This window comes from Streptomyces sp. NPDC057900 (assembly GCF_042887885.1).
Taxonomy (GTDB): Bacteria; Actinomycetota; Actinomycetes; order Streptomycetales; family Streptomycetaceae; genus Streptomyces.
Window position 1 is genome coordinate 1 of record NZ_JBHVOI010000003.1, and the last position, 53017, is coordinate 53017.

The 53017-nt window shown below is 70.2% G+C and carries 40 protein-coding genes, 1 tRNA gene and 1 pseudogene; 13 read left to right on the top strand and 29 right to left on the bottom strand.

Features of this window, described 5'->3' with window-relative positions; genetic code table 11:
- Positions 1-53: 53 nt before the first annotated feature.
- The 11 genes from ACFVQ0_RS14305 to ACFVQ0_RS14355 form a co-directional block, all read right to left on the bottom strand.
- Positions 54-127, bottom strand: a tRNA-Thr gene (locus ACFVQ0_RS14305).
- Positions 128-246: 119 nt separating this feature from the next.
- Entirely contained in the window at positions 247-1791 is a 1545-nt protein-coding gene (locus ACFVQ0_RS14310; protein WP_390087842.1) for an alpha/beta hydrolase, read from the bottom strand.
- A 100-nt stretch (positions 1792-1891) separates the two neighbouring features.
- Complete coding sequence (locus ACFVQ0_RS14315; protein ID WP_390087844.1) at positions 1892-3097, bottom strand: DNA polymerase III subunit delta'; 1206 nt, start codon at positions 3095-3097, stop codon at positions 1892-1894.
- 230 nt (positions 3098-3327) lie between these two features.
- Positions 3328-6639: a dTMP kinase gene (gene tmk, locus ACFVQ0_RS14320; RefSeq protein ID WP_390087846.1), complete on the bottom strand. Its 3312-nt coding sequence runs from the start codon at positions 6637-6639 to the stop codon at positions 3328-3330.
- Between the two features lie 289 nt (positions 6640-6928).
- Positions 6929-9811: a type I DNA topoisomerase gene (gene topA, locus ACFVQ0_RS14325; RefSeq protein WP_390087848.1), complete on the bottom strand. Its 2883-nt coding sequence runs from the start codon at positions 9809-9811 to the stop codon at positions 6929-6931.
- 374 nt (positions 9812-10185) lie between these two features.
- A complete protein-coding gene (locus ACFVQ0_RS14330; RefSeq protein ID WP_311304792.1) occupies positions 10186-10383 on the bottom strand; it encodes a hypothetical protein in 198 nt (65 codons plus the stop codon).
- A 664-nt stretch (positions 10384-11047) separates the two neighbouring features.
- On the bottom strand, positions 11048-12583 hold the full coding sequence (locus ACFVQ0_RS14335; RefSeq protein WP_390087850.1) for a methyltransferase: 1536 nt from the start codon (positions 12581-12583) through the stop codon (positions 11048-11050).
- Positions 12584-12718: 135 nt separating this feature from the next.
- The gene (locus ACFVQ0_RS14340; RefSeq protein ID WP_390087852.1) at positions 12719-13405 is read right to left on the bottom strand and encodes a small secreted protein; all 687 of its coding nucleotides are present in this window, start codon (positions 13403-13405) and stop codon (positions 12719-12721) included.
- A 298-nt stretch (positions 13406-13703) separates the two neighbouring features.
- Positions 13704-16139, bottom strand: coding sequence for a sodium-translocating pyrophosphatase (locus ACFVQ0_RS14345; protein ID WP_390087854.1), 2436 nt, complete (start codon positions 16137-16139; stop codon positions 13704-13706).
- 297 nt (positions 16140-16436) lie between these two features.
- Positions 16437-16910, bottom strand: a complete 474-nt coding sequence (locus ACFVQ0_RS14350) for an ATP-binding protein (protein ID WP_390087856.1) — start codon at positions 16908-16910, stop codon at positions 16437-16439.
- A gap of 563 nt (positions 16911-17473) precedes the next feature.
- Positions 17474-17827 (bottom strand): STAS domain-containing protein, encoded by a 354-nt coding sequence (locus ACFVQ0_RS14355; RefSeq protein WP_024493792.1) that lies wholly within the window; start codon positions 17825-17827, stop codon positions 17474-17476.
- Positions 17828-17905: 78 nt separating this feature from the next.
- Between ACFVQ0_RS14355 and ACFVQ0_RS14360 the strand changes: the two genes are divergently transcribed.
- Positions 17906-20512 (top strand): DEAD/DEAH box helicase, encoded by a 2607-nt coding sequence (locus tag ACFVQ0_RS14360; protein ID WP_390087859.1) that lies wholly within the window; start codon positions 17906-17908, stop codon positions 20510-20512.
- A 31-nt stretch (positions 20513-20543) separates the two neighbouring features.
- Here ACFVQ0_RS14360 and ACFVQ0_RS14365 read toward each other — a convergent pair.
- From ACFVQ0_RS14365 to ssd, 7 genes and pseudogenes are all read right to left on the bottom strand, one after another.
- Positions 20544-20921 (bottom strand): annotated as a pseudogene (locus tag ACFVQ0_RS14365) (Rv3654c family TadE-like protein); the annotation flags it as partial.
- Entirely contained in the window at positions 20921-21250 is a 330-nt protein-coding gene (locus ACFVQ0_RS14370; RefSeq protein ID WP_390087861.1) for a TadE family type IV pilus minor pilin, read from the bottom strand. The pseudogene ACFVQ0_RS14365 and the gene ACFVQ0_RS14370, both read right to left, overlap by 1 nt.
- Before the next feature lie 85 nt (positions 21251-21335).
- Positions 21336-21536, bottom strand: a complete 201-nt coding sequence (locus ACFVQ0_RS14375) for a DUF4244 domain-containing protein (RefSeq protein WP_390087863.1) — start codon at positions 21534-21536, stop codon at positions 21336-21338.
- Between the two features lie 67 nt (positions 21537-21603).
- Positions 21604-22455 (bottom strand): type II secretion system F family protein, encoded by an 852-nt coding sequence (locus ACFVQ0_RS14380; protein ID WP_390087865.1) that lies wholly within the window; start codon positions 22453-22455, stop codon positions 21604-21606.
- The gene (locus ACFVQ0_RS14385) at positions 22452-23309 is read right to left on the bottom strand and encodes a type II secretion system F family protein (RefSeq protein WP_390088828.1); all 858 of its coding nucleotides are present in this window, start codon (positions 23307-23309) and stop codon (positions 22452-22454) included. The genes ACFVQ0_RS14380 and ACFVQ0_RS14385 overlap by 4 nt, the downstream gene beginning before the upstream one ends.
- A gap of 35 nt (positions 23310-23344) precedes the next feature.
- Positions 23345-24493, bottom strand: coding sequence for a TadA family conjugal transfer-associated ATPase (locus ACFVQ0_RS14390; protein ID WP_390087867.1), 1149 nt, complete (start codon positions 24491-24493; stop codon positions 23345-23347).
- Entirely contained in the window at positions 24490-25551 is a 1062-nt protein-coding gene (ssd, locus tag ACFVQ0_RS14395; protein ID WP_390087869.1) for a septum site-determining protein Ssd, read from the bottom strand. The genes ACFVQ0_RS14390 and ssd overlap by 4 nt, the downstream gene beginning before the upstream one ends.
- A 565-nt stretch (positions 25552-26116) precedes the next feature.
- Here ssd and ACFVQ0_RS14400 point away from each other — a divergent pair.
- Positions 26117-26956: an HAD family hydrolase gene (locus ACFVQ0_RS14400; RefSeq protein ID WP_390087870.1), complete on the top strand. Its 840-nt coding sequence runs from the start codon at positions 26117-26119 to the stop codon at positions 26954-26956.
- Between the two features lie 477 nt (positions 26957-27433).
- On the opposite strand, the gene ACFVQ0_RS14405 is transcribed toward ACFVQ0_RS14400, so the two are convergent.
- Entirely contained in the window at positions 27434-28258 is an 825-nt protein-coding gene (locus tag ACFVQ0_RS14405; RefSeq protein ID WP_390087871.1) for an oxidoreductase, read from the bottom strand.
- Between the two features lie 102 nt (positions 28259-28360).
- Between ACFVQ0_RS14405 and ACFVQ0_RS14410 the strand changes: the two genes are divergently transcribed.
- The gene (locus ACFVQ0_RS14410; RefSeq protein ID WP_390087873.1) at positions 28361-29356 is read left to right on the top strand and encodes an ATP-binding protein; all 996 of its coding nucleotides are present in this window, start codon (positions 28361-28363) and stop codon (positions 29354-29356) included.
- A 107-nt stretch (positions 29357-29463) separates the two neighbouring features.
- Here ACFVQ0_RS14410 and ACFVQ0_RS14415 read toward each other — a convergent pair whose 3' ends face one another.
- On the bottom strand, positions 29464-30834 hold the full coding sequence (locus ACFVQ0_RS14415; protein WP_390087874.1) for a hypothetical protein: 1371 nt from the start codon (positions 30832-30834) through the stop codon (positions 29464-29466).
- A 294-nt stretch (positions 30835-31128) separates the two neighbouring features.
- Between ACFVQ0_RS14415 and ACFVQ0_RS14420 the strand changes: the two genes are divergently transcribed.
- From ACFVQ0_RS14420 to ACFVQ0_RS14445, 6 genes are all read left to right on the top strand, one after another.
- On the top strand, positions 31129-33873 hold the full coding sequence (locus ACFVQ0_RS14420) for a SulP family inorganic anion transporter (protein WP_390087876.1): 2745 nt from the start codon (positions 31129-31131) through the stop codon (positions 33871-33873).
- A 194-nt stretch (positions 33874-34067) separates the two neighbouring features.
- Positions 34068-36065: an acetate--CoA ligase gene (gene acs / locus ACFVQ0_RS14425; RefSeq protein ID WP_390087878.1), complete on the top strand. Its 1998-nt coding sequence runs from the start codon at positions 34068-34070 to the stop codon at positions 36063-36065.
- Positions 36066-36301: 236 nt separating this feature from the next.
- A complete protein-coding gene (gene nhaA, locus ACFVQ0_RS14430; RefSeq protein WP_390087880.1) occupies positions 36302-37705 on the top strand; it encodes a Na+/H+ antiporter NhaA in 1404 nt (467 codons plus the stop codon).
- Between the two features lie 39 nt (positions 37706-37744).
- Positions 37745-38275: a phage holin family protein gene (locus ACFVQ0_RS14435; RefSeq protein WP_389219053.1), complete on the top strand. Its 531-nt coding sequence runs from the start codon at positions 37745-37747 to the stop codon at positions 38273-38275.
- Entirely contained in the window at positions 38272-39378 is a 1107-nt protein-coding gene (locus tag ACFVQ0_RS14440) for an alpha/beta fold hydrolase (RefSeq protein WP_390087882.1), read from the top strand. The genes ACFVQ0_RS14435 and ACFVQ0_RS14440 overlap by 4 nt, the downstream gene beginning before the upstream one ends.
- A 105-nt stretch (positions 39379-39483) precedes the next feature.
- Positions 39484-39687, top strand: coding sequence for a hypothetical protein (locus ACFVQ0_RS14445; protein ID WP_073733596.1), 204 nt, complete (start codon positions 39484-39486; stop codon positions 39685-39687).
- Positions 39688-39942: 255 nt separating this feature from the next.
- Here ACFVQ0_RS14445 and ACFVQ0_RS14450 read toward each other — a convergent pair whose 3' ends face one another.
- From ACFVQ0_RS14450 to nth, 4 genes are all read right to left on the bottom strand, one after another.
- Entirely contained in the window at positions 39943-40332 is a 390-nt protein-coding gene (locus ACFVQ0_RS14450; protein ID WP_390087884.1) for a hypothetical protein, read from the bottom strand.
- Positions 40333-40458: 126 nt separating this feature from the next.
- Positions 40459-41664 (bottom strand): MarP family serine protease, encoded by a 1206-nt coding sequence (locus ACFVQ0_RS14455; RefSeq protein WP_390087886.1) that lies wholly within the window; start codon positions 41662-41664, stop codon positions 40459-40461.
- Between the two features lie 93 nt (positions 41665-41757).
- A complete protein-coding gene (locus tag ACFVQ0_RS14460) occupies positions 41758-42528 on the bottom strand; it encodes an NUDIX hydrolase (protein ID WP_390087888.1) in 771 nt (256 codons plus the stop codon).
- A 61-nt stretch (positions 42529-42589) separates the two neighbouring features.
- Positions 42590-43528 (bottom strand): endonuclease III, encoded by a 939-nt coding sequence (nth, locus tag ACFVQ0_RS14465; protein ID WP_390087889.1) that lies wholly within the window; start codon positions 43526-43528, stop codon positions 42590-42592.
- A gap of 355 nt (positions 43529-43883) precedes the next feature.
- On the opposite strand from nth, the gene ACFVQ0_RS14470 reads away from it, so the two are divergent.
- Complete coding sequence (locus ACFVQ0_RS14470) at positions 43884-44558, top strand: Crp/Fnr family transcriptional regulator (RefSeq protein WP_024490688.1); 675 nt, start codon at positions 43884-43886, stop codon at positions 44556-44558.
- A gap of 79 nt (positions 44559-44637) precedes the next feature.
- Here the strand turns inward: ACFVQ0_RS14470 and ACFVQ0_RS14475 are convergent, their stop codons facing one another.
- The 4 genes from ACFVQ0_RS14475 to ACFVQ0_RS14490 form a co-directional block, all read right to left on the bottom strand.
- Positions 44638-45468, bottom strand: coding sequence for an MBL fold metallo-hydrolase (locus ACFVQ0_RS14475; RefSeq protein WP_390087891.1), 831 nt, complete (start codon positions 45466-45468; stop codon positions 44638-44640).
- Positions 45465-46403 (bottom strand): NUDIX hydrolase, encoded by a 939-nt coding sequence (locus ACFVQ0_RS14480; protein ID WP_390087893.1) that lies wholly within the window; start codon positions 46401-46403, stop codon positions 45465-45467. Before ACFVQ0_RS14480 ends, ACFVQ0_RS14475 begins: the two co-directional genes overlap by 4 nt.
- 238 nt (positions 46404-46641) lie before the next feature.
- Entirely contained in the window at positions 46642-47112 is a 471-nt protein-coding gene (locus ACFVQ0_RS14485) for a RidA family protein (RefSeq protein ID WP_390087895.1), read from the bottom strand.
- A complete protein-coding gene (locus tag ACFVQ0_RS14490) occupies positions 47112-47270 on the bottom strand; it encodes a DUF4177 domain-containing protein (RefSeq protein WP_003991873.1) in 159 nt (52 codons plus the stop codon). The genes ACFVQ0_RS14485 and ACFVQ0_RS14490 overlap by 1 nt, the downstream gene beginning before the upstream one ends.
- Positions 47271-47352: 82 nt before the next feature.
- Between ACFVQ0_RS14490 and ACFVQ0_RS14495 the strand changes: the two genes are divergently transcribed.
- Together ACFVQ0_RS14495 and ACFVQ0_RS14500 are read left to right on the top strand one after the other, a co-directional pair.
- Positions 47353-48342: an ArsA family ATPase gene (locus tag ACFVQ0_RS14495; protein WP_390087897.1), complete on the top strand. Its 990-nt coding sequence runs from the start codon at positions 47353-47355 to the stop codon at positions 48340-48342.
- A complete protein-coding gene (locus ACFVQ0_RS14500; protein WP_390087898.1) occupies positions 48339-49850 on the top strand; it encodes an ArsA-related P-loop ATPase in 1512 nt (503 codons plus the stop codon). Before ACFVQ0_RS14495 ends, ACFVQ0_RS14500 begins: the two co-directional genes overlap by 4 nt.
- A 112-nt stretch (positions 49851-49962) precedes the next feature.
- Here the strand turns inward: ACFVQ0_RS14500 and ACFVQ0_RS14505 are convergent, their stop codons facing one another.
- Complete coding sequence (locus ACFVQ0_RS14505) at positions 49963-50313, bottom strand: WhiB family transcriptional regulator (protein ID WP_185092287.1); 351 nt, start codon at positions 50311-50313, stop codon at positions 49963-49965.
- Between the two features lie 397 nt (positions 50314-50710).
- On the opposite strand from ACFVQ0_RS14505, the gene ACFVQ0_RS14510 reads away from it, so the two are divergent.
- Positions 50711-52957 carry a transglycosylase domain-containing protein gene (locus tag ACFVQ0_RS14510; protein ID WP_390087900.1) on the top strand — a complete coding sequence of 749 codons (2247 nt, stop codon included), beginning with the start codon at positions 50711-50713 and terminating at the stop codon, positions 52955-52957.
- The last annotated feature ends 60 nt before the right edge of the window (positions 52958-53017 follow it).

Genomic DNA, 53017 nt, shown 5'->3' on the forward strand with positions numbered 1-53017 from the left:
CCCGGCATAAGAAAAAGCCCAGGTCACGGGCTATGTGACCTGGACTTTCACTGAGCCGCCTTCGGGATTCGAACCCGAGACCTACGCATTACGAGTGCGTTGCTCTGGCCAACTGAGCTAAGGCGGCACGCGCTGCCACACCATGGTGCGATCAGCAGCGGGCCCAAGTCTACACAGTTTCCGAGGGTGCTCCGTACCGCCCTGGTGCCGGGGCGTAGGTGCAGGTCAGCGGTGTGGTGGGTGGGGTCAGGAGCAGGTCTTGCCGTCGCTCGGCGGGGTGCCTTCCAGGAGGTAGGTGTTGATCGCCGTGTCGATGCAGTCGCTGCCGCGGCCGTACGCCGTGTGGCCGTCGCCCTCGTAGGTGAGGAGGGTCCCGGAGCTGAGCTGGCCGGCCAGGGACTTCGCCCACTTGTACGGGGTCGCCGGGTCCCGGGTGGTGCCGACGACCACGATCGGGGCGGCGCCCCCGGCCTTGATGCGGTGCGGGGTGCCGGTGGCGGGGACCGGCCAGTAGGCGCAGTTCAGGGAGGCCCAGGCGAAGCCCTTGCCGAAGACCGGGGAGGCCTTCTCGAAGGCGGGGAGCGACTGGGCGACCGCCTTGGAGCTGGTGAAGGCGGGCGGGAGGTCGACGCAGTTCACGGCCGCGTTGGCGTACATCAGGTTCGCGTACGTGCCGTTGGGCTCGCGCTCGTAGTAGCTGTCCGCCAGCGAGAGCAGGCCGGAGCCGTCGCCCTTCTGGGCAGCCGTGAGCGCGTCACGGAGCTGGGGCCAGGCCGCCTCGTCGTACATGGCGGCGATGACCCCCGTGGTGGCCAGGGACTCCCCGAGCTTGCGGGAGTCACCCGTGGCGATCGGCTTGGCGTCTAGGCGGGCGAACAGCTGCTTCAGCCTGTCCGCGGCGTCGGAGGCGGACGTGGTGCCGAGCGGGCAGCCCGACTTCTTCACGCAGTCACCGGCGAAGGACTGGAACGCCGTCTCGAACCCCGCGGTCTGGTCGCGGTTCATCTCGGCCGAGGGAAGCGACGGGTCCATCGCACCGTCGAGGACGAGCCGGCCCGCCCGCGCCGGGAAGAGTTCGGCGTACGTCGCGCCCAGGAAGGTGCCGTACGAGGCCCCGACGTAGTTCAGCCGGTCGTCGCCGAGCAGCGCCCGCAGGACGTCCATGTCACGCGCCGTCTCCACGGTGGAGACGTGCGGCAGGATCTCCGCCGAGCGCTGCTCGCAGCCCGTGGCGAACTTCTTGAACGCACCGCTCAGCGCGGTGACCTCCCCGGCGTCGTCCGGCGTCTGGTCCACCTGCGTGTAGGCATCCATCTGCGGACCGGTGAGACAGGTGACGGGTTCGCTGCGCGCCACCCCGCGTGGGTCGATGGCCACCATGTCGTACCGGGCCCGCACCTGGGCGGGGTAGCCGACCGCGGCGTAGCCCTGGAGGTACTCGATGGCCGAACCGCCGGGCCCGCCCGGGTTCACCAGCAGTGAGCCGATCCGCTTGCCGGGGCCGGTGGCCTTCTTGCGGGAGACCGCCAGCTTGATCTCACCCGCGTCCGGCTTCGCGTAGTCGAGCGGCGCCTTCATCGTCGTGCACTGGAATCCGGTGACCCCGCAGTCCCGCCAGCTCAGGTGCTGCGCGTAGTACGTCTTCAGCGCCGCCGGGACCGGCGAGGCGGTGGCCGCCGGGCCGGATGACGAGGCACCCGTCGTCGAACTTCCGCTGCTGCAGCCGGAGATGAGGAGGCCGGCAGTGCCGAGCGCGATGGCGAGGGTGCGGAGCGGGCGCCTGGTGTCCATGTCCGGAGCGTAGCCGCCGGGTGACGACTCGCCCGATTCCCGCCTCATACGGGTGATTCGGCGTGACTCGACCGCCCGGTCGGCCGCCGGGCCGCAGTGGTCAGCCCGCCCGCAGCGCCATCGTCATGGCCTCCACCGCGAGCAGCGGCGCCACGTTGCGGTCCAGCGCCCGGCGGCAGGCGGTGACCGCCTCGATCCGGCGCAGGGTCCGCTCGGGCGTGGACGAGCGGACGACACGGTCGAGGGAGTCCTGCGCGTCGGCGTTGGCGATGGCGATCCGCGAGCCCAGCTGGAGGGCGAGCACATCGCGGTAGAAGCCGGTCAGCTCGGTGAGCGCCAGATCGAGGCTGTCCCGCTGCGTACGGGTCCTGCGGCGCTTCTGCTTGTCCTCCAGCTCCTTCATCACCCCGGCGGTGCCGCGCGGCATCCGGCCCCCGGCGGCCGCGCCGAGCGCGGCCTTCATGTCCTCGGTCTCCTTGGCGTCCACGTCCTCCGCGACCTGCTTCGCGTCGTCGGTGGCGGTGTCGATCAGCTCCTGCGCGGCCTTGAGGCAGCCGCCGATGTCCTCGACGCGCAGCGGCAGCTTGAGGACCGCCGCGCGGCGGGACCGCGCCCGCTCGTCAGTGGCGAGGCGCCGGGCCCTGCCGATGTGGCCCTGGGTGGCGCGGGCGGCGGACACGGCCCGTTCCGGGTCGATGCCGTCCCGCCGGATCAGGACATCGGCGACCGCGTCGACCGAAGGGGTGCGCAGCGTGAGGTGGCGGCAGCGGGACCGGATCGTGGGCAGCACGTCTTCGAGCGAGGGCGCGCAGAGCAGCCAGACGGTGCGCGGTGCGGGCTCCTCGATCGCCTTCAGCAGGACGTTGCCCGCGCCTTCGGTGAGGCGGTCGGCGTCCTCCATGACGATGACCTGCCAGCGCCCGACGGCCGGCGAGAGCTGGGCGCGGCGGACCAGCTCACGGGTCTCCTTCACGCCGATGGAGAGCAGGTCGGTGCGGATCACATCGACATCGGCGTGCGTACCGATGAGGCTGGTGTGACAGCCGTCGCAGAAGCCACAGCCCGGCGCCCCGCCCAGCGCGCGGTCCGGGCTGGTGCACTGCAGAGCCGCCGCGAAGGCCCTGGCGGCGGTGGACCGTCCGGAGCCCGGCGGGCCGGTGAACAGCCACGCATGGGTCATCTTCGAGCCGGACGGCACCGGCTCTCCCGCCGAGATGGCGGAGACCAGCACGTCGGCGTCCCGGGCGGCGGCGCCGAGCTGCTCCTGCACCCGGTCCTGGCCGACCAGGTCGTCCCATACGGACATGGGTCACCGCCCTTCCGGTGGTGGTCATGGCTCTCGCTGATCAGCGGCCGGACGCGGTGCGCGTCAGGCGTCGATCCGGCTTCCCATTGTGAGGGACGGGTCTGACAATCCCGGCACACGCCCGGGGCGGGAGGGCGCCGGAAGCACGGAAGCCCCGGACATCCGGGGCTTCCGTGCGTACCGGATCACGGACCCGGTCACGGACCGGATCACGTACGCATCGTCACGGATCAGCGACGCGGGCGCCGTCCGCGGCCCCGGGAGTCGGGGCCCTCCTCGTCGTGGTCGCCGAGCAGTTCGTCCGCCAGCGTCGGCAGATCGTCCAGCGGGGTCTCCTCCGCCCAGTCGGGGCGGGGCCGCCGGGACTGGCGGCCGGAACGCTCCTGCTGGTCCGGGGCCGGCTGCTGGGGCGCGTTCGGGTCGGTGATCTGCGGGAGCTCACGGGTGCGCTCGTTCTCGCGCTCCGGCACGGAGCCCCCCGGGTGCTCGTCCCGGAAGATGCCCCGCGGCACCCGGTCGGCCGGATCGGCTTCCCTCGCGGACCCGCGGCCCGTGTCCCGTACCGGCGGAAGGACCGTCGTGTCGTCCGTCGCGCCTGCCGCGTCCCGGCCACCGGAGCGCTCGTCCGGCTCTGTGAACTTCGGGATCATCGTCGTCTCGGCCTCGTCGGAGGGCCAGGTGTCGGACGAGGAACGGCTGGAGGAACGGGTGGATCCGGACGACGGATCCACCGGGGAGGGAACCGGCTGGGTGACCTCGTTCGGGTTGACGATCGGAGTCGGCACCGTCAGCTCGTTGTCCGGAACGGACGAGCCGGACGAGCCGGACGACCGGGACGAGCCGGACTCCTGGGACTCCCGACGTTCCTGGGCTTCCCGATGCTCCTGGGACTCCCGACGTTCCCGGGAAGCCCGCGAGGCCGCCTCTGCGGCTTCCGCCTCCGCACGCGCGGTCTCGGCCGCGGCAGCTGCCTCGGCCTCGGCCTGACGGCGTGCCGCCTCGGCCCTCAGCAGGGACTCCTCGGCCTTGCGCTGCTTCTCAAGGCGGAGCGCCTCCGCCTCCTTGCGCAGCCGGGCCTCCTCCTCCGCCTGCCGGCGCAGCCGCGCCTGCTCGGCCTCGCGGGCCGCTTCCTCGGCCTCCTGCCGTTTGCGCTCCTCCTCCGCGATCCGGCGGGCCTCCTCGGCGCGCTGCCGGGCCTCCTCGGCCTGGCGCTCGGCCTCGCGGCGGCGGGCTTCCTCCAGCTCCTGCCGCTTGCGCTCCTCCTCCTCGGCGCGGAGCCGGGCGAGCTGCTCCTGCCGCTCACGCTCCAGGCGCTCCTCCTCCGCCTTGCGCGCGGCCTCTTCCTCGGCGAGGCGCCTGGCCTCTTCCTCGGCGGCCTTGCGCGCTTCCTCCAGGGCCTTGATCTCGGCCTCGGAGAGCGGGAGGAGCTGGTCGAGCCGGTGCCGTACGACGGTGGTGATCGACTCCGGGTCCTGGCCGGCGTCCACCACCAGGTAGCGCGTCGGGTCGGCAGCGGCCAGCGTCAGGAACCCGGAGCGTACGCGGGCGTGGAACTCGGGCGGCTCGGACTCCAGCCGGTCGGGAGCCTCGGTGAACCGCTCGCGCGCGGTCTCCGGGTCGACGTCCAGGAGCACCGTCAGATGCGGTACGAGACCACTCGTCGCCCACCGGGAGATCCGGGCGATCTCGGTCGGCGCGAGATCGCGGCCCGCGCCCTGGTAGGCGACGGAGGAGTCGATGTAGCGGTCGGAGATGACGATCGCGCCGCGCTCAAGGGCCGGGCGCACGACGGAGTCGACGTGCTCGGCGCGGTCGGCGGCGTAGAGCAGGGCCTCCGCGCGGTTGGAGAGTCCGGCCGAGGACACGTCGAGCAGGATCGACCGCAGCCGCTTGCCGACGGGTGTGGCGCCGGGCTCCCGGGTGACGACGACCTCGTGGCCCTTGGCGCGGATCCACTCGGCGAGCGCCTCGACCTGGGTGGACTTGCCGGCGCCGTCGCCGCCCTCCAGGGCGAGGAAGAACCCGGTCGTGGCGGGTGCGACGGCCGGTTCGCCGCCGCGCAGCGCCTCGCGCAGATCGCGGCGCAGCGGCACTCCGGAGCGGTCGTCCGTCTTCGCGAGCACGATGGCGGCGACCGGCAGCAGCAGGGCGCCGATCAGCATCAGGGTGAAGGCGGCGCCGCCGTGCGCGAAGACGAAGCCCCCGGCTGTCAGCCGGTGCGTTCCGATGGCGGCGGCGACCAGCGGGCCGCCGACCGCGCCGAGCGCGATCAGGACCCGGACGACGGCCTGGAGGTGTTCGGTGGTCCGGACCCGGCGGGGTTCCTCGGTCTCCTGGTCGATCAGGACATGGCCGGTGTTCGCGGCGACGCCCGCCGCGTACCCGGCGAGCACGGCGATCAGGACGACGGTCGCCGTGTCCGGGACCAGGCCCATCACCAGCAGCGCAACGCCTGTGACGGCGGTGGCCAGGGAGAGCAGCCGCCGCCGCGACAGCATCGGCAGCACCTTGCCGGCCGTGCGGATACCGGCGCCCGCACCACCGGTGAGGGCGAGGATCAGCAGCGCGAGGGTGGCGGGGCCGCCGCCCAGGTCGGTGGCGTGCAGTACGGCGACAGCGCCCGCGGCCGCGATGGCCCCGGCGACGGCGGCGCAGGTCGCGACGATCAGCGGCATCGCGCCGGTGCGGCCCTTGTCCGGTCCCTGGCCGGACGACGGCCGGCGCAGCCCTTCGAGCGGGGAGCGCGGCCGGGGCGTGGGCGTACCGGGCAGTTCCAGGAAGTACACGATGGAGATGGAGGCGGAGAACAGCCCGGCCGCGACGTACGAGCCGAGGGCCGCCTGGTGGAAGGAGAACCAGTCCAGGCCCGAGCCCAGCAGGTTCCCGATCAGCGCCGCCACCAGCAGCACGGCCGCGGCGGCGGGGACCGCGGCGAAGTCGGTGCGCAGGAAGAGCCGGCGCAGCGGTTCGAGGTGGTCCGGCAGCGGGCGCACGGCGGCGCCCTCGATGGGCGGGGCGGGCAGCAGCGCGGGGGCGGCGCTCTCCTTGGCGATGCGCCACAGGCGCTCGCCGATACCGGTGACGAAGACGGTGATCAGGATCATCATGAGCGCCCGGTCGGGCGTCCAGTCGATCCACAGCGGCGCGACGACCAGCAGCGCGAGCCGCAGCCCGTCCGCCCCGATCATCAGCCACCGCCGGTCGATCGGCCCGCCCGGCGCCGTCAGGGTCGTCAAAGGCCCCAGAAGTACGGCTCCGAAGAGCAAGGTGGAAATAATCCGGGCACCGAACACGGCGGCGACGGCAAAGGCCGCCCCGCGGTATCCGGATCCGAATGAGCCCTCAAGGACCGCCGCTTGCAGCGACAGCAGCACCAGCACGAGAAGGGCGAGTGCATCGCCGATACCACCGACGAGCTGGGCGCTCCACAACCGCTTGAGCGGGGGAATGCGCAACAGGGCTCGTACGGCGCGCTCGCGTGAGTCTGCGGCAAGTGTGTCGGAGGTGGGGCTCACGACCGTTGGCTGCTCGGCTCGCGTCATCCGCCCAGCCTATCGGGAGCGAACCGGTGCCCGGGGGCCGCGTCCGAACATACGACCACCAGACACCCACCCCACCCCCCACTTCCGCCCCACATCCCCCTCCCCGGCCCCACTACCAGCCCCTCCGGCGTTTGAGGAGCGGGGTCCGGGGCGGAGCCCCGGCTTCGGGAAGGGGCGGGGAGGGGACAAGGCCCGCCGCAGGCGCCCCCACCCACCTCCAACAGCACAAACGCCGGGCGGGCTGGAGAAACCATCTCCAGCCCGCCCGGCGTTCAGAAACTCCGCGAGGTCACTCCTCCGAAGAAGAAGCAGACGCAGACGCCGAAGCAGACTTCTTCGCAGCCGCCGCAGTCGTCTTCTTCGCAGTCGTCTTCTTCGCCGCAGCCGAAGTCGTCTTCTTGGCCGCAGTCTTCTTCGCCGCGGTCGCCTTCTTCGCCGGCGCCTTCTTCGCGGTCGCCTTCTTGGCCGGGGCCTTCTTCGTCGTCTTCTTCTTGGCCGGCCCCTTGGCCCGCTTCTCCGCGAGCAGCTCGTAGCCGCGCTCCGGCGTGATCTCCTCGACGCTGTCGTCGGACCGCAGCGTCGCGTTCGTCTCGCCGTCCGTGACGTACGCGCCGAAACGCCCGTCCTTCACGACGACCGGAGCACCGCTCACCGGGTCCGTGCCCAGTTCCTTCAGCGGCGGCTTGGCCGCGGCCCGGCCGCGCTGCTTGGGCTGGGCGTAGATCGCCAGGGCCTCTTCGAGGGTGATGTCGAAGAGCTGGTCCTCCGAGGTCAGCGACCGCGAGTCCGTGCCCTTCTTCAGATACGGGCCGTAGCGGCCGTTCTGCGCGGTGATCTCGACGCCCTCGGCGTCCTCACCGACCACGCGCGGCAGCGACATCAGCTTCAGCGCGTCGGCCAGCGTCACCGTATCCAGCGACATCGACTTGAAGAGCGAGGCCGTCCGCGGCTTCACCGCGTTCTTGCCGGTCTTCGGCGTGCCCTCGGGCAGCACCTCGGTGACGTACGGGCCGTAGCGCCCGTCCTTGGCGATGATCTGGTTCCCGCTGACCGGGTCGGCGCCGAGCTCGAAGTCGCCGCTCGGCTTGGCCAGCAGCTCCTCCGCGTACTCGACGGACAGCTCGTCGGGCGCCAGGTCCTCGGGGACGTCCGCGCGCTGGTGGCCCTCGGAGTCCTTCTCGCCGCGCTCGATGTACGGGCCGTAGCGGCCGACGCGGAGCTTGATGTCGTTGCCGACGGGGAACGAGGAGATCTCCCGGGCGTCGATCGCGCCGAGGTCGGTGACGAGCTCCTTGAGCCCGCCGAGGTGGTCGCCGTCGCCGTTGCCCGCGTCGGATGCCTTTCCGGCACCGGCCGCGTCGTCGCCTTCCTGCGCACCGAAGTAGAACCGCTTCAGCCACGGCACGGACTGGGCCTCACCCCGCGCGATGCGGTCGAGGTCGTCCTCCATACGAGCGGTGAAGTCGTAGTCGACGAGCCGGCCGAAGTGCTTCTCCAGCAGGTTGACCACGGCGAACGAGAGGAACGACGGCACGAGCGCCGTCCCCTTCTTGAACACGTACCCGCGGTCGAGGATCGTCCCGATGATCGACGCGTACGTCGACGGGCGGCCGATCTCGCGCTCTTCCAGCTCCTTGACCAGCGAGGCCTCGGTGTACCGGGCCGGCGGCTTCGTCGCGTGGCCGTCGACCGTGACCTCGTCGGCGGACAGCGCGTCGCCCTCGGCGACCTGCGGCAGCCGGCGCTCGCGGTCGTCCAGCTCGGCGTTCGGGTCGTCGGCGCCTTCGACGTACGCCTTCATGAAGCCGTGGAAGGTGATCGTCTTGCCGGACGCGGAGAACTCGGCGTCGCGGCCGTCGCTCGCCCGGCCGCCGATCTTGACGGTGACGGAGTTACCGACCGCGTCCTTCATCTGGGAGGCGACGGTCCGCTTCCAGATCAGCTCGTAGAGCCGGAACTGGTCGCCGGTGAGGCCGGTCTCGGCAGGGGTGCGGAAGCGGTCGCCGGAAGGGCGGATCGCCTCGTGCGCCTCCTGGGCGTTCTTGACCTTGCCAGCGTACGTGCGCGGCTTGTCCGGCAGGTAATTGGCGCCGTACAACTGCGTGACCTGGGCACGGGCCGCGGAGATCGCGGTGTCCGAGAGGGTCGTGGAGTCAGTACGCATATAGGTGATGAAGCCGTTCTCGTACAGCTTCTGTGCGACCTGCATGGTGGCCTTGGCCCCGAAGCCCAGCTTCCGGCTCGCCTCCTGCTGGAGGGTCGTCGTACGGAAGGGGGCGTACGGGGAACGGCGGTACGGCTTCGACTCGACGGACCGTACGGCGAACGAGGAGTCGGCGAGCGCGGCGGCCAGGGCGCGGGCGTTCGTCTCGTCCAGGTGCAGCGTCTGGGCGGAGGCGGCCTTGAGCTGACCGTCCGGACCGAAGTCACGGCCCTGGGCGATGCGGCGCCCGTCGACCGCGCTGAGGCGGGCGGTGAGCGTCGAGGGGTCGGAGGCGTCACCGGTGCGGCCGGTGGCGAACGTGCCGGTCAGGTCCCAGTACTCGGCGGAGCGGAAGGCGATGCGCTCGCGCTCCCGCTCGACGACGAGGCGGGTCGCGACCGACTGGACACGGCCCGCCGACAGACGGGGCATGACCTTCTTCCACAGGACCGGCGAGACCTCGTAGCCGTAGAGGCGGTCGAGAATGCGGCGGGTCTCCTGGGCGTCGACCATGCGCTGGTTCAGCTCGCGCGGGTTGGCGACGGCGGCCCGGATCGCGTCCTTGGTGATCTCGTGGAAGACCATCCGGTGGACCGGGACCTTGGGCTTGAGGACTTCCTGCAGGTGCCACGCGATGGCTTCGCCCTCGCGGTCCTCATCGGTGGCGAGGAAGAGTTCGTCCGACTCGGCCAGCAGCTGCTTGAGCTTCCTGACCTGGGCCTTCTTGTCGGCGTTGACGACGTAGATGGGCTGGAAGTCGTTCTCGACGTCCACGCCGAGGCGTCGCACCTCGCCGGTGTACTCGTCCGGCACCTCCGCCGCGCCGTTCGGGAGGTCGCGGATGTGCCCGACGCTCGCCTCGACGACGTATCCGGGGCCGAGATAGCCCTTGATCGTCTTCGCCTTGGCAGGCGACTCGACGATGACGAGTCGGCGGCCGCCCTGTGCGGTCTCGGTGGTCGGGGACAACTTCGCTCTTCTCTCCGGTCGACGCTCGGTGGGCATCAGGGGCAGCGCGATCGCGCTGCCGACAGTGCTGTCGCTGCGGAGTGTGACGGTACAACCCGCCCCCGTGTCAAACGGCAAAAGCCCGCAACGGCCACTCGAACGGTAACCCGACTTCCGCCTTTCCTGCCGCCCGGCCCGCTCAGTCCGCCGTGCGCGGGGCCGCTGCCCGCGGGTTTCGGCGGCGCTGTGGCCGCACCGCGGGGACCGGCGGCGGGGTGCGCGCAGTCCGGGCGTGTTCCGGGCCGGCTCCGGGCCCCGGATGGCTCGCGACGGGTCCGGACGCGCATACGAACACACGTTCAGCGCCGTGTTCAGCCCTGTGTCCAGCCCCCTGCTCAGACGCGTGTGAAGCACCACACCCCGAGGACGAGGAAAACTACGCCGAACACAGTGGCGAGTACGGTCGAGGCAACGGGGCTCACCCGGTACGCCACCGGCGCGCGATGCAGTACGCGCGCCCCCGTCCACAGCAGCAGCGCGGCACCGAACAGTGCGAATGCCGTTCCGGCGAAGACCGCAGGTCCGCTCTCCATACCCGTATGCCTCTCTGTCCCCCGGCGCGGACCGGAGCGGACCGGGGGCGGGGGTGCCCGCGGTCGTACCGCGCCGTACGGCTTCGTTTCGCGCCGTTTCGGGGGAGGCTCGCACCACGGAGCGTCGACGACGCGAACCCCGGGTGAACAGCGGAACCGGTCCGTGCTCACACGCCGCCGCACCCACCTGACTTCGAACACCGCCAACAGCGCAGCGGCGAGCAGTACCTACCCGACACGCATCCGCCCCGGAACGCGGAGCACCCGGCCCCGGCGGGGTGCAGAACGGCGGCCGGCCCGTGACGCACACCAACCGGAATCCGCAGACCGAGCGGCAGACAGGCGGCGGTGGGCGTGAAGGCCCTGATAAGACGGCCGTTCAGTACGTAGGGCAGCGCGCGACCGAACCGGAGCGGAGCCCAGTTCCGAGCGCTGGGGAGTACCGCGCCGAGGCCGACGGCCGCGGCCGTCGGGACCAGCACCTCACCAGCCCCCACGCCTCCCGGGGCCGCTGAGTGCACCGCCCGCGAATCCCATGAGGTGAGCAGCGCGCGGGGAACGGGACGGGGCCGGGCCCATTCCGGCGGCGCGGTAACGTCGCGCCGCCGGACCGGAGATCAGCGACGGTGCGGCGCGGATATCTCGCTCGTCGGCCCGATCCGGATCATCCGGTCGTCCGCCCCGCCGGGGGCACCGGCTCCAGGAAGCCCTCCTCGACCAGCAGCCGGATGGCCTGCGGGGTGCGGTCACGCAGCAGCACCGGGTCCTCGTTCATCAGCTGGGCGATGGCGTCGAGGATCCGGCCCGCGGGCAGCGATCCGTCGCACACACCGGCGAACCCCGCCCCCACCGCGTCGACCTTCGTCGCGCGCCGCATACCGCGGTTCTGACGGAGCACCACATGCTCGGGGTCCTCCGCGCCCGGCAGCCCGACCTGCTCCTGCATCACCTCGGCCGCCAGGGTGAAATGGCCGGTCAGCAACGCCGCGTCGTCCTGCTCCCGCAGGTAGTCCTGACGGGCGAAGTGCGCCTCGATGGCCGGACCGAGCGGCTGCTCCACCGCGTGCGGCCACTCCTCGATCACGATCGACGCGTCCCCGGTGGCGGCTGCGGCGGACTTCCGCAGCGTGATCCAGCCGAAGCCGACCCCCTTGGTCCCGATGGCCTCGAACTCGTCCAGCCAGGCGTCGTAACGCGCCGCGTACTCCGCGGGCTCCGTGCGGTGGTCGCCGCTGTCGCGCAGCCACAGCTCCGCGTACTGCGTGACGTCCTGGACCTCGCGCTGCACGATCCAGGCGTCACAGCCGTGCGGCACCCAGGAGCGCAGCCGGTCCTGCCACTCCTCGTCCTCCGTGTGCTGCCAGTTGGCCAGGAAATGGGCGTACCCGCCCTCGTTCAGCCGCTCGCCGGTCTGCTGCACCAGCGTCCGGCACAGATCGTCGCCCGCCATGCCGCCGTCGCGGTAGGTGAGCCGGGCACCGGGCGAGATGACGAAGGGCGGGTTGGAGACGATCAGGTCGTACGTCTCCCCGGCGACCGGTTCGTAGAGGGAGCCCTCGCGCAGATCGGCCGGGGCCGCGCCGGACAGGGCGAGGGTGAGCCGGGTGAAGCCGAGGGCGCGCGGGTTGAGGTCGGTGGCGGTGACCCGGGTGGCGTGCTGCGAGGCGTGCAGCGCCTGGATGCCGGAGCCCGTACCGATGTCGAGGGCGGTGGCGACGGGCCTGCGGACGGTGATCCCGGCGAGAGTGGTGGAGGCGCCGCCGATACCGAGGACGACGCCCTCCTCGTGCGAGCCGATGCCGCCCGCGCCTCCGACGGCGCACCCCAGGTCGGAGACGATGAACCAGTCCTGACCGTCCGGCCCGCCGTAGGGGCGTACGTCGACGGTCGCGCGCACCTCGCCGTCCGACTCGGTCAGCCAGCCGTCCGCCACGCATTCCGGCAGCGGCAGCACGGCGGCCACCCGCCCGGCGGGGACCGGGCGCTGGAGGAGGAAGAGCCGCACGAGCGTGTCGAGCGGCGCGTCCCCCCGGGTGGCACGCAGCGCCGGGACGGTCTCACTGCGCGCGAGCGCGGCGTAGGCGGATGCGCCGAGCAGGTCGAGGAGCCCGTCGGCGGTGAAGTCGGCGGCGAGCAGGGCTTCGCGAAGCCGGGTCGCATGGTCGGGTGCGGGAAGGCTGGTCATACTCACGTGACCCATTGTGACGGCTCCCACTGACAACGGCAGCGGCCCGTTGACCCATCGGGCCAACGGGCCGGTCGTACGACCGCCGGCCGGGGGTCGTACAGCTGCTCGTCCGGGTTGTGCGGGCGGCCGTGTCGGAGAGCCGTCCGGTTACGACTTCTCGCCGGGCGAGGCGGAAGAAGACGCCCCCTTCGGGTCCTCGGAGCTCTTCGCGTCCTTCGGGTCCTTCGCGTCCTTCGAGTCGTTCGAGGGCGAAGCCGACTTCGAGGCACCGGCCGACGGCGATGCGGGGGCCGTCGGCTTCTGGCAGCCCTTCTGCTTGGCCATCGCGCTGCCGACCTCGCCGGACTGGAGCTTCTTCAGCGCCTGGTCACCGTTGGTGCTGATCTTGTTCAGCTCGTCAGCGATGTCCTTGAGGCCGTCGGCGAACTTCGCCTGGTCCTTCGTGTTGAGGTCATCGACCTTCTTCTGCAGATTCGCGTAGGCCGCGGAGGAGGCGTTGAGCTCCTTCACGGCTTCCTTCTGCGTGGTCTCGCCGTCGTCGACCGGCGGCGGGCCCGCCGAGTCGACCGCCGAGCCCAGCGCCTTGTAGGCCTGGGAGATCTGCTGGAAGGCGGCCGAGTCGGTCTCCTGGACGTCGGCGGGCTTGCTGTTGTCGGCGGTCTGCTGCTGGATGGAGGCGTTGGCGTTCGCGATCTTCTGCAGCTGGGGCTGGACCTGGTCACAGACCTTCTTGGCCCAGTCGTTCACCTTGTTGTCGCTGTCGTCGCTGCAGCCCGACAGCGTAAGTACCAGTACCGCACCGCCGGACAGCGCGGCCGCAAGCTTCTTGTTCACCGGATTGGTCCCTTCCAAGGCTCTCGGCCCCGGAACTTACACGTCGAACGCCCTGCATTTGGGCGCCCGGAGTCCGGTGGGTGGGCTTTTGCAGCCATTTGCACCAAGCGAAATGAGGGAGATACAACTCACCCACTCGGCCCCGGCACACGGGAACAGCTGATCGAACAAGCACCCTGTCGACTGACGGACGGGCGGAGCGTCAAAATGCCCCACCCGCCCGCTTCCTGACCTCGCGTCGGCTACCCGATCCGACCGCCCGCAGTGCTGCTGCCGCGACCGCCCGCCGCCGGCCGGCTCACTGAACGGCCGCCGGATCGGACGGCCGGGCCGAGCTGCCTCCGCCCTCGCCACCGGAGTCGCCGTCGTCCCCCACGGCGATCCCGCGACGCTTGGAGACGTAGACCGCACCGATGATGACGACGATGGCGAGCACCGCGACAACCGCGCGCACCCAGGCGTTCGCGTCCGCGCCGTAGCTGAACTTCACCACCGCGGGCGCGATGAGCAGCGCCACCAGGTTCATCACCTTGAGCAAGGGGTTGATCGCCGGCCCGGCCGTGTCCTTGAACGGGTCACCGACCGTGTCACCGATGACGGTCGCGGCATGGGCGTCGCTCCCCTTGCCGCCGTGGTGACCGTCCTCCACGAGCTTCTTGGCGTTGTCCCACGCACCACCGGAGTTGGCGAGGAAGACCGCCATCAGCGTCCCGGTGCCGATCGCACCGGCGAGGTACGAGCCGAGCGCCCCGACCCCGAAGCAGAAACCGACCGCGATCGGCGCCAGCACCGCAAGCAGACCGGGCGTGGCCAGTTCGCGCAGCGCGTCCTTGGTGCAGATGTCGACGACGCGCCCGTACTCCGGTTTCTCGGTGTAGTCCATGATCCCGGGGTGTTCGCGGAACTGCCGCCGTACCTCGTAGACGACGGCCCCGGCCGACCGGGACACCGCGTTGATGGCCAGGCCGGAGAAGAGGAAGACGACCGCGGCGCCGAGGATCAGGCCCACCAGGTTGTTCGGCTGCGAGATGTCCAGGCTCAGCCCCATCTCCCCGGCCGAGGCTCCGACATCGTCGACCGCGGTGGCGATCGCGTCGCGGTAGGAGCCGAAGAGCGCCGCCGCCGCCAGAACGGCGGTCGCGATGGCGATGCCCTTGGTGATGGCCTTGGTGGTGTTGCCGACGGCGTCCAGATCGGTGAGGACCTGGGCACCGGCGCCGGTCACGTCACCGGACATCTCCGCGATGCCCTGGGCGTTGTCGGAGACCGGGCCGAAGGTGTCCATGGCGACGATGACCCCGACGGTGGTGAGCAGGCCGGTACCGGCCAGTGCCACCGCGAAGAGCGCCAGCATGATCGACGTGCCGCCGAGCAGGAACGCCCCGTAGACACCGAGCCCGATCAGCAGCGCGGTGTAGACGGCCGACTCCAGACCGATGGAGATACCGGCGAGTACGACGGTGGCCGGTCCGGTCAGCGAGGACTTGCCGATGTCCCTGACCGGACGCCGGTTGGTCTCCGTGAAATAGCCCGTGAGCTGCTGGATCAGGGCCGCCAGCACAATGCCGATGGCAACGGCGACCAGCGCGAACACCCGCGGATCCCCACCGTGCGAGGTGATGGACTCATCGGTGACACCGTCCAGATCCGCGTACGTGGACGGCAGATAGACGAAGACCGCCACGGCCACCAGGACCAGCGAGATGACCGCCGAGATGAAGAACCCGCGGTTGATGGCGGTCATCCCGCTGCGGTCGCTGCGGCGCGGCGCGACGGCGAAGACGCCGATCATCGCGGTGATCACGCCGATCGCCGGCACGATGAGCGGGAAGGCCAGTCCCGCGTCGCCGAACGCGGCCTTGCCGAGGATGAGCGCGGCGACCAGAGTTACGGCGTACGACTCGAAGAGGTCGGCCGCCATGCCCGCGCAGTCCCCGACGTTGTCGCCCACGTTGTCCGCGATGGTCGCGGCGTTGCGCGGATCGTCCTCCGGAATGCCCTGTTCCACCTTGCCGACCAGGTCCGCGCCGACGTCGGCCGCCTTGGTGAAGATGCCGCCGCCGACCCTCATGAACATCGCGATCAGCGCCGCTCCGAGCCCGAAGCCCTCCAGCACCTTGGGCGCGTCGGCGGCGTAGCCGAGCACCACGCAGGAGGCGCCCAGGAGCCCGAGGCCCACGGTGATCATGCCGACCACACCCCCGGTACGGAATGCGATCTTCATTGCTTTGTGCGAAACGGCGGTGAGATCCTTTTCCGGTTCACCTTCCGCGGGAGTCGCCTCACGCGCGGCGGCGGCCACCCGCACATTGCTCCGTACGGCGAGCCGCATACCGATGTATCCGGTGGCCGCCGAGAAAAGCGCACCGACCAGGAAGAACACCGAACGTCCCGCGCGTTGCGACCAGTTGTCGGCCGGAAGCAGGAGAAGCAGGAAGAAGACGACGACGGCGAAGATGCCTACGGTTCGCAACTGCCGGGCCAGATAGGCATTCGCGCCTTCCTGGACGGCCGCCGCGATCTCCTTCATACGATCGGTGCCCTCACCGGCCGCCAGCACCTGACGGGCCAGCAGCCGGGCGACCAGCAGTGCCGCGAGGGCGACGACCGCGACGACGATCACGATGACTCGGTTGTCATCGGTGAGCACCGCTGCGGCGAGAGTGGTGGGTGGGTCGGAAAATGCGGAAAACTGCGTCAGTTCTGCCAGTGGTGTGGTGCCGAACCCCGCCATACGTCCTCCTTGACGCTCAGCGCTCAAGACGTGGACGGATTGTAGGTAGCGGAACACGATCAAAACAGTGCGCGGTAAATGTAATTGACCTTCATCCACCGAACGACAATTGATCACCTTCGCGCACTGGACCGAATGCAGTAATGGGGCAGACGCATTGTCCGTAGATCACTGATCAAGCGGGAACGACCGCGCAAAAAGAAAAAGGCCCTGCTCAGCAGGGCTCGAAAATGCGATCGGCGGCGAACTCACGCGCCGCCGGTCGCCTGTCTCAGGGGAGTACGCCGGTCGCCCGTCTCAGGGAAGTACGGTCGTCGGCGTCTTCGGCCAGCTCATCCGGATGACTCCGCCGTCCGCGCCGGACCTGACTTCCACGTCGTCGACCAGGCCGCTGATAACAGCGAGGCCCATCTCGTCCTCGCCGTCGCCCTCAGGATCGGGTTCCGGCTCGTCGGGCCCCACCTCGGACGCGGCGCCGCCCCGTCCGGACATGCCGGGTACGGAACCGTCGCTGCCCGGGCCCGGCACCTCGTCGCCGACCTCGATGGAGAAGGACTTCTCCTCCTCGGTCAGGACGACCGTTACAGGAGCGGTGATGCCGTGGCTGCGGTGCAGCCCGACCGCCCGGCTGCAGGCCTCTCCCACGGCGAGCCTGACCTCGTCGAGCACGGCCTCGTCGACCCCGGCCCGGCGCGCCACGGCAGCCGCCACGAGGCGAGCCGTCCTGACGTGTTCGGGCTGGGCGCTGAAGCGGAGTTCAACGGTGGCCATGCGATCCCCCTCGAACGTACGTGTGTGCGTCCAGGAACTGGGCGGACGGCCCGGCACTCCTGGTTCTTCTATCCGACGCAGCTGCCCGGCATCCACCGGACTGCCGCCCGACGGATGTTGTACGGCCAGAGTTCAACCACTGGCCTGACAACTGACAGCCGATCCGACCCGAACAGCTCACGGCCGACGACTGACGGTGACGCCTGACGCCTGATCCGACAGCCGATGACTGATCCGGTGGCCGGCACTGACCGCCGACCGACGGCTGGTCCGATCGCGTGAGCGACCGGTCAGCAACCGGGCCGGCGAACAGCCCGGAAAAATAGATCAGCCGACGACCGCCGAACGGGTGACAGACCGGCCTCGTACCGATGCCGGTGCCGACGTCGGAACCGATGCCGAACGGGCGTCGGACAGCCGAATCATCGACTGCCGACAGGCCGCCCGAGCGGCCGCCACGGCCCCGGCCGTCGTCCTCCGGAGCCATCGCGGCGACACCTGCCACGGCTACGCCCGCTACCGCCGGACCGGCCCTTGAGCCGGTCCGACCGCGAGCCGTACCGTCAGTCGGTTGCCTCGACGGCCTCGTCGACCGTGTTGTGAATCGGGAACACCTTGGTGAGACCGGTGATCCTGAAAATCTTGAGAATGCGCTCCTGGTTGCAGACCAGGCGCAACGAGCCCTCATGGGCCCGCACACGCTTCAAGCCGCCCACGAGCACGCCGAGGCCGGTGGAGTCGAGAAAGTCGACGCCTTCCATGTCGACAACCAAGTGGTAGCTGCCGTCATTCACCAACTCGACCAACTGCTCGCGCAGCTTGGGCGCGGTATACACATCAATCTCGCCACCGACCTCGACGACCGTACGGTCGCCACCAGGGCCGGACACATTGCGAGTCGACAAGGACAGGTCCACGGATCCTCCAGCACCTTGCTATCGAGCGGTCGCCCCTCGGTCTCCCCGGCGGAGCCAGGGGACGGATCGCCAGCCGCGATGGCATTCAATCACTTACCAGCTGCCATGCACGACGCCTTGGGGCCATTGTCCGCCTCGCCAGTGACACACTCGGTGCCGATGGCCAAGAATCACCGCCCCAGTCGACCGCCCGAGAGCGGGGGCTTCCGCCCCTCTCCGGACGTGGTCCTCGACCGGCTCGCCGCAGGGGCGGGCCGGGCCGCGCGCATCACTCATACGGAGCACCTGCCCCCGCGTACGGGAACCCATGCCATCTGGCCCGATCGCATCCGTCCAGAAGTGATCGCCGCCATCCAGCGGGCCGGAATCGATCATCCCTGGGCCCATCAGGCGGCCGCGGCGGAGCACGCTCTGGACGGCGAGTCGGTCGTCATCGCCACCGGCACCGCGTCCGGCAAGTCGCTGGCCTACCTCGCCCCGGTCCTCAGCGCCCTCCTGGACGGCTCCGAGGCTCCCAACGGCCGTGGTGCGACCGCTCTCTACCTCGCCCCCACCAAGGCCCTGGCCGCCGATCAGAGGCGCTCAGTCAAGGCGCTCGCGGCTCCGCTGGGCAACGGGATCCGTCCCGCGGTCTACGACGGCGACACCCCCGTCGAGGAACGCGAATGGGTACGCCAGTACGCCAACTACGTCCTCACCAACCCGGACATGCTGCACCGGGGGATACTCCCGTCCCATCCCCGCTGGTCCTCCTTCCTCCGCGCCCTGCGCTATGTCGTCATCGATGAGTGCCACACCTACCGAGGTGTCTTCGGCTCGCACGTCGCCCAGGTGGTACGCCGGCTACGCCGTCTGTGCGCCCGCTACGGCGCCGATCCCGTGTTCCTGCTGGCCTCCGCCACCGCCGCGGAGCCCTCGGCCTCCGCGGGCCGCCTCACCGGCCTCCGGGTCGTCGAGGTCGCCGATGACGCCTCCCCGCGCGGCGAACTCGTCTTCGCCCTGTGGGAGCCACCCCTGACCGAGCTGCACGGTGAGAAGGGCGCTCCCGTACGCCGCACCGCCACGGCCGAGACCGCGGACCTGCTCACCGACCTGACCGTGCAGGGCGTGCGCTCGGTCGCCTTCGTACGGTCCCGGCGCGGCGCCGAGCTCATCTCCGTCATCGCCAAGGAACGCCTCGCTGAGGTCGACCGCTCCCTTCCCGCCCGCGTCGCCGCCTACCGCGGGGGATACCTCCCCGAGGAACGCCGCGCCCTGGAACGCGCTCTGCACTCCGGACAGCTGCTCGGCCTGGCCGCCACGACCGCCCTCGAACTCGGTATCGACGTCTCCGGCCTGGACGCCGTCATCATCGCGGGCTACCCGGGTACGAGGGCTTCGCTGTGGCAGCAGGCCGGCCGCGCGGGCCGGGCGGGTCAGGGCGCCCTCGCCATCCTGGTGGCCCGCGACGACCCGCTGGACACCTTCCTCGTCCACCACCCGGAGGCGCTGTTCCAGCAGCCCGTGGAGTCGACCGTCCTCGATCCGGACAATCCGTACGTCCTGGCCCCCCATCTGTGCGCCGCCGCCGCGGAGCTGCCCCTCACCGAGGCCGATCTGGCACTCTTCGGCCCCGCCTCCACAGACCTGCTGCCGCAGCTGGAAGCCGCGAAGCTGCTCCGCAAACGGTCCTCGGGCTGGCACTGGACCCGGCGCGAACGGGCCGCGGACCTCACCGACATCCGGGGCGAGGGCGGCCGCCCCGTCCAGATCGTCGAGGAGGGCACCGGACGGCTGCTGGGCACCGTCGACGAGTCCGCCGCCCACACCGCCGTCCACGAGGGCGCCGTCCACCTCCACCAGGGCCGCACCTACCTGGTCCGGAAACTGGACCTCGACGACTCGGCGGCCCTGGTCGAGGAGGCGAACCCGCCGTACTCGACGACCGCGCGCGACACCACCGCCATCGCCGTCCTGGAGACCGACACCGAAATCCCGTGGGGCGACGGGCGCCTCTGCTACGGCTCCGTGGAAGTCACCAACCAGGTCGTCTCCTTCCTGCGCCGCAAACTGATCAGCGGGGAGGTACTGGGCGAGACCAAACTCGACCTCCCGCCCCGCACCCTGCGCACCCGCGCCGTGTGGTGGACGGTCACCCAGGACCAGCTCGACGCCGCCCGGATCAACCCGGAGATCCTGGGCGGCGCGCTGCACGCCGCCGAGCACGCGTCGATCGGGATGCTGCCGCTCTTCGCCACCTGCGACCGCTGGGACATCGGCGGCGTATCCGTACCGCTGCATCCGGACACCCTGCTGCCGACGGTCTTCGTGTACGACGGCCACCCAGGAGGCGCCGGGTTCTCCGAACGGGCCTTCCACACCGCGCACGGCTGGCTGACGGCCACCCGGCAGGCCATCTCGTCCTGCGAGTGCGACGCGGGCTGCCCGTCCTGCATCCAGTCCCCGAAGTGCGGCAACGGCAACGAACCCCTGCATAAGCGCGGCGCCGTGCGCCTGCTCACCGAACTCCTCCGATCCGCGCCTCCGGACCAGCCAGAGCCCCACGCCCCTCCGGACTCCCCGGAGCCACGGCAATCGCCGGACTCGCCGAAGCCGTCGGGGCCATCGGTGGAGTCCCAGGGCTCCCCGGAGCCGCCGCACTCGCCCGACCCACCGGACCGGCCCGAGCCTCCGACGGGACGGTAGCCACAGGTGGCGCCGTCGCCGGCCCTGCCCGGGACCTGACCTCCGGTGCGTAGGGCCCGACGCGCACCCGGGCCGCCACATCCGCGATCTCCCCCCGCACGGCGCACCGCACCACCTCCGCCCCCTGCGCTCCGGCAACCTGCCGGGCGGCCCGGCACGCCTCGGCCGCTCCGTCCAGGGCCCGGTCCGCAGCTGCCAGGGCCGCCAGGTCGGCCGCGCCTCCGGCCCGGTGCCGGGCCACCACCACCTGCCCGAGCGCCAGCACCGCGGCGAACACCGTGCACAGCGTCACCGTGGCCACAGCCGCCCACACCGTGGCCAGCCCCCGGTCCCGCCGCCCGTAACGCCTGTAGCGCCCGCACAGCCCCCGCAGCCGCTCGCCCGGTACCCACCGCCGCCCCACCCGCATCACGGCGTCACCCCCACCATGTCCTCGGCCGACGCCACAGCCTCCGCTCCCAGCGTGACGGCCAGCCGCCCGGGGCCCGGGGTCGGCGCGGTCACCCTGACCCGCCACAGCTCCCCGTCCCGTCGCACCTCGACCCCCGCCCGGTCCGGCGCCGACGAGAGGGCAGCCTCCCGCACCCTCGCCTCCGGCTCCGAGCGGGCCGCCGCCCGCGCACCGGCCCTTGCCGCGTCCACGCAGCGGATCTGAGCCGATGCCGCCATCAGCGCCCACACCAGGGCGAGGGTGAACACCGCCAGCACCGGAATCGCCATGGCGGCCTCCGCCGTCACCGCTCCTCTGTCGCTCCACGGCTCCACCGGACCGGATTGCTCCCCGGATCGCCCCCGAGGCCCCGCCAACACCGCTGCGGCGCTCTCAGAACTTCGCATCAAGGGCGCCCTTCAGCAATGACTGCAACTGCGCCATGACCGGTGCACTGGTGACCACCTTGTAGAGCACCGCGGCGAACGCACAGGCGGCGATGGTCCCCACCGCGTATTCGGACGTCGTCATACCCCTGTCCGTCCGGGTCGCGCGCATCAGACTCCGCACCCAAACCATCAGTTTCTGCCTCATTCCAACCCCCGTGAGATAGCTTTACAGCCGAATTGATCTATTAATGCCATTAGCGTTTTTGGGCGCTTCAGTGATCCAGCAGCCCCGTCGCCAGACCGATCACCACAGGCGCCACCCCCACCACGAGAAATGCGGGAAGGAAGCAGAGCCCGACGGGCGCGGTGATCAGGACGCCGGCCCTCTGGGCACGCGCCACCGCCGCACTCGACCGCTCCGCCCGCATCGCCTCGGCCAGCCTGGAAACCGGCTCCGCCGCCGGAGCTCCGGTCTCGGCCGCCCGGTCCAGACAGCGGGCCAGCGCGGCGGCACCCGGTATCTCCCCGAACCTCCCCCAGGCGACGGCTGGGTCCCCACCGAGCCGGATCTCCGCCGCCGTACGGGCAAGTTGCTCACCGACCGGCCCGCCCAGCGACTCCCCCACCGCCTCTGCCGCCTCTCGCGGACCGGCCCCGACGGAGATGCAGGCCGCCAACAGATCCGCGGCCAGCGGAAGCCGGCGTACGACCTCTGCGGCATTCACCGTCTCCTGGGCATGCGGCGCCTTGACCGCCCGAGCCCGGTGCGCCTGCCGCTGCCACCGCCAGGCGCCGTACCCCCCGGCCAGGCCAACGGCCCAGCCCCACAGGCCTCCCACCAGAACCCAGCCCGCCGGCACGACACCCAGCACCGCCGCCCACTGCACGGCCGAGGCACCCGCCATCCGTCGGCCGATCCACCGCGACAGCCGGCCGACAGCATCGGTCCCGACGCGAGGGTGCACCGACCCCTGCTCATCCACCGCAAGGATCACCGCTCCCCTGCGCCGCACCCGCCGCCCGGTCCGCCGACGGGTCAGGGCAAGCGCCGACTGGGTGCACACCCAGGCCACCGCCCCGACCACCCACACCTGATGGATGACGCCACCGAACCCGGCGCTCACAGCGCTTCCCCCGCCCGGACGATCCGGCCGGACCAGAGCAGACCGGCCGTTTCCAGCAGACCGCCCAGCACCAGGCACACCAGCCCGGCCGTACTGTGCAGCAGCACCTTCAACGGGTCTGCGCCGAGCGCGCCTCCGAGCCCCATGCCCAGCACGGGCAGGACAGCCAGCACCACGACCGTCGACCAGGCCCCGGCCAGTTGGGCCCGCAGCTCCTCCCTGCGACGCCGCTCGGCCCGCAACGAGCCCTCCAGCCGGTCCAATCCGGCCGCGAGTCCGGCCCCGCCGTCCACCGCCACCCGCCAGCACGCGGCGACTCCGGCGAGCCCGTCCAGCCCCGGTTCGCACGCGGCCTGCCTCAGCGCTCCCGGGACGTCGCCCCCGAACTGCGCCGCCGCCGACACCCCCGCCTCGGCCTCACCCATCACACCCGTTCCGCGGACCGCGACGAGTAGCGCCTGCCCCGGCTCACGACCGGCCCTCAGCTCACCCACCACCGCACCGCACAGCGTCACCACCCCGTCGGCCCGGCGCTCCCGGTCCTTGCGCGACTCCCTCCTCCGCAGCCATCGCCGCGCCAACGGCACCGCGACGGCCCCGGCCGCCATTGGCAGCACCGACTCACCGACGATCCCCAGAACCAGAGCCACCGGCAGGCACAGCAGCTCGCGCCGCCCACCCAGCCACATCTGGAGCCGTCTCCGGCCGCTCTCCCAGTGCTCCGCAAGGTGCGATTCGCCGGTCCCAACGCCCAGCAACGCCCTTGTCCGCCGCCTTCCTTGCTCCCGGCCGGCCACCATCAGCCAGGCCGCCGCTCCCGCGCACAGGGCCGCCGCGTGCACCGCCGCCGGCATCCCCACCTCCGGGATCCCCAACTCCGTGCCAGCGGTCACAGCGCACCCCCGATCAACGACCGCAACCGCTCCCAGCCCCGCTCCCGTTCGAACCCGGCAGCGCCCCACCGCAGTGCCGGCACGGTCACCACCAGCCCCGCCGCATCGCGCTCCAGCACGTGGATCTCGGCGATCCGACGCCGCCCGGCCCGGTCCCGTACGAGATGGACCACCACGGACAACGCCGCCGCCAACTGGCTGTGAAGCGCTGTTCGGTCCAGCCCCGCCGCCGTCCCCAACGCCTCCAGCCGGGCCGGGACATGCTCGGCCGCGTTCGCGTGAAGCGTCCCTGAGCCACCCTCATGGCCGGTATTCAGCGCGGCCAGCAACTCCGTTACCTCCGCACCCCGGACCTCCCCGACCACCAGCCGGTCGGGCCGCATGCGCAGGGCCTGTCGCACCAGGTCCCGGAGCGTCACCCGCCCGGCACCCTCCTGGTTGGCAGGACGCGATTCCAGCCGGACGACATGGGGGTGGTCCGGACGCAACTCGGCGGAGTCCTCGGCGAGCACGATCCGCTCCCGCTCACCCACCACACCCAGCAGGCTCGCGAGGAGCGTCGTCTTCCCCGCCCCCGTTCCCCCGCTGATGAGGTAGGAGACCCGGGCCTCCACCAGCGCCCGCAACACCCGTTCGCCGCCAGGGGGAACCGTCCCCGCCGCGACCAACTCACCCAGCGAGAAGGCCTTGGGCCGGACCACCCGCAACGACAGGCAGGTCGATCCGACGGACACCGGCGGCAGCACCGCGTGCATCCGGGTCCCGTCCGGAAGCCGCGCGTCCACCCACGGCCTGGCATCGTCCAGCCGCCGCCCGGCCACGGCGGCGAGCCTCTGCGCGAGCCTGCGCACCGCCGCCGCGTCGGTGAAGGTCACCCCGGTCAGTTCGAGCCCGCGCCCACGGTCCACCCACACCCGGTCGGCCGCGGACACCAGTACATCGGTGACCGCCGGATCCGCGAGGAGCGGCTCCAGGACCCCGGTCCCGACCAGCTCACCCCGCAACTCATCCGCCGCACAGAGCACTTCGGTGTCGCCGAGCAGCCGCCCCTGCGCCCGCAGCGCGGCCGCGACCCCGGCCGGGGTCGGCGCCGCTCCGCTCTGCGCCAGCCGCTGCCGGACGGCATCGAGCAGGGCCTCGGTCATGAGGCACCCCCAGCGGCCGGGCCGACGACGCCCTCACCTGCGAGCGCCCGGTCCCAGAAGGCCGAACAGAACCTGGCAAGCGGTCCGCGGGCGTTCCCGCCGGGCGGCTCCCCCGCGTCCTGTTCCGCCAGCAGCCCGTGCACCATGGGGAGTTCACCGGCAAGGGGCAACCCCATGGCGTGCGCCACCCACTGTTCGTCGAGGCCCGACGCGTACGGCCCGCGCGCCACCACCCGAAGGTCGTCGAGGACCATCCCCGCCATCGACGCCACGCGTTTCGCCGCCGCGACCGCCCGCAGCTCCCCCGGTACCACCACAAGCCCGAGATCCAGTTGGGCAAGGGCCTCGGCCGCCGCCTCGTCGACACGGCGCGGCAGATCGACGACCACCACTCCGCCGAGCCTCCGCGCGGCGGCCAGGACCGCCTGCATCGCCTCCGGCGGGATGACCACCCAGTCGTCGCGGCCCCAGCTGAGCACCCGCAGCCCGTGCAGCGCGGGCAGCGACTCCTCCAGGGCCCCGCCGCCGACCCGCCCCTTGGAATGAGCGAAATCAGGCCACCGCATACCCTCTGCCCGTTCGCCGCCGAGCAGCACGTCGATGCCGCCGCCCAGCGGATCACCGTCGATCAGCAGGGTCCGCCGCCCGCTCCGCGCCGCGGTCACCGCCAGCGCGCAGGCCAGCGTGGACGCACCGGCGCCGCCCCGGCCGCCGATCACCCCGACGGTGAGCGCCGGCCTGCCGACGCCTTCGGTCGCGTTGGCGATCTGATCGACCAGCCAGTTCTCCGAATCGGGCAGCCGCAGCACGTACTCGGCCCCGATCTCCACGGCTCGGCGCCAGACATCGGGCGCGTCCCGGTCGCGGCCGACCAGCATCACGCCCCGCCTGCGAGCCGCTCCCAGGCAGCGCTGCGCCGCGTCGTCACCGACGAGAACCATGGGGGCCCGCTCCCAGCCCCCTCGCCGGTCCGGCAACGTGTGGTGGACCTCGGGCTCCGCGCCGGCGGCAGCGCACAGCCTCAGCAGATCGTCGAGCAGATCCACATCCTCGGTCACGATCAGGGGTCCGCCGCGCCTCGGACCGACTGCCTTCAAACGATCCCGTGCGCTGGATTCAGCCACGCTCCCAGCCCCCTTCTTCACTCACCTTCACCGCGGTGCGCGGTGATCTCGGCATGTTCCGAGAACGGTGATTCCGGAACCCGCGGACTTCGCGGGTGGAATCACGGTGCAGCGCTTCAGGAAATCGTGTGGATCTTGCTCAAAAACTGTGGACAACTCTGCCGTTGTGAATATCTCCGTCGCTCGAACCGGCGACTTCCGAGAGCAGCCCTTCCATCACACAACGTGACGATGCATGCTGATGTGAGTTCAGCGCGACGGCCGGCCACAACGGCCGAGAAGGAGGAGAAATGCGTGATCCCGAGCGGCAGAAATACGTCCGGACATGCGACGACCCCCGCCGGGGGGGAGAGCGGGGGTCGTCCCCACGGCCGACTCGGGGGGGGAGGAGCCGGACCGGGTTAGCACGGTCGCGAACGATCCGTGACTTCCATGGTGTACCCGAGCACCTTCTCAGGCAAACCCACGCGCCGGAGTTTACGCCGAATGGCGGGCCCCTATGCTCTGCCTTGTGGAAAACTGCTTCTTGCCGCGCACAGCAGCCTTCTTTGACCTGGACAAGACGGTCATTGCGAAGTCTTCGACACTGACCTTCAGCAAGTCCTTCTACCAAGGCGGGCTGATCAACCGCCGTGCCGTACTGCGCACTGCATACGCACAGTTCGTGTTCCTTGCCGGGGGCGCGGATCACGATCAGATGGAGCGGATGCGCGAGTATCTGTCAGCCCTCTGCAAAGGCTGGAACGTCCAGCACGTGAAGGAAATTGTCGCCGAGACCCTGCACGATCTGATCGACCCGATCATCTACGACGAAGCGGCGACGCTCATCGAGGAACACCACACCGCGGGACGCGACGTGGTGATCGTCTCGACCTCCGGCGCCGAGGTCGTCGAACCGATCGGTGAGCTGCTCGGCGCCGATCGCGTTGTCGCCACGCGCATGGTCGTCGGTGACGACGGGTGCTTCACGGGCGAGGTCGAGTACTACGCGTACGGGCCGACGAAGGCGGAGGCCATCAAGGCTCTCGCCCTGTCCGAGGGCTACGACCTCGCGCGCTGCTACGCCTACAGCGACTCCGCGACCGATGTGCCGATGCTGGAATCGGTCGGCCATCCGCACGCGGTGAATCCCGACCGCGCCCTGCGCCGCGAGGCGACCCTCCGCGAGTGGCCGATTCTCGTCTTCGACCGCCCCGTCCGCCTCAAGCAGCGGCTGCCCGCTTTCTCACTGCCGCCGCGCCCTGCGCTCCTGGCCGCGGCCGCTGTGGGCGCGGCCGCCCTCACCGCCGGAGTCGTCTGGTACACCGCCCGCCGGCGCACCGCTGCGGCGTCCGCGTAGTACAGCCCGCCCCCGACTGAACCGCACGCCCAATTGAACCAACTCGTCCGTAATTGAACCCAAAAGTAAAGAAGTGCCGCCACCACTACCGCTCGCTCGGCCCCAGGAGTACAAAGGACTCAACGGCCCGCGAGACCAAGGACATCCGTGAGGATGACCTGTAACGCAGACAAGGCCCCACGGACCGCGCATGAAAACCGGGCACCCACGCGACGTCGACCCGTCGATTACGGGCCAGCCGCACCAGGGACGGGCAAAGTACCCGACCTGATGGGCATATATCGAGGACGCTTGGTAACTGGGTGGACATGCCAGCGGCGGTACCTAGGACGGTACCGCCGCAACCCATTTCACCAGGCGCCACCGGGCAACCCCGGCCTGCCGGGCGTCGGAACCGCCGGGCAGCAGAGCCGCCGAGAACCCCCAGGCACCCCGCCACTCACGCAGCCGCCCACGCGACGCGACTGCTGGGGCCCCTTACGCGGCGCCTCGCTGCAGTGCTTCACAGACCGCCGTAGATTCCCTGGCGCCCAGTTCCGCCGCGCGCCCGCAGTGCGTGATCCAGGCCGCCATACCTTCCGGCGTTCCGGACAGATACCCCTCGAAAGCCGCTACGTAGGCCGCCCGCCCCTGCCCGGCATGGCCGACCTCTGCAGGACAGATCGACTTGGGGTCGAGCCCGCTCCCGATCAGTACGATCCGCTCGGCGGTACGCGCGACCAGACCGTTGTACGAACCGAAGGGGCGCAGGGCCAGCAGCTCACCGTGCACGACCGAGGCCATCACCAGCGCAGGTGCTTCACTCCCCGAAAGAATGAGCCCGCTGAGCCCTTCCAGTCGGCCCGCCACCTCATCGGCGCCGGGCAGCGGCGCTTCGATCAGCGGCTCGTCCACGGGCTCGCCCGCCAGCCGGGGCCGCCCGACGGCATCCTCGGGTGCCGCGCCGCCGGCCGCCACCAGATGCAGCCTCGCCAGTACGCGCAACGGCGACTGCCGCCAGATGGAGAGCAGCTGCCCCGCCTCGGCGGTCAACCGCAGAGCCGCCCCGACCACACGCGCTTCGCTGTCCCCGGTGAAGTCGGTACGCCGACGCACCTCTTCCAGGTTCCAGTCGGCGCCGGAGAGCGCGGCCGACCCGCGGGCTCCCCGCAGGGCCGCCTCCGAGGTGACCTCGTTACTGCGGCGCCGCATGACGCGGTGGCCGTAAACGCGGTCGACAGCCTTGCGTACGGAGTCCACCGCATCCGTCACGCCCGGGAGCGTGGCCAGGGTGGCGAGCGGGTCCGAGGAAGTCGTACTCATAAGTAGCGAGGCTACGCGCCCCCTGCACACCTACTGCCCCGGAGTGGCCTTCTTCACGAAGTGTGACAACAGATAGCAATCGAGCCACTACCCTAGGTGAACATGAAGATCGCTTTCGTAGGGAAGGGCGGCAGCGGCAAGACCACGCTGTCCTCGCTCTTCATCCGCCACCTTGCCGCCAATGAGGCCCACGTCGTCGCGGTGGACGCCGACATCAACCAGCACCTCGGGGCCGCGCTCGGCCTCGACGAGGAGGAGGCCGCAGCGCTGCCCGCCATGGGAGCGCAGCTGCCTCTGATCAAGGAGTATCTGCGCGGCAGCAACCCCCGCATCGCTTCCGTCGAGACGATGATCAAGACCACGCCGCCCGGCGAGGGCTCACGGCTGCTCCGCGTGGACGAGGACAACCCGATCTACGACGCGTGCGCCCGCACGGTCGGGCTCGACGACGGGGACATTCGGCTGATGGCCACCGGGCCGTTCACCGAATCGGATCTGGGTGTGGCCTGTTACCACTCCAAGGTCGGCGCGGTCGAGCTCTGCCTCAACCATCTCGTCGACGGCCCGGAGGAGTACGTCGTCGTCGACATGACCGCCGGCTCGGACTCCTTCGCCTCGGGGATGTTCACCCGCTTCGACATGACGTTCCTGGTCGCGGAACCGACACGCAAGGGGGTCTCGGTCTACCGGCAGTACAAGGAGTACGCGCGTGATTTCGGGGTCGCGCTGAAGGTCGTCGGCAACAAGGTGCAGGCCGAGGACGACCTTGAGTTCCTGCGGGCCGAGGTCGGCGACGATCTGCTGGTCACTGTCGGCCATTCCGACTGGGTGCGATCCATGGAGAAGGGCCGCCCCGCCCGGTTCGAACTGCTGGAGGCGGACAACCGGATGGCGCTGCAGGCTCTGCAGAACGCCGCGGAAGACTCGTACGGACAACGCGACTGGGAGCGCTACACGCGACAGATGGTGCACTTCCATCTGAAGAACGCGGAGAGCTGGGGCAACGAGAAGACGGGGGCCGACCTGGCCGCCCAGGTGGACCCCGCATTCGTGCTCGCCGAGCACCACGTCCGGGCCGGGGCGGCCCAGCCCGCCTGACCGGACGGCGCCGCCCTGACCAATACCGGTACGGGCACCCCCAGAAATGGCCTGCCGGTGCCGGACGGGCAGATTCCGGTCCGTCCGGCACCGGCAGGCCTCGCTCATCAGTGCTCGGCGGAGTCCTTCACAGCGGACGCCTTCGGGGCGGAGTCCTTCGCGGCCGGCTCCTTCGCGGCGGACTTGTCCTTGGCCGGGCTCGCGGTCCCGCCGAGGAAGGACGTCCAGCTCTTCGTGGGTGCCTCGCCGACCTTGAGCGTTCCGAGCTTCGCGAGCGTCGCCGGATCCTGCGCGTCCAGCCAGTCCGCCAGCTGCTTGAAGGACACGCAGCGCACGCCTTCCTTGGTGCAGACGGTCTTGATCGTCTCCTCGATGGCGCGCATGTACGTGCCACCGTTCCAGGATTCGAAGTGGTTACCGATGATCAGCGGGGCACGGTTTCCGTCGTACGAGCGGTCGAAGGCCTGGAGCAGCCCGTCCCGCATCTGGTTGCCCCAGTACTCGTGCTGGTCCGGGTCGCCCTGCGTCGTACCGGACTGGTTGAACATGAAGTTGTAGTCCATCGACAGGGTCTCGAACTCACGTCCCGGCACCGGGACGAGCTGCATCGAGAGGTCCCAGATGCCGCTCTTCTTCTTCGGCCAGACCTGGTCGTTGACACCGCTGGAGTCGTAGCGGAAGCCCATCGAGCGGGCGGCCGCCACCATGTTCTTCTGCCCCTCCAGGCAGGGAGTGCGACCGCCGATGAGCTCCTTGTCGTAGTCGAAGGGCAGCGGCTTCATGCCCTTGAGCTCAGGATCGTTCGACTTCCAGCCCTTCACGAAGGACTTCGCCTGGTTGATCTCGCTCTTCCACTCGGCAACGGACCAGGTGCCGACGCCCCCGTCCTTGCCGCAGAAGTGGCCGTTGAAGTGGGTGCCGATCTCGTTGCCGTCCAGCCAGGCACCGCGGACCTGCGTGAGGGTGTCCCGGATTCCCTTGGTGTCGTTGAAGCCGATGTCGGAGCTGCCGGCGTTGTGCTTGGGCGGGTCGTAGAGCTTCCGCTTCGCCTCGGGCAGCAGGTACACGCCGCTGAGGAAGTACGACATGGTCGCGTCGTACTTCTTGCCCACGTCCCGGAAGTGCGAGAAGAGCTGCTGGCTGTCCTCCCCCGCTCCGTCCCACGAGAACACCACGAACTGCGGCGGCTTCTGACCGGGGGCCAGTCGCTGAGCGGCGGGCTGCTTCGGCTGGGCTCCGGTGAAGGAGGTGGAGCCGTCGCCGATGAGGCGGAACACACTCTTGGGAGCCTCGGCCTTCTTCTTCGCCCCGGCCGCACCGTTCGCGGAACCGCCGGCGGCTGCGCCGCCTGCCGCCCCGTTCGCCGTGCCGGGCCCGGACGTGCCCGAACCGTGGGGCGCCCCGGAGCAGCCGGCCACTCCCGCGACCAGCGCAACGGCCATGGCGCCCAGAGCGATCCTCTTCGTGGCGGCCATCATCCGCCCACCCTCTTCCTTCTCTTCCGTGCAGGTTTGATTGCGCTGAAGTGCCGACATGGCGCGGTCAAACTCGCACGCGTCGCACACAAATCCGTGCGACAGGCCGAATGAAAAGCTGCCTATTCACTGGAATGGGTGGTTAGATAGACCATTTGCCCTCAATCATGGACACAGATCTTTACTCTCCATTACGATCTGTTTACCGAGAGTTGAGATATCCCGCCGCTGCACGCCGTGACCCACGGCCGCGTCCCACATTTCCGCGACCGCGCTGCCCCGGAGGAGACGGGAAACATGTCTGCCTGCGTCCCCACTCGTCATGACCATTCATCCCGCAGCTCGCGACCTCCCCGTTCATCGGGGATCAAGCGACCTCACAGCCCGCCACCGCCGCATCGCGGCGGACGATTCCGTATCGCGGGCGCCGACGTGTCCGCATCGATCACTGTCTTCCTTCTCGCCATCCCCATGTCGCTCGGCCTGGCCGTCGCCATGGATGCCCCACTGGAAGCCGGCCTCATCTCCGCCGCAGTCGGCGGAATCGTCGCCGGTCTGCTCGGTGGCACCCCGCTCCAGGTCTCCGGGCCGTCCGCCGGACTGACCGTGGTGACCGCCGAGTTCATCCAGGTCTACGGCTGGCGCACCACCTGCGCGGTCACCATCGGCGCGGGTCTGCTGCAGATCCTGCTGGGTTCGCTGCGTGCCGCCCGCAGTGCGCTCGCCGTCAGCCCGGCCATCGTGCACGGCACGCTCGCCGGTATCGGCGTGGCCATCGCGCTCGCTCAGCTGCACATCGTGCTGGGCGGTTCACCGGAGAGCTCGGCCGTCTCCAACGCGCTCACACTGCCGGCCCGATTGGAACAGGTCGTCCCGGCCGCACCGCTGATCGGCGGTCTGACCGTGGTGATTCTGGTGCTGTGGCCCCGGATGCCGGGGCGGCCCGGCCGCATCATGCGACGGGTTCCGGCGGCGCTGGTGTCCGTGGCCGTCGCCACCGCTGTGGCGGCCTTCGCGGCCCCCTCGATCGCCCGCGTCGATCTGCCGTCCTGGCGTTCGCACGCCCTGCCCGAAATGCCACAGGGGCCTGTACTCGGCCTGGCCACAGCCGTGTTCACCATGATGCTGGTGGCCAGCCTGGAGTCTCTTCTCGCCGCTGTCGCCGTGGACAAGCTGGCCGCGGACCGGAACAGCGAACGGTCGGCCGATCTTCCCGAGCCCGGATCGGGCCCGACGGCCCCGCCCCCTCCGAAGCGCTCCGACCTCGACCGGGAACTACGCGCACAGGGCATCGCCAACACGGTGTCGGGGCTACTGGGCGGCCTGGCGGTCTCCGGCGGCGCGGTGCGCAGTTCGGCGAATGTACGGGCCGGGGCGACCAGTCGCGCCTCCACCGTGCTGCACGGTGTCTGGGTGCTGCTCGCCACCGGACTGCTGGTCACCGCGCTGGAGTGGATCCCGCTGGCCGCCCTCGGCGCGCTCGTGATGGTGGTCGGCATCCAGATGGTGAACTTCGTGCACATCCGTAACGTCCACAAGCACCGCGAATTCCTGGTGTACGGGGCGACGATCAGCGGAGTACTGCTCTTCGGCGTCCTCAAGGGCGTGGCCATCGGGATCGCGGTGGCGGTGGCGGTCGCCCTGCACCGACTGGCGCGGACCAGGATCACCGTGACCGAGCAGGACGGCCGGCATCTGGTCGTCGTACGGGGACAGTTGACGTTCCTCGCGGTGCCGCGGCTCAACCGGACCCTGGGCCAGCTGCCCCAGGACGCGGACGTGCTCGTCGAGCTGGACGGCTTCTTCATCGATCACGCGGCGTACGAGATGATCCAGGACTGGAGCAATGCCCACGCCGCCCACGGCGGCCGGGTCGTCTTCGCCGGCAGGTCCGGTGGCCGGATCGCCGAGCCCCCTTCCGCGGCGCACTCCTGCTGCCGCCCCTGGACACCCTGGCGCAACCACCACTGCCACGACCGGCCCGACTCCGCCGGACTCACCTCGTCCACCGGGCTCACCTCGTCCGCCGGGCCGACCGAACCGACCGGAACGATCACCGCCCCCGCCTCCGCCCCCTCCTCCGTCCCGGGCGCGACGGACAGCCCGGCACCGCTCCACCCGATGCCGCTCCACCCCGGCCCCGCCCTCACCCCGCTCCCGTCGGACGGCGCAGACGGCACAGACATCACCGAAGCCGCCCCCGGCCGGCTGCCCCTCGGAGGCACCCAGCACCCGGGCGCCCAGACCCCAGGCCCCCAACCACCAGCCGCTCTTCCGGCCGACTTCACACCCGATCACGACGCTGCCCCAGCACGCCGGACCGGCGGGCAGCGGCTGGTCAGCGGCCTCAGCTCGTTCCAGCGCAATACCGCACCCCTGGTTCGCGAGGAGCTGGCAAGGCTGGCCAGGGAGGGCCAGCGCCCCTCGCAGCTGTTCATCACCTGCGCGGACTCCCGTCTGGTGACGAGCATGATCACGGCAAGTGGTCCGGGTGACCTGTTCACCGTACGGAACATCGGAAATCTGGTGCCGCCGCCGCATGCCGAGAGAGGTGACGACTCGGTGGGCGCGGCGATCGAGTACGCGGTGGATGTGCTGGGCGTGGAGTCCATCACCATCTGCGGGCACTCCGGCTGCGGCGCGATGAACGCGTTGCTCGGTGCGGGGCCCGAGACCCCGAACACGCCTCTGTGGCGCTGGCTGCGGCACGGCGTGCCCAGCCTGAAGCGGATGGGCTCCAAGCGACACGCCTGGGCCCGGATCTCCGGCCGCCTCCCCGCCGATGAGGTGGAACAGCTCTGCCTCACCAATGTCGTCCAGCAGCTGGACCATCTGCGGGCCCACGGATCGGTGGCCCGACGCCTCGCGGAAGGCACGCTCCAGCTGCACGGCATGTACTTCCACGTGGCTGAGGCCCAGTCGTATCTGCTGACCGAGGGAATCGGCGCGGGTCATGGGCTCGACGAGGTATTCGACCGGGTCGGCCCCTCTGCCCCGTACGATCCCTATGAACCGGCCGAGTTGGCGCGTACCGGCGCCTGAACCGGGTACACCTCGGGTCCGTGAGACCGTGTGGGTCCCGCCTCCGCAGCGCCGTGCACCCTGCACCACCGCACGGCACCCCGGCATTCTGCTCCACCCCGCCGCGGGGGCGGGACCGTGCCTCCATACACGAAACACAGGTCTAAACCAATTCCTGGCAGACACTTGTCACCCGGCCTTTGGCCTGATGAGCTATGCCCCGGGACACAACGGACACCCTGGGAATGGGAGATGTCGTGAGCAACGAAAGCTTGGCCAATCTGCTTCGTGAGGAGCGGCGGTTCGCACCGCCTGCCGATCTGGCCGCGAACGCCAACGTCACAGCCGAGGCGTACGAGCAGGCCGAGGCGGACCGGCTGGGCTTCTGGGCCGAGCAGGCCCGCCGCCTGACTTGGGCCACGGAGCCGACAGAGACGCTCGACTGGAGCAACCCGCCCTTCGCGAAGTGGTTCGCGGACGGCGAGCTCAACGTCGCGTACAACTGCGTGGACCGCCACGTCGAGGCGGGCAACGGCGACCGGGTCGCCATCCACTTCGAGGGCGAGCCCGGCGACAGCCGCGCCATCACCTACGCGGAGCTGAAGGACGAGGTCTCCCGCGCCGCCAACGCGCTGATCGAGCTCGGTGTCGGCAAGGGCGACCGGGTCGCCGTCTACCTGCCGATGATCCCCGAGGCCGCCGTCGCGATGCTGGCCTGCGCCCGCATCGGCGCAGCGCACTCGGTGGTCTTCGGCGGCTTCTCCGCCGACGCCATCGCGACCCGTATCCAGGACGCGGACGCGAAGGTCGTCATCACCTCCGACGGCGGATACCGCCGAGGCAAGCCCTCCGCGCTCAAGCCCGCGGTCGACGAGGCCGTCTCCCGGATCGAGAGCGTCGAGCACGTCCTCGTCGTCCGGCGCACCGGCCAGGACACCGCGTGGACCGAGGGCCGCGACGTGTGGTGGCACGAGATCACCGCACGGCAGTCCGCCGAGCACACCCCCGAGGCGTTCGAGGCCGAGCAGCCGCTGTTCATCCTCTACACCTCGGGCACGACGGGGAAGCCGAAAGGCATCCTGCACACCTCCGGCGGCTACCTCACGCAGGCGGCCTACACGCACCACGCGGTCTTCGACCTCAAGCCGGAGACCGACGTCTACTGGTGCACCGCCGACATCGGCTGGGTGACCGGACACTCGTACATCGTCTACGGGCCGCTGGCCAACGGCGCGACGCAGGTCATGTACGAGGGCACGCCGGACACCCCGCACCAGGGGCGCTTCTGGGAGATCGTCCAGAAGTACGGCGTGAGCATCCTCTACACGGCGCCGACCGCGATCCGGACGTTCATGAAGTGGGGTGACGACATCCCCGCCAAGTTCGACCTGAGCAGTCTCCGGGTCCTGGGTTCGGTCGGTGAGCCGATCAACCCCGAGGCGTGGATGTGGTACCGCAAGCACATCGGTGCCGACACCTGCCCGATCGTGGACACCTGGTGGCAGACCGAGACCGGCGCGATGATGATCTCGCCGCTTCCCGGAGTCACCGCGACCAAGCCGGGCAGCGCCCAGCGCGCGCTGCCGGGCATCTCCGCGACCGTCGTCGACGACGAGGCCCGCGAGGTACCGGACGGCGGGGGCGGCTATCTCGTCCTGACCGAGCCGTGGCCGTCGATGCTCCGCACCATCTGGGGCGACGACCAGCGGTTCCTCGACACCTACTGGTCGCGCTTCGAGGGCAAGTACTTCGCGGGCGACGGTGCCAAGAAGGACGAGGACGGCGACATCTGGCTCCTCGGCCGCGTCGACGACGTCATGCTGGTGTCCGGGCACAACATCTCCACCACCGAGGTCGAATCCGCCCTCGTGTCGCACCCGGCCGTAGCAGAAGCAGCCGTGGTCGGTGCCGCCGACGAGACGACCGGCCAGTCCATCGTCGCGTTCGTGATCCTGCGCGGCACGGCGACCGCCTCCGAGGAGCTCGTGGCGGAGCTGCGTAACCACGTCGGCGCCACCCTCGGCCCGATCGCCAAGCCCAAGCGGGTCCTGCCGGTCGCCGAGCTGCCGAAGACCCGCTCCGGCAAGATCATGCGCCGCCTCCTCCGCGACGTCGCGGAGAACAGGGAGCTCGGAGACGTCACCACCCTGACCGACTCATCGGTCATGGACCTCATCCAGACCCAGCTCCCCTCGTCCCCCTCCGAGGACTGAGACCCGCTTCAAAAGCCCAGCCGAGCTGAGCTCACCGAAGGGCATCCGGCAGTGCGCCGGATGCCCTTCGGGCATTTAGGGTGAAGATCACCGCTCACAGCCCTGCACGCCACGGGTACAGTGGCAGCTGGTCAACAACATGACAGGAACAATCTCCAAAGGGTGTGCCGGGAAGTCTGGTCGGCAAGTGCATCAGCCATGCCGTCGCTGCCGTACCGACCCGGAGGTCCTCTCTCGTGGCCGCGCCCACCCCCACACCCCCCTCCCCCCGCCGCACCTTCCTGGGACGCCAGTCGCTCCCGGAGCGGAACTTCCTCACCGACGCGCTGCGTACCGAGACCGTCGGCGGAGTCATCCTGCTGGTCGCCGCGGTGGCCGCGCTGATCTGGGCGAACACCTTCGGGTCGAGCTACACGACCGTCAGCCACTTCCATTTCGGGCCAGAGGTGCTCGGTCTGCACCTGTCCGTGGCGCACTGGGCGGCCGACGGACTGCTCGCGATCTTCTTCTTCGTCGCGGGGGTGGAACTCAAGCGCGAACTCGTCGCGGGTGAACTGCGCGACCCCAAGGCCGCCGTCCTCCCGGTCGTCGCCGCGCTCTGCGGCATGGCCGTACCGGCGGTCGTCTACACGCTGGTGACGGTGCTCGGCTCCGGCTCCACCAGCGGCTGGGCCGTCCCCACGGCCACCGACATCGCCTTCGCCCTCGCCGTACTGGCGGTCATCGGCACCTCGTTGCCGTCCGCGCTCCGTGCGTTCCTGCTCACGCTCGCCGTCGTGGACGACCTGTTCGCGATTCTGATCATCGCGGTGTTCTTCACCGAGAACATCAACTTCGCCGCCCTCATCGGCGCCTTTGTCGGCCTGGCCGTCTTCTACCTGCTGCTGCGGCTGAACGTCCGCGGCTGGTACGTCTACGTGCCGCTCGCCCTGGTCATCTGGGGGCTGATGTACAACAGCGGGATCCACGCCACCATCGCCGGGGTCGCGATGGGTCTGATGCTGCGCTGCACCAGGCGGGACGGCGAGGAGCGTTCCCCCGGTGAGCGCATCGAGCATCTGATCCGCCCGCTGTCGGCGGGTTTCGCCGTACCGCTGTTCGCGCTCTTCTCGGCCGGGGTCTCGCTCTCGGGCGGTGCGGTGGCCGGCGTGTTCACGCATCCCGAGACGCTGGGTGTCGTGCTCGGGCTCGTCGTCGGCAAGACGATCGGGATCTTCGGCGGTACGTGGCTCGCCACCCGGTTCACCAGGGCGGAGCTCAACAAGGAGCTGGCCTGGGCCGATGTCTTCGCGGTCGCCTCGCTCGCGGGAATCGGCTTCACTGTCTCGCTGCTGATCGGCGAGCTGGCCTTCACCGACGCCGACGTGATCAACGAGATCAAGGCGTCGGTTCTGCTCGGCTCCCTGATCGCCGCCGTAATCTCCGGTGTACTGCTCAAACTCCGGGTACGCAGATACCGGGCGCTCACGGACGCGGAGGAGCTCGATGAGGACGAATCCGGGGTACCGGACGTCTATGAACAGGATGATCCGGAGTACCACCTGCGGATGGCCGCGATCTACGAGAAGAAGGCGGCCGAACACCGCCGCCTTGCCCAACTGGCGGGGGCAGCGAGCAACAAGCCGGACAGTCCGGCATGATCTGACATCGGACGTGTTGAACAGGAGAGGGAGTCAGGCATGAGCGACCCCGGCAATTACGCGGGCAGCGCCGACCGCAGTCTCGGCCAGCTGGTCGCCTCGGCGACGGCCGAGCTGTCGGCGCTGGTACACGACGAGATTGCCCTGGCCAAGGCCGAGGTGCGACAGGACGTCAAGCGTGGCGTCATCGGCAGCGTGGCGTTCATCGTCACGGGTGTGCTGATCCTGTTCGCGATCCCGGTGCTGAGCTTCGCGGCCGCGTACGGAATCCACAACCTGGGGCTGGGTCTCGCCTGGTCGTTCCTGATCGTGGGTGGCGCGTTCATCCTGCTCGGGATCCTGCTCGCGCTCTTCGGCTACGCCAAGTTCAAGAAGGTCAAGCCGCCGGAGAAGTCCATCGCGTCGGCCAAGCAGACCGCCGCCGTCCTCCAGGGCGTCAAGCCGCACCCCCGTCCGGGCATCGCAGCGGACGCGATCCTTCCGGCGGGTGGCAGCACACTTGCGGACAAGGCCATCGAGAACAGTCCGGTCCAGGACAAGGCACCGGCTGTGGCACGCTCATCTACATGACGGTCCCCGATTCCAGCGCATTCGGCCCGGTAGGCCCGGACGACCGGGCGGGCCACACAGGGCCGGACGGCCCCCCGGCAGAACCTTCCGCCACGCCGTCCACACCACCCACGTTGTCCACGCCGTCCACGCCGTCCCCCAAGGCCTCGGCGTCGTTCACCGGCCCGCTGGGTGCGGTGGCCCCGTCCGGCGGACCCGTCCGCCTGGACGGCCCCTGGACGCACCGGGACGTCGCGGCGAACGGCGCACGCTTCCACATCGCCGAAATGGGGGAAGGGCCGCTGGTCCTGCTCCTGCACGGATTCCCGCAGTTCTGGTGGACCTGGCGCCACCAGCTGCCCGCACTCGCGGAGGCGGGGTTCCGGGCGGTGGCGATGGACCTGCGCGGAGTGGGCGGCAGCGACCGTACGCCGCGGGGTTACGATCCGGCCAACCTGGCACTGGACGTGACCGGCGTGATCCGCTCGCTCGGCGAGCCGGACGCGGCACTGGTCGGCCACGACATGGGCGGCTACCTCGCCTGGACGGCGGCGGTGATGCGGCCGAAGCTGGTCCGCCGGCTGGTGGTCTCCTCGATGCCGCATCCGCGCCGGTGGCGCTCCTCGATGCTCTCCGACTTCGCGCAGTCCAGGGCCGGCTCGTACATCTGGGGCTTCCAGCGTCCGTGGGTGCCTGAGCGTCAGCTCGTGGCGGACGAGGCCGCGTTGGTGGGGCGGCTGATCCACGACTGGGCGGGGCCCCGGACCGCGGACTTCCCCGACGACGCGACGGTGGACGTGTACCGGCGCGCCATGTCCATCCCGTCGACGGCGCACTGCTCCATCGAGCCGTACCGCTGGATGGTGCGCTCGCTGGCCCGCCCCGACGGCATCCAGTTCAACCGGCGCATGAAGCGGCCGGTGCGGGTGCCCACGTTGCACCTGCACGGTTCACTCGATCCGGCGGTACGCACCCGGAGTTCCGCGGGGTCAGGCGAGTACGTCGAGGCGCCGTACCGTTGGCGACTTTTCGACGGTCTGGGGCACTTCCCCCATGAGGAGGATCCGGCCGGATTCTCGGCCGAACTCATCAGCTGGCTCAAGGATTCCGAGCCCGACCGCTAGCTCACGGGCACGCCCGTCCGACGAACAGCCACTTGCCTGGCGCATACGCCAATTGGCTGACGGATAGGCGGTTACCGACCATGAGCCACGGGCAGACGTCCGGGTATGGGCTGGACGCACGACTTCAGTGACGCAGCACGCAATCGCCGCTCGACCGCCACGGCGGGTCCGGGCACTCATGAGGGGGGCGGCCGCCAAGGCCGAGTGCACGCTATGCATGTTCTGCATGATCCCCGGCTGGGCATTCCGCGCATCCTCCGCCGCAGGGCCCGCTGGGTCTCGGCGCGGCTGCGCCACCCGCGCGGATGACCTCGCCGCCTCCCCGGACGGCCTCACGACCACAGCGGACGACCTCGCGGCCACGCCGGACGACCTGCCGGTCCCCCACCGGCGGACGCTGAGCGCATCACTCCACGGCGAGGGTCCGACGGGGCTTTCCGTACCCGGCTCCTGGGAGCCGTTCACTCCTTCGGCCCAGATGATCCCTTCGGCCCAGATGATCAATTCCAAGGGGTGCCGGCGGAGGGTGTCGGGTGAGCGGCGGACGCCGCCGCCTCAAGACGGTCAGGCGTTGGGGTCGACTTCGGGGTACGCGAACCGCACGGGCTTGCCCAGCGACCGGGCGTAGGCGATTTCGGCTCGGGTGCTGTCTCCGATGTAGTCGCCGACTACGAGCACCTCATCAGCGAGCCGGATCTTCGCCCGGTGCAGTTCGTCGAGCCGGGCCTTCAGCGCCTCGGCCTCGACGGGATCGGACCGGAGTTCGTGCGGCGACTTCATGTCACAGCCCGGTTTGACGACAATCCTTCCGGCTTTGGTCTCCCGTAGTTCGACCTCGTTCATCTCGGCCATGAAACGGGTGGAGCCGCAGATCACGACGGTACGCGGGAGGCTCAACAGCCTCTTCGCGTCGGCGAGCTTCTCCTCAGGGGTGAGCGGTTGCGGGTATGACACTGGTTCCTCCTGGCGGTGTGGTCCAAGGGGTGCCCGCGGAGAGGCTCGCAAAGGCTTCAAGAGGCAGCTCGACCTCGAACGGCACCGAGGGCGCCCGCCTCAGGTCTACAGGCGCCCGCCTCCGTTTTAGAGGGCGCACGCCTGACTGTCGACCTGCTGGTTGGCGGTTCGCCCCTGCTCGATGTCGTCGCGGATCTCGTCGGCCGTCAGGGCGTAACCGGTGTTCGGGTCGTCGAGCGACTTGGCGAAGACGACTCCGTACACCTTGCCTTCCGGGGTCAGCAGCGGTCCGCCCGAGTTGCCCTGGCGGACCGTCGTGAAGAGCGAGTACACGTCACGGCGGACGGTGCCACGGTGGTAGATGTCCGGGCCATTGGCGTCGATGCGGGCGCGGACGCGCGCGGACCGTACGTCGTACGCGCCGTTCTCCGGGAAGCCCGCGACGATCGCGCTGTTGCCGGTCGAGGCGTCGTGGTCGGTGTCGGTGAACGCGAGCGGCTTCGCGTCCAGGTCCGGGACGTCGAGGACGGCGATGTCGCGCCGCCAGTCGTACAGGACGACCTTCGCGTCGTACAGCCGTCCCTGGCCGCCGATCTGGACGGTCGGCTCGTCGACGCCGCCGACGACGTGGGCGTTGGTCATCACCCGGCGGCCGGAGAAGACGAAACCGGTCCCTTCGAGGACCTTGCCGCAGCTCGGGGCGGTACCGACGACCTTGACGATGGATTTCTTGGCGCGGGCGGCGACCGGGCTGCCCGCGAGCGCCGGGTCGGGGGCCCTGACTTCGGTGATCGGCTCATTGGCGAACGGGCTGAAGACCTGGGGGAAGCCGTTCTGCGCGAGGACCGAGGAGAAGTCCGTGAACCAGGTGGAGGCCTGGGGCGGCATCACCCGGGAGATGCCGAGCAGCACGGAGGAACTGCGCACCTCCTTGCCCAGGGTCGGCAGCGAGGTGCCGGCCAGCGCGGAGCCGATCAGCCACGACACCAGGAGCATCGCCACGACGTTGACCAGTGCGCCGCCCGTCGCGTCGACGGCACGCGCGGGCGACCACGTGATGTACCGGCGGAGCTTGTTCCCCAGATGGGTGGTGAAGGCCTGCCCCACCGAGGCGCACACGATCACGATGACGACCGCGATCACGGCGGCCGTCGACGAGACCTCGGAGCCGTCCGTCAGCTGGTCCCACAGGACCGGCAGCAGATAGACGGCGACGAGACCGCCGCCCAGGAACCCGATCACCGACAGGATGCCGACGACGAACCCCTGGCGGTATCCGATGACCGCGAACCACACGGCGCCGGCCAGCAGCAGGATGTCCAGCACGTTCACCGTCTATAGCCTCACAGATTCGTCACCGGGCCCGTACGTCTCTCCGGGTCCGGGCGGGCGGCCCGGAGCAGTGGAGCACGGGGAGTCAGCCTGTCATGCGCGCCAGTCGAGCGGCACCTGCTTGGCTCTGTCCCAGGGGCGCTCCCAGCCCGCGAAGTGCAGAATCCGGTCGATCACACCGGCCGTGAACCCCCATACGAGTGCGGATTCGACCAGAAACGCCGGGCCTTGGTGACCGCTCGGGTGGACGGCGGTGGCCCGGTTGGCCGGGTCCGTGAGATCTGCCACGGGGACGGTGAAGACCCGCGCGGTCTCCCCCGGGTCGACGACCCCCACCGGGCTGGGCGCACGCCACCAGCCGAGGACCGGCGTCACGACGAAGCTGCTCACCGGAATGTAGAGCCGGGGCAGCACGCCGAACAGCTGCACGCCGTGCGGATCGAGGCCGGTCTCCTCCTGGGCCTCCCGCAGCGCGGCCCTGAGCGGGCCCGTCGTCGTCTGGTCGCCGTCCTCCGGATCCAGGGAGCCACCGGGGAAGGAGGGCTGCCCGGGGTGCGAGCGCAGGCTTCCCGCACGCTCCATCAGGAGCAGCTCGGGCCCTCGCGCACCCTCACCGAACAGGACGAGGACGGCCGACTGCCGTCCCGCCCCGCTCTCGGGCGGCAGGAAACGGCTGAGCTGCCTCGGCTCGATGGTGCGCGCGGCGCGGGCGACGGGGTCCAGCCAGCGGGGCAGGCCCTCGGTGGTGACGGTGATCGAGGCCTCTCCACCGGATCCGGGCACGGGCGCGGACCCCGGCGCGGGCGACGCGGCGGCTGCCTCCGCGTCGGCCGACGCGTCCGTGCTGTGTTCATGCGTCCTCATGGGCACCCCTCGTCTCACAACGCCTGTCGTCACGCATTTCGTTCCGCAGCGGCGCCTCGGATCATTCGGCGCCCAGGGCGGGGGCGGGTGCGCCCGGGTAGTCCGGCGGCGGGCTCAGCCGCTGCCCGGGGCGGCCCCCCATCTCGTACTTCAGAAGCTTCCGGGCCTTCTCGGGATCCGTCTCGCCCTCTCCGTACGAAGGGCAGAGCGGGGCGATCGGGCAGGCGCCACAGGCGGGCTTGCGGGCGTGGCAGATGCGGCGCCCGTGGAAGACGACGCGGTGCGAGAGCATCGTCCACTCGCTCTTGGGGAAGATCGCCGCCACATCGGCCTCGACCTTCACCGGATCCTCCTGGTCGGTCCACTTCCAGCGGCGCACCAGCCGACCGAAGTGGGTGTCGACAGTGATCCCCGGTACGCCGAAAGCGTTCCCCAGTACGACGTTGGCGGTCTTGCGGCCGACTCCCGGCAACGTCACGAGGTCCTCCAGACGGCCGGGCACCTCGCCGTCGAAGTTGTCCCGGAGGGCGGTGGAGAGGCCCATCAGCGACTTGGTCTTGGCGCGGAAGAAGCCGGTCGGCCGAATGATCTCTTCCATTTCCTCCGGGACCGCCGCGGCCATGTCCTCGGGGGTGGGGTAGGCGGCGAAGAGCGCGGGGGTGGTCTGGTTGACCCTCAGATCGGTCGTCTGAGCGGAGAGGACCGTGGCTACGAGGAGCTCGAAGGCGTTCCGGAAGTCCAGCTCCGGGTGGGCGTAGGGGTAGAGCTCGGCCAGCTCGCGGTTGATCCGACGGGCCCTGCGCACCATGGCCAGGTGCGATTCCGGCTTGGCGCTCGCCTTCGGCTTGGCGCTCGCCTTGGGCTTGGGCTCGGGGGTCGACTTCGGCTTGGACTTCGGGGCGACCTTCGGCTTCGACTTCGGGGGGACCTTCGACTCCGACTCCGACTTCAGGTCCGGCTCCGGCTCCGCCTTCGCGCCAGTGCCGCTCTTTGATCCCACCCGTTTCGCCGTCCTCACCGGTTCCGTCGTCCCCACCCGTTTCATCCGTCCAGCCGGGCTTTTTGTCGCATTTTTCGCTCCACTCGTGACCTGTTCGCCCACAGCGGAATCGTGGCCCTCCGACACCCCATCAACCCCCTTGGCCTGCGCTCTCACCGGCGTTCCGGACACCCGGCCAGCCTAGAGCCAGGCACTGACATCCGCCCCGGTCACCGATGATCCGCCCCCAATCGGCCCCCTGCCGTACGTCTCGGCACGCACGTGCGTCAAACTGGTTTGTGATTGATCGCACTGTTTTACCGTCCGGCATGATGGGGACCACGGTTCCCTGAACAGGCCGACAAGGAGAGAACTCGTGGACGACGTTCTGCGGCGCGCCCCGCTTTTCGCGGCGCTCGATGACGAGCAGGCCGCGGAGCTCCGCGCCTCGATGAGTGAGGTGACCCTCGCGCGCGGCGACGCGCTGTTCCACGAGGGTGACCCGGGCGACCGCCTCTATGTGGTCACCGACGGCAAGGTGAAGCTCCACCGCACCTCGCCCGACGGCCGCGAGAACATGCTGGCTGTCCTCGGCCCCGGCGAGCTGATCGGTGAGCTCTCGCTCTTCGACCCGGGCCCGCGCACCGCCACCGCTACCGCGCTGACCGAGGTGAAGCTCCTCGGCCTCGGCCACGGCGACCTCCAGCCCTGGCTGAACGTGCGCCCCGAGGTGGCCACGGCCCTGCTGCGCGCTGTCGCACGGCGCCTGCGCAAGACCAACGACCAGATGTCCGACCTGGTCTTCTCCGACGTGCCGGGCCGTGTCGCCCGTGCGCTCCTCGACCTGTCGCGCCGCTTCGGCGTCCAGTCCGAGGAAGGCATCCACGTCGTCCACGACCTGACGCAGGAGGAGCTGGCCCAGCTGGTCGGTGCCTCCCGCGAGACGGTCAACAAGGCCCTGGCCGACTTCGCCGGCCGCGGCTGGCTGCGGCTGGAGGCCCGCGCGGTGATCCTGCTCGACGTGGAGCGGCTGGCCAAGCGGTCCCGCTGACCCGTCGTCGTACGCAACGCCCGAGGGGCCCCGCCGGTGACCGGCGGGGCCCCTCGGGCGCGTCACAGGGCAGGGACCGTCAGATCAGCCCGTGCTCCCGCAGGTACTCCAGCTGCGCCCGCACCGAGAGCTCCGCCGCCGGCCACAGCGACGGGTCCACGTCCGCGTACACGTGCGCCACCACCTCCGACGACGTCCGGTACCCGGCCTCCACCGCCGTCTCCACCTGGGCCAGCCGGTTCGCGCGGTGCGCCAGGTAGAACTCGACCGCGCCCTGCGCGTCGTCCAGCACCGGCCCGTGCCCCGGCAGCACCGTGTGCACCCCGTCGTCGACCGTCAGCGAGCGCAGCCGCCGCAGCGAGTCGAGGTAGTCCCCGAGACGCCCGTCGGGGTGCGCCACCAGCGTCGTCCCGCGGCCGAGGATCGTGTCCCCCGTCAGCACCGCGCGGTCGGCGGGCAGATGGAACGAGAGCGAGTCCGCGGTGTGGCCCGGGGTCGGCACCACGTACATCTCCAGCCCGCCGGTCGTGATCACGTCACCCGTGCCCAGGCCCTCGTCCCCCAGCCGCAGCCCGGGATCGAGCGCGCGCACCTTCGTACGGGTCAGCTCCGCGAACCGCGCCGCGCCCTCCGCGTGGTCGGGGTGGCCGTGGGTGAGGAGCGTGAGGCCGACCCTGCGGCCCGCGCGCTCTGCGGTGTCGATGACGGCCCGCAGGTGGACGTCGTCCAGCGGCCCCGGATCGATGACCACCGCGAGGTCCGAGTCGGGCTCCGCGACGATCCAGGTGTTGGTGCCGTCCAGCGTCATCGGCGACGCGTTGGGCGCGAGGACGTTGACCGCACGGGTGGTGGCGGGTCCGGAGAGCACCCCGCCGCGCGGCTGTCCGGGCAGCGCTGCCGCGTCGCTCATACCGCTCCACCGCCCGTGCCGTCGGCCTCGCCCGTGCCGTCGGCCCCGCCCTTGCTGCCTCCGCCGGCCGCCGGGATGTGCTTGGTGAACTCCGCGTACCCCGGCCAGCTCAGCACCAGCTCGTCGCCCTCCAGGCGCGCCTGTGCGAGTACGGGGGCGAGGTCCTGGGCCGATGACGCCTCCAGCGCCTGTGCGGCGGTGGCGTGGGCCCTGAGCCCGCGCAGCGTCGAGACCGTCGGCGGCATCATCAGCAGTTCGCCGCGGTCGTAGCCGTCGGCCGCCTCCCCCGGGCTGATCCACACCGTCCGGTCGGCCTCCGTGGAGGCGTTACGGGTGCGCTGGCCGGCCGGGAGCGCGGCCACGAAGAACCAGGTGTCGTAGCGGCGCGGTTCGAACTCCGGAGTGATCCAGCGCGCCCACGCGCCGAGCAGATCCGAGCGCAGGACCAGTCCGCGGAGCTCCAGGAACTCCGCGAACGACAGCTCCCGTGCGACCAGCGCCTCACGATCGGCCTCCCAGTCCGCACCGGTCGTGTCCGAGACGACGGTGCCCGCAGTCGGGCCCGCGAGCAGGACGCCCGCCTCCTCGTACGTCTCCCGGACCGCCGCGCAGAGGATCGCCTGGGCCTCTGCGGGGGTGCCGACCCCGAGCCGCCGCGCCCAGCTCTCCAGTGCGGGCCCGGCCCAGCCGACGAGCCGGTCGTCGTCGCGCGGGTCGACCCCGCCACCCGGATAGGCGTACGCCCCTCCGGCAAAGGCCATCGAGGTGCGCCGGCGCAGCATGTGGACAGTGGGCCCGCCCCCGGTACCGGCGACGGCGTCCCGGAGCAGCATCACGGTGGCGGCCCGGCGGGGGGTGGCGGCCGTCAGTTCGCCGGTGGCGAGAGCCCGGATCCGGTCGGGCCATTCCGGTGGGTACCACTGACCATTGGACATGGCGGGAGGCTATCCGGAACCGCGAGGATGTTCGAGGGGGGCCGGGATCCGTACATGCCCCGTACACAGATGATCGCCACCGGCACACAGCTGATCGGCTCCCTCCGTACATAGAAGATCCCGCCCGGTCGTCGTGACCGGGCGGGATCGGAGGAAGTCGGCGACGTCGGCGGAGTCGGCGACGTCGGCGGAGTCGGCGACGTCGGCGGAGTCGGCGACGTCGGCGGCTGAGGCCGGTTCAGACCCCGGTCAGTTCGACCTGGATCTCGACCTCGACCGGTGCGTCCAGCGGCAGCACCGCGACGCCCACGGCGCTGCGCGCGTGCACGCCCTTGTCCCCGAGGACGGCACCGAGCAGCTCGCTCGCGCCGTTGATCACGGCGGGCTGGCCGGTGAAGTCCGTGGCCGAGGCGACGAAGCCGACGACCTTCACGACACGCGCGATCCGGTCCAGGTCGCCCGCGACCGACTTCACCGCGGCGAGCGCGTTGAGGGCGCAGGTCTTCGCCAGCTCCTTGGCCTCGTCGGGCGTGACCTCCGCGCCGACCTTGCCGGTGACGGCGAGCTTGCCGTCCACCATCGGCAGCTGGCCGGAGGTGTACACGTACACCCCTGACTGCACGGCGGGCTGGTACGAGGCCAGCGGCGGCACGACGGCCGGCAGGGGCAGTCCGAGCTCGGCGAGCTTCGCCTCGACGACGCCCGCCACTACTGCTTCTCCCGCTTCAGGTAGGCCACGAGCTGCTCGGGGTTGTTCGGGCCGGGAACGACCTGGACCAGCTCCCAGCCGTCCTCGCCCCAGGTGTCCAGAATCTGCTTGGTCGCGTGCACGAGAAGGGGCACGGTCGCGTATTCCCACTTGGTCATGGCCCGACTGTAATGCCTGTGCAATCCACGAGACGCGCAGCCTCGTGCGTAGCCTGCGGTACGACTGGTTAGGCTCGAATACGTGAGCAGGTTCCAGGTCGTCAGCGGCAAGGGCGGTACCGGTAAGACCACGGTCGCCGCCGCCCTCGCGCTTGCCCTCGCGACCGAGGGCAAGCGCACCCTCCTCGTCGAGGTCGAGGGCAGACAGGGCATCGCCCAGCTCTTCGAGGCGGACGCCCTCCCCTACGAGGAGCGCAAGATCGCCGTCGCACCGGGCGGCGGGGAGGTGTACGCCCTCGCGATCGACGCCGAGCGCGCCCTCCTCGACTATCTCCAGATGTTCTACAAGCTCGGCAGCGCGGGCCGGGCGCTCAAGAAGCTCGGCGCGATCGACTTCGCCACCACGATCGCGCCCGGCGTCCGGGACGTCCTGCTGACCGGCAAGGCCTGCGAGGCGGTGCGCCGCAAGGACAAGCAGAACCGGTTCGTCTACGACTACGTGATCATGGACGCCCCGCCGACCGGCCGGATTACCCGCTTCCTCAACGTGAACGACGAGGTGGCGGGGCTGGCCCGGATAGGCCCGATACACAATCAGGCCCAGGCCGTGATGAGGGTGCTGAAGTCCCCCGAGACCGCGGTCCATCTGGTGACCCTCCTGGAGGAGATGCCGGTCCAGGAGACCGCCGACGGCATCGCCGAGCTCCGGGCGGCCGAACTGCCGGTGGGCCGGGTCATCGTGAACATGGTGCGCCCGCATCTGCTGGACGAGGACGCGCTGCGCACCGCCGCGGGCGGCCGCCGCAAGGAGATCGCCAAAACACTCACCCGGGCAGGCGTGACCGGCTCCGCGGCCCTCGTGCGCCCGCTGCTCGCGCAGGCCGCCGAGCACGCCCAGCGGGTCGAGCTGGAGCGTGAACAGCGCGCGGTCCTGGCAGGCCTCGGACTTCCGGGTTACGAACTCCCGCTGATCGGCGAGGGCGTGGACCCTGCCGGACTGTACGAACTCGCTACGGAGCTCCGTAAGCAAGGTGTGGGCGAAGGGGCGGCGGGACAAGGAGTGGGTTCATGACATCGGACAGAAACCACGACGGTGGCAGCGACCACGACGGTGTCGCGGCGGCGACCGCCCCCGTCCTGGACACCGACGCCCTCCTCGACGATCCTGACATCCGGATCATCGTGTGCTGCGGCTCGGGCGGAGTAGGCAAGACCACGACCGCCGCGGCACTGGGCGTACGCGCGGCCGAGCGGGGCCGCAAGGTCGTCGTCCTCACCATCGATCCGGCCCGCAGGCTCGCCCAGTCCATGGGCATCGACTCGCTGGACAACATCCCCCGCCAGGTGAAGGGCATCGAGACAGCGGGCTCCGGTCAGCTGCACGCCATGATGCTCGACATGAAGCGGACGTTCGACGAGATCGTCGAGGCGCACGCGGACGGTGAGCGGGCCCGCGCGATTCTGGAGAACCCCTTCTACCAGTCCCTGTCGGCCGGCTTCGCGGGCACGCAGGAGTACATGGCGATGGAGAAGCTCGGTCAGCTCAGGGCGCGCGAGGAGTGGGACCTGATCGTCGTCGACACCCCACCGTCGCGTTCCGCGCTTGATTTCCTGGACGCGCCGAAGCGGCTCGGCTCGTTCCTGGACGGGAAGTTCATCAAGCTGCTGATGGCCCCGGCGAAAATGGGCGGCCGGGCCGGGATGAAGTTCCTCAATGTGGGCATGTCGATGATGACCGGAACGCTCGGGAAGCTGCTCGGTGGCCAGTTCCTGAGGGACGTACAGACTTTTGTCGCCGCGATGGACACCATGTTCGGCGGGTTCCGCACCCGCGCCGATGCGACGTTCAAGCTGCTCCAGGCACCCGGCACGGCGTTCCTCGTCGTCGCGACGCCGGAGCGGGACGCGCTCCGCGAGGCGGCGTACTTCGTGGAGCGGCTGGCCGCGGAGGACATGCCGCTGGCGGGGCTGGTCCTCAACCGGGTGCACGACAGTGAGGCCGCCCGGCTCTCGGCCGGGCAGGCGCTGGCCGCCGCAGAAAATCTTGATGCGGCCGGCATTGTGGATCAGGGGGCCGGGAAGGCTGGACTTCGTGAGCCCGCCGCCTCCCCCGCGGCCGGGACCGCACAGACCACGGACACCCCTGGAGCCGCCACCCCCGACCTGTCCGAGCACGTCTCGGAGTACGAGCACGAACCCGAACACAGACATGAGCAGGCGCCCGCCGACGTACCGGAGGCCACACCGGAGGCAGGCGCAGACACAGATGCGGGCTCGGACACAAAAGCAGGCTCAGACGTGGATACGTCCGCTGCCCCGGGTGTCTCCGTTGCCCCGGGTGTCTCCGTCGAGCAGCTGACCGCCGGTCTGTTGCATCTGCACGCCGAAAGGATGCAGGTGGTCGCGCGCGAACAGCACACACGCGACCGTTTCACCGCGCAACATCCCGAGGTGGCCGTGACAGCGGTGGCAGCGCTGCCCGGAGATGTCCATGACCTCACAGGGCTACGAGCCATCGGGGACCGGCTCGCGACCGGTTCCGCTCCGGCCGGAGCTGTCCAGCCACCCCGTAATCCGTAGGTAGTGCACGTCATTCCGTAGGCAGTGCACGTCGGGACCCCGCCCACATCACGTGGACCGCACTACGTGGTCCGCACCACGGGGCCGGGCCGCTCACCCACCGTCCCGGGGGTCACCCCACGGCGGCGAGCGTCTCGTGCAGCTCGTCGTCCTCCAGCCCGATCGCCACGGGCAGGATGCCCGTGGACCGCTCGTACTCGCTGCGTGCGGTCTCCAGCAGCCGGCGCCAGGACGTGACGGTCGGGCGCCTGCGCAGCAGTGCGCGGCGCTCCCGCTCGGTCATTCCGCCCCACACGCCGAATTCGACGCGATTGTCCAGCGCATCGGCCAGGCACTCGGTCCGCACCGGACATCCGGTGCACACCGCCTTGGCCCTGTTCTGCGCTGCCCCTTGTACGAACAGTTCATCCGGATCGGTAGTGCGGCAGGCTGCCTGCGCACTCCAGTCGGTTACCCAGCCCATCCCGGCGCCGTCCTCTCCCGAATCGAGGCTCCCCCACGGCGACAGCGGCATATTCACCGCTGCCAGTTGAGGACGTTACGGAAGGTGGCGACAGCACAACACCCCCTTCGGGCCCAATCTTGAATGGCCCGAACGGACTATGCGTATGCGGCAGATCACCCAGGGGAGTGAGGTGAGGACATCCGCGACTATCCCCAGGGAATCGGGACAGACCATCTGAGACACAACGGACGTTCGATGACACACGAGGCGTTTTCGGGAGCGCCTGAATCGTGGTCGGGCCATCCACAGGGTCATGCACGGGGGTTGATACGAAACCGGACTGCTGTGACAGTTGAGAGCAGCTTAGGCCAAGGCATATACGTGTGTCCGGCGAATGAGAACGTAGGCTGCCCCCATGCCAAAGAAGCGCTCGGGCGGGGGTCTCACGACGACCCAGCAGGCCGCCAAGTTCCTCGGTGTCGCCGCACTCTCCGGAGTGGTCCTGGCGGGCATCGCGCTGCCGGCCGCCGGAGCACTGGGTCTCGCCGCCAAGGGGACGGTCGACGGATTCGACGAGATCCCGGCCAATCTGAAGACTCCGCCGCTGATGCAGCGAACCACGATTCTGGACAACCAGGGCGGCCAGATCGCCACGGTCTACTCCCGCGACCGCACTGTGGTGCCGCTGAAGAACATCTCGCCGTACATGCAGAAGGCGATCATCGCGATCGAGGACGCCCGTTTCTACGAGCACGGCGCGGTCGACCTCAAGGGCATCCTGCGCGCGATGAACCGCAACGTTCAGTCGGGCGGGACCGCGCAGGGCGCGTCGACCCTCACCCAGCAGTACGTGAAGAACGTCTTCGTCGAGGAGGCGGGCGACGACCCGGCCAAGGTCGCCGAGGCCACCCAGCAGACGCTCGGCCGCAAGGTCCAGGAGCTGAAGTACGCGATCCAGGTCGAGGAAGAGCTCGGCAAGAAGAAGATCCTGGAGAACTACCTCAACATCACCTTCTTCGGGCAGCAGGCGTACGGGGTCGAGGCGGCCTCGCAGCGCTACTTCTCGAAGTCGGCGAAGGACCTGAAGGTGGAGGAGGCGGCGCTGCTGGCCGGCATCGTGCAGTCGCCGAGCCGCTACGACCCCGTCAACGACACGGAGGAGGCGACGAAGCGTCGCAACACCGTGCTCCAGCGGATGGCGGATGTCGGGGACATCTCGAAGGCCGAGGCCGCCAAGGCCCAGGCGACGCCGATCAAGCTGAAGGTCAAGCGGCCGCAGAACGGCTGCATCACCGCGGTCAGCGGCTCCGGCTTCTTCTGCGACTACGTACGGCAGATCGTCACGGGCGACCCCGCCTTCGGGAAGACCGCGAAGGACCGCGCCAAGCTCTGGGCGACCGGTGGTCTCACGATCAAGACGACGCTCGACCCGCGCTCCCAGGCCGCCTCCAACGAGGCCGCGACCTCCCGGGTCAACAAGGACGACAAGATCGCCGACGCGGTCGTGCAGGTGAAGCCGGGCACGGGCCAGATCACGGCGATGGCGCAGTCCCGCCCGTACGGACTGGACCAGTCCAAGCACCAGACCGTGCTGAACCTGAACGTCGACCACAAGATGGGCGGCAGCTACGCCGGCTTCCAGGTGGGGTCGACCTTCAAGCCGATCACCGCGGCGGCGGCCCTGGAGAAGGGGATCAGTCCGGCACAGGACTTCACCACCGACCACCAGATCTCGCTGCCCGGCGAGAGCTTCCGCACCTGCGAAAACCGGCCCGCCGACAACCGCCCCTGGGACGTGTCGAACGAGCTGGAGACGGAGAAGGGCAACTTCGACATGACCAGCGCGCTGGGCAAGTCGATCAACACCTACTTCGCGAAGCTGGAGCAGAAGGCCGGTCTCTGCGAGACGCTCACGATGGCGGAGAAGGTCGGCTACATCCGCGGCAACAACAAGCCGTTGCAGCCGGTCGCCTCCACCACTCTCGGTGGCCAGGAGTCGACTCCGCTGGCGATGGCCTCGGTGTACGCGGCCTTCGCCAACCGGGGCAAGTACTGCTCCCCGATCGCGATCCTCTCGGTGACCAGCCCGAACGGCAAGCAGCTCGACGTTCCGAAGTCGAAGTGCACGCAGGCCATGAGCGAGCACACCGCCGACACCATCAACCAGATGCTCAAGGGCGTGGTGGCGGACGGCACCGGACAGCAGGCGGGTCTCACCGACCGCGACAACGCGGGCAAGACCGGTACCACCGACGAGCGCAAGAACGCCTGGTTCGTCGGCTACACGCCGAACCTGTCCACGGCGGTGTGGGTCGGCAGTGACGGTGCCAGGCAGATCCCGATGAGCAACATCACCATCGGTGGTCAGTACTACGACGACGTCTGCGGTGGCTGTCTGCCCGGCCCGATCTGGAAGACCGCGATGACCGGCTCCCTGAACGCCTCCGAGACGCCGGCCTTCAACGCGGTCGACGTACCGCGGGCGAAGCCGAAGGAAGACAAAGGCAAGAAGGACAAGGAGAAGAAGAAGCCGGGCAACGGCGACAACAAGCCCGGCGGCGACAGCCCCTTCCCCGGCATCAGCATTTCGCCGGACCTGATCGGCGGCAACAACGGCCACGGCGGCCGAGGCCACGGCAACAACGGCACGCAAGGTCCCTGACCTGCCGCTCAGCCGCATGGTCCAGACGTGAAGTGGGGCGCCCCCCGGCCGGGGGGCGCC

Coding starts and splice junctions, on each gene's coding strand:
- ACFVQ0_RS14445 (WP_073733596.1), top strand. CDS start 39,484: ATGGGCTGGACGCACGACTTCAGTGACGCAGCACGCAATCGCCGCTCG.
- ACFVQ0_RS14385 (WP_390088828.1), bottom strand. CDS start 23,309: ATGCCGGCGGCGGTGCACGCGGCGGCCCTGTGCGCGGGAGCGGCGGCC.
- ACFVQ0_RS14405 (WP_390087871.1), bottom strand. CDS start 28,258: ATGAGTACGACTTCCTCGGACCCGCTCGCCACCCTGGCCACGCTCCCG.
- ACFVQ0_RS14400 (WP_390087870.1), top strand. CDS start 26,117: ATGCTCTGCCTTGTGGAAAACTGCTTCTTGCCGCGCACAGCAGCCTTC.
- ACFVQ0_RS14315 (WP_390087844.1), bottom strand. CDS start 3,097: ATGTCCGTATGGGACGACCTGGTCGGCCAGGACCGGGTGCAGGAGCAG.
- ACFVQ0_RS14510 (WP_390087900.1), top strand. CDS start 50,711: ATGCCAAAGAAGCGCTCGGGCGGGGGTCTCACGACGACCCAGCAGGCC.
- acs (WP_390087878.1), top strand. CDS start 34,068: ATGCCCCGGGACACAACGGACACCCTGGGAATGGGAGATGTCGTGAGC.
- ACFVQ0_RS14375 (WP_390087863.1), bottom strand. CDS start 21,536: ATGAGGCAGAAACTGATGGTTTGGGTGCGGAGTCTGATGCGCGCGACC.
- ACFVQ0_RS14500 (WP_390087898.1), top strand. CDS start 48,339: ATGACATCGGACAGAAACCACGACGGTGGCAGCGACCACGACGGTGTC.
- ACFVQ0_RS14460 (WP_390087888.1), bottom strand. CDS start 42,528: ATGAGGACGCATGAACACAGCACGGACGCGTCGGCCGACGCGGAGGCA.
- ACFVQ0_RS14480 (WP_390087893.1), bottom strand. CDS start 46,403: ATGTCCAATGGTCAGTGGTACCCACCGGAATGGCCCGACCGGATCCGG.
- ACFVQ0_RS14310 (WP_390087842.1), bottom strand. CDS start 1,791: ATGGACACCAGGCGCCCGCTCCGCACCCTCGCCATCGCGCTCGGCACT.
- ACFVQ0_RS14360 (WP_390087859.1), top strand. CDS start 17,906: ATGGCATTCAATCACTTACCAGCTGCCATGCACGACGCCTTGGGGCCA.
- ACFVQ0_RS14330 (WP_311304792.1), bottom strand. CDS start 10,383: ATGGAGAGCGGACCTGCGGTCTTCGCCGGAACGGCATTCGCACTGTTC.
- ACFVQ0_RS14390 (WP_390087867.1), bottom strand. CDS start 24,493: ATGACCGAGGCCCTGCTCGATGCCGTCCGGCAGCGGCTGGCGCAGAGC.
- ACFVQ0_RS14420 (WP_390087876.1), top strand. CDS start 31,129: ATGTCTGCCTGCGTCCCCACTCGTCATGACCATTCATCCCGCAGCTCG.
- ACFVQ0_RS14475 (WP_390087891.1), bottom strand. CDS start 45,468: ATGAGCGACGCGGCAGCGCTGCCCGGACAGCCGCGCGGCGGGGTGCTC.
- ACFVQ0_RS14415 (WP_390087874.1), bottom strand. CDS start 30,834: ATGATGGCCGCCACGAAGAGGATCGCTCTGGGCGCCATGGCCGTTGCG.
- ACFVQ0_RS14410 (WP_390087873.1), top strand. CDS start 28,361: ATGAAGATCGCTTTCGTAGGGAAGGGCGGCAGCGGCAAGACCACGCTG.
- ACFVQ0_RS14345 (WP_390087854.1), bottom strand. CDS start 16,139: ATGGCGGGGTTCGGCACCACACCACTGGCAGAACTGACGCAGTTTTCC.
- tmk (WP_390087846.1), bottom strand. CDS start 6,639: ATGACGCGAGCCGAGCAGCCAACGGTCGTGAGCCCCACCTCCGACACA.
- ACFVQ0_RS14505 (WP_185092287.1), bottom strand. CDS start 50,313: ATGGGCTGGGTAACCGACTGGAGTGCGCAGGCAGCCTGCCGCACTACC.
- ACFVQ0_RS14435 (WP_389219053.1), top strand. CDS start 37,745: ATGAGCGACCCCGGCAATTACGCGGGCAGCGCCGACCGCAGTCTCGGC.
- ACFVQ0_RS14335 (WP_390087850.1), bottom strand. CDS start 12,583: ATGGGTCACGTGAGTATGACCAGCCTTCCCGCACCCGACCATGCGACC.
- ACFVQ0_RS14490 (WP_003991873.1), bottom strand. CDS start 47,270: ATGACCAAGTGGGAATACGCGACCGTGCCCCTTCTCGTGCACGCGACC.
- ACFVQ0_RS14440 (WP_390087882.1), top strand. CDS start 38,272: ATGACGGTCCCCGATTCCAGCGCATTCGGCCCGGTAGGCCCGGACGAC.
- ACFVQ0_RS14350 (WP_390087856.1), bottom strand. CDS start 16,910: ATGGCCACCGTTGAACTCCGCTTCAGCGCCCAGCCCGAACACGTCAGG.